Here is a 45,086-nt window from a genome sequence, read left to right as displayed (position 1 = left end):
GGCGGCGGCAGCGGCTTTTTTAACGTCGCCGATATTAGCGGCGTTGCTGTCGGTGGTGCCACCGCTTGCGACGTTGGTGATTGGTTTATTGCCTGCGCTGATGCCAGCTTTGGTGATGCTTGGACCGCCGGTGATGGCAACACCATTGTCATTTATAGTTGTGCTGCCGGTTTGCAGACTACCTGTAGCACCCAAATTAACGTTTTGTGCAAGCTTCAAACCCAAAGTATTGTTGGCGTTGTCAGCTACCACACCAATATTATTATCAGTAAGCGTACCAATTGCACCGCCTTTAACGTTGAGCGTGTTACCAAGTTTACGTTCAACCGTTGTGCCTCTATCACCGTCAAATTTGAGCGGATTAGCTGCTTGAGAAGCCACGTGATAAAGCTGGCTACCATTAATAGCATCGGTGGAAGTAGCAGAAATTTCACCCGGTGCGACGTGTTTGATTTGGCGCTCATAACCTACTCTACCCACAGAAACCTGTGAACCTTCAGTAATATGTGCCGTTCCCGCAAAACTGCTGTAAGTAACATCATTAACTGTTGCGATTGTTACAGCTGTCGCATTTGTACTTGTATTAGACCCTGCACCAATGGCAACTGATTTATCCTTGCTGGCTTCTGCACCCACACCAAACGCTGACGCACCCAGACCGGTCGCGGAAGTACCTGAACCAAAGGCGGTAGACAACACACCTTTAGCATAGGCTTTGACACCTACTGCAACAGCGGCATCGGCGGAAGTTGTACCTTTAAATGTTGAGCCACTATCTGCCCGCATTTTCATGCCTGTTAGTTCTTGAAAGACCTCATGAACCTGTTTATTTCCTGCTGCCTCAACTTGTTTGGTTCGTACGATATTCCAATCGTCGCCACCGATAGCAATGGATGAATCCCCTGTTGCACGGGTATTGTTACCAATAGAAGTTGATTGCGTGCCTGAGGCAATAGCATCTGGACCGATGGCAACTGCTTGGGTTGCACCTGTTGCTTTTGCTCCTGTACCGATGGCGATACCTTGTCTAGAGCTTGCTTTAATCTCGCCATAAATATGATCATCGCTACCAATAACAATGGAAGCCTCTCCCGTTGCCTGTGTATTTTTACCAATAGCAATTGATTTAAGAATTGATGCATTCGCGTTCGTCCCAAAAGCAACTGCATCTACTCCGGTTGCTTCTGCGTTTGTACCAAAAGCAAGCGTATCATTGCCGGAAGCTTTCGCGCGCCGACCAATGGCGGTACTGCGATCCCCAGAAGCCAAAGTTGCACCACTACCATCATTCAACTCTGTGTTATTATCTCGCCCAAAGCGATCACTACCGCCAATCGCAACCGCAAACTGGCCTGTAGCCTGTGTCCAGCCGCCAATGGCTGTCGCACCCCGCGCCTTCGCCTCGGCGCGACCACCCAAAGCGGTCGCAAATTGATCCGAGGCAATCGCATCCGAACCGATAGACGTCGCCTTAGCCCCATTTGAATTCGCACTCGTACCGATAGCAATCGCATTATTGCCATCAGCATACGTAGCCGTACCTGAATCGCTACCACCGATTGCAATAGTACCCGTGTTTATACCATGAGGAGGTGCGGTCTTTGTTCCTGCACGTGCAAAAGTACCAATTGCAACAGCGCCTGTACCTCTAGCGTCAGCGCCATTCACCGCCGTTTCACTACCGGAACCAGTGGCAACTTGACCAGTAGGCGCAACCACCGCCCAAGCCGTTCCTACCGAACCCCAAACCGCAACCGCCAACGCTGTTAAACGAAATAAAATTTTTAAACCAGTTGCTGTTTTTTTCACTGTTGTTGATTTTGTATGTCCTTTTGCCAATTCTGATGCCACCACAAAAGCACCAACCGCCTCACTCCAAACAATTTTAAAAATCTTATTCATTAATATTCCACCTAACATTGGTTAACAATCTGGTTATGATTCATAAGCTCAATATAAAGAATGATATTCGACCAAAAATGCGTATTTTTGTAACACAATCGCAATCAAACTGCAGTCTGGACATTGAAACTAACCTTTCATTTTTGAAATGCAATTTATGTGCCATTTATTATTTTTATTACCAAATATCTAAGATTTAATACCCTTTATCGACAATTTTTAAATAATTTTTTTATAATATTATTTTATTAAAATTTAACCTATTGAATTTTAAGTTATTTTTTATATAAAGATGCAATCCAAATTTTTAATGGATAAATAATAGAAAACATTTGTACTAATAAATGTAAATAAATATTTCAGATTGATAAGAATCACCTATTATTTAAACCACCAATTTTAAATTTGTCTTGAAATTAGTCCGAAAATTTATTATTATAGAAACGTCAATTAAATTTAGGAAATCTATGACAAATCAGTATCTTACATCAGGCTATCTTGACCAATTAGATGCCAGTATTAGCCGTATTGAAAGTTTTATTGAAACTTGGATAAAACAGCAAGGGCTGAATTACAACACGTTTGCCATTCTCTATACATTAGCAACCAAAGGCAGTTGCACCCAAAAACAAATTGCCATTGAATGGTATTTACCCAAACAAACTGTATTTAGTATTTGTAAGACATTGATAAATAATGGTTTTTTGGTTATAAAGGAAAATCCAGACGATAAGCGTGAAAAGTTTATTAGTCTTACCCAAAAAGGTAAGGAGTATGCGTTACCTCTTGCCCAAAAAGCCAATGAATTCAGTCATCAGGTTTTTTGTGCTTATGGTGAAAAACGTATGCAGTTTTTACTTTCTGAAATGAATGCGTTAAGTGATGTGGCTGAACGAATGTTTTTAAAAAAACACAAATAAAGAATAGCCATTATCAGGCTTGATTTGATTTTAATCTTTAGACTGTAAAATTATGGTGGTGCTGAACATGTTTATGCAATCAGCACGTATCTTTGAATGTTTGTAATCAGTTTAGGTAACCATGTTAATATTTTAAAATAAAATCCCAATCCAAAACTTGACAATAACCATACATTAAAAAGCTGGCTGCCGCTTTGGAATAGCCGCTAAAAATTCAGTTTTGGCTTGTTTATCTGTTGTCATATCCCCAAGTGTACTTAGTGTTCTGGTTGTGGATTGCTGTTTACCAACTCCTCGCATCATCATACACATATGACTAGCATCCATCACAACCGCCACCCCACGACAATTAGTCAGCTCCTGAATCGCCTCGGCAATTTGTTTGGTCAGATTTTCTTGGATTTGCAAGCGTCTTGCATACATATCCACAATGCGAGCAACTTTTGATAATCCCAAAACCTTACCATCGGGCAAGTAGCCTACATGTGCCACACCATAAAACGGCAGTAAATGGTGTTCACACAATGAATAAAATTCAATGTTTTGTATCAAAACCATTTCTGGATTGTCTGATGGAAAAATAGCATTATTTGCCACCACGTCCAAAGATTGGTGATAACCGCGAGTCAGATAATAAAAGGCTTTTGAGGCACGCATTGGCGTATCTACCAACCCTTCTCTGGTCAAATCTTCACCACAATCTTGGATAATTTGGGTGTATTGTTGGGCAGTTTTATCATAATTTGGCGTAAATACAGGGGAATTTGACATAAATTTGCACTATTAACGGTTAATTTTTAAATGCTATAGGATAACGTAATTTGCAATTTTATCAAGGTAAAATTAATAAGTTTTTAAATAGTTTACATATGTTCAATTTTTTTCATTAACCATGAGTTAAATCATGTTATAATTGGTAGGCTTTTTTATAAAATTGGAATCTTATTATGCTATTAAAAAATCAGCGTTTTGTTGTTACAGGCATCGCTAGTAAATTATCCATCGCTTGGGCAATCGCCGAAAGTTTGCACCGAGAAGGGGCAGAACTGATTTTGACTTACCCCAATGATAAAATCAAAAAACGTGTGGAAATGGCAGCTGAAACCTTTGGAGCGGTTGCTGTTCTTGAATGTGACGTTGCATCAGATGACTCTATTAACGCGTGCTTTAACCAAATTAATCAGCTTTGGGGGCAAGGTGAGGATAAAGGCATTAACGGTATTGTTCATGCCATTGGTTTTGCTCCTGCCGACCAATTAGATGGCGACTTTACAACTGCAACTACCCGTGAAGGTTCAAGCATCGCTCACGATATCAGTGCTTACAGCTTTGTAGCCCTTGCCAAGGCAGGTAGAGAACTGCTGGCAGCTCGACAAGGCTCATTACTCACCCTTACATATGAAGGCAGCATCTCAGTACTTCCAAACTACAATGTTATGGGTATGGCAAAAGCAAGTCTTGAAGCGTCTGTGCGTTATTTGGCAAGTTCTTTAGGTGGGCAAGGCATTCGCGTCAATGCCATCAGCGCAGGACCCATTCGTACATTGGCAGCAAGTGGCATTAAGTCTTTTCGTAAAATGCTTGATGTCAGCGAAAAAATTGCTCCACTACAACGCAATGTTAATCAAGAAGAAGTTGGTAATGCAGCACTGTTTTTACTTTCACCTTGGGCAAGCGGCATCACAGGCGAAATTTTATTTGTGGATGCAGGCTTTAACATCGTTGCCATCAGCGAACAAATCATGGCAATGACAGATGGTGATGAATAAACCTGCCACTAAAAATGTATTTTATTTTAACAGTTATTGTTAAAAATTGTTGCAATTAAAAGCATAAACCTAATTGGCTTATGCTTTTATTTTGTGGCTAAAAACACTAAAATTACTTGATTCAAACAAAATGGTTTTTACATACAAATTTACACTTACCTATGATGTATGGATATAAATGCAAATGACTTGTAAAATTAACCTTGGTATCATCAATGCAGGATAAAATTCCAACTTGGGTGTTAATTGGGGCGGTTGTTTTGGCATTTTGTGCAGGGATTTTAAACACTACCGCTTTAATGGGTTTTACCCACGTTTCAGCTTCACACGTGACAGGTAATGTCAGTCAAGTAGCCGTATCTTTTTTTCATGGCGATATTCAAAATCTACAGCTGTTTCTTTTGTCTATTTTTTCTTTTTGGGTAGGCTCTGTATTAAGTGGCATGATTATTGGAGGGAGCGAACTTAATATTCGCCGCCACTATGGTTATGCAATGGCTTTGGAATTGATTTTGTTGTGTCTTAGTTTATTTTTGTATTTACAAAAAAATGATTTTGGGCAAATGATGATTGCTATGGCGTGTGGACTACAAAATTCTATGGTTGCCACTTATAACGGCACCGTTATTCGCACCACACATCTAACAGGAGTGACATCGGATTTGGGAGCAAGCGTTGGTAGATGGATTGTTGGACGAAAAATAGATAAAAACAAAATCATTCTACACAGCGCTTTATGGTGGGGATTTTTTGGTGGAGGATTTGTTGCGGTATGGCTGTATGCCAAAATTGGCTACTTATCAATGTTATTGCCAATTGTTATCTTATTAATTTCAGTATTAAGTTATCAGCGTCTGGGGTTTTGGTACGATAAATCAGAGCGTTTATTGCGTTTAAAAATGATTAAACAAAAACGTAAAACCTTAAACACAAAAACCTTAGCTAAATAAAAACTTAACTAAGGTTTGATTTGTCAAACTAAGCTTAACAAAAATTATTCTGACCAACGTTTTTGACTGTCTTTGATGACTTTTTTAGCTTCATCGATTCCAAAAAACCCTTGCACAACGGTTGTGCCTGCTTTTTTCAAATCTTTATAGTGATTAAAATGAAATTCTAGCTGTTTAATCAGCTGGGCAGGCAAATCTTCTAAAGTTTGATAGGCGTTGCCATTATTGCGGTCGTCTGCAGGCACAACAATAATCTTATCATCTACTTCACCATCATCGACAAACTTCATCACGCCAATCACTTTGGCTTTTAAAAAAATGCCTGTGGTCAAAGGTTGTTCAGTAATAATGAGTGCATCAAGCTCATCGCCATCTTCATCTAGGGTTTGAGGAATAAAGCCGTAATTACAGGGCTTGGCAAAAATTGCTGGTTCAACGCGGTCGAGCTCAAAACACGCCAGTTTACGATTCCACTCAATTTTATGATTTGAACCTGTTGGAATCTCAACCACCACGTTAATCTCGCCTGCATCGACGTCGCCTGCGTCTAAAATTTTATTAAAATCAACCATATTAGCTCCAAAATAGAAAACCATTAAAAAATCTAAAAATATTTAGCGTATGCATTGTAATATCAAATGCTTCTAAGTGCAATGTTTTGATTTAATCGTTGATGGACATTGATAATAAATTTTTGAGTAAACACCTCTATATCTTTTTTTGTAAACTTGCCAAAATTAGCCAATTTAACCATCTGCATGCCTGCATACCCACAAGGATTGATTGCGTTAAACGCGGTTAAATCATTAATTAAATTAATCGCAATACCATGATAACTAAAACCTTGTTTGATTTTAAATCCTAAAGACGCAATTTTTCCCAACATCTCATGGTTATGATTGTAAATATACACCCCCGGCGCATCACGGCGAGCTTTGGCATATAGAGTTTCTGGCAGATACTCCCCAACAACATCTTCAATTGCTTGTTCGGCATGGCTGACCAAATCACGCACACCTAAGCCCCTTGCGCGCAAATCCACAAGCCAATACACCACAAGCTGCCCAACTCCATGCCAAGTAACCTGACCGCCACGGTCGGTTTTAATAATTGGGGTGCTGGTTTGATACAAAATGTGTTCTTCTTTACCCGCCTGCCCTAAGGTATAAACATCCTGATGTTCAACCAACCATAATTCATCTGTGTGTGCCTGTTCATTTTTTTTATCGGCAATTCGTTTTAAAATCACCTCCACCATACCGTCATGAGTGGCGTTATATTCAGCATTTGGATGTATAGATACTGCTAAATCATCAAATTGACAAGAAGACAAATTCAAACTGGTTAAATTGAGCTCATTCATAAGTTTTTCCCTTAAATTGTTTAAGATTGGTAAATTTTTTTTATTTTCAAGGTTAAATTAGGGTATCATAGGGTAAATTTTTTTTAAGGATTTTTTTATGGCTACTAGTGTGCCAATTATTACATCACTTTTGGATAATGATTTATACAAATTTACCATGCTTCAGGCAATGTTACATCATTTTCCTCAAACCCATGGTGTGTATCATTTTCGCTGCCGCAATCCTGACCAAGCAGTCTACCCTTTGGCTCAAATCAAGGATGATTTAGAAATTCAGTTGGATTATTTATGTCAATTGCAATTTACTCAAGATGAATTGGATTATCTACGTGGTTTGCGATTTATCAAATCTGATTTTGTAGATTATTTAGAATTGTTTAAATTAAAACGCCGTTTTATTAAAGTAACTGCCCAAGAAGATGGATTGTTAAACATTGAAATTGAAGGTCCAATGATTCAAGCCATGTTTTTTGAAGTCTTTGTTTTATGCATTGTCAGCGAACTTTATTATCAAAGACTTAATAATTCTGATGTTTTAGCTGAGGGACAAAAACGCCTTGATGCAAACATAGCCTTATTAAAACACTACGATTCATTACAAGCTGAAGATGGCAATAATCCACCATTTGTGATTGCTGATTTTGGCACAAGACGACGTTTTTCTAAAACATGGCATTATCATGTGGTAGAAACGTTCGCCAAAAACTCTCCAACAATTTTTCGAGGCACTAGTAATGTTTATCTTGCCAAAAAACTGGGGATTACTCCGATTGGTACGATGGCGCATGAATTTTTGCAAGCCTTCCAAGCTCTAGATGTTCGCCTAAGAGATTCACAAAAAGCAGCTTTGGAAACTTGGGTGCGTGAATATCGTGGCGATTTAGGTGTGGCTTTGACCGATGTGGTTGGCATGGATGCATTTTTAAGAGATTTTGATTTGTATTTTGCCAAATTATTTGATGGGCTGCGTCATGACAGTGGCGACCCTTATGCATGGGGCGATAAGGCAATTGCTCATTATCAAACCCTAAAAATTGATCCAAAAACCAAAAGTCTAACCTTTAGTGATGGTTTGACCATCAAAAAAGCGTGGGATTTGCACCAATACTTTAAAACTTGCATCAAAACCAATTTTGGTATTGGCACCAATCTCACCAACGATATGGGGCTTACTCAGCTAAATATTGTGTTAAAACTCGTACAGTGCAATGGGCAGCCAGTCGCCAAACTTTCAGATAGCCCTGGAAAGGTTATGATTGAAAATAACACTTACTTGGCATATTTAAAACAAGTATTTGACATCAAAAACTAAACTAATACAAAAAGACCGCGATTTGCGGTCTTTTTGTTAGGTTTAGCAGACTAATAACAGCTTACAAACTCACGATACACCCAACCAATGCGCTTATTGGTTTTTTCAGTGTATGCCAAAACCCAAGATCTGCCTTGGCTATCATCTGCATGGTCAACACGACGGATTTTTGTACCATTTTTTAATGTGCTAATCACTTTGCCATTGGGCGATGACCGAACATTTAACCGGGTTCCTGTTGGGTCAGTTACTTTGCAAGTTTCAGCACTAGCAGCGATGGGCAACATTGCCATCAAAGAAATCGCTGCAAGAACAATAGTTGATTTGGACATTTTCATAAAATCCCCCTATACTAAGCGTTATTTGCCATTACCTCAGCAACACGAATAACCTGGGTGCTATAACCCATTTCATTATCATACCAAACATAAAGAGTGGCACGTTTATCGTTAGCAATGGTAGCCTTAGCATCAAAAATTGCTACCTTTTGACTGCCAACAAAATCCGTTGATACCGCCTCTGGCGAATCAGAATAATCAATTTGCTCTTGCCAAGTTAGGCTTTGTGATTGCGCTTTAATAAAGACATTAAGCGCATCTGCTGAACCCACTTCTTTTTCAAAATTCAGATTTAAAATCGCCAAACTGACATTTGGGGTTGGTACACGAATGGCATTGCCCGTCAATTTACCTTTTAATTCTGGCAATGCTTTACCAACTGCAGATGCCGCTCCGGTGCTAGTCATCACCATATTCAAAGGTGCAGCGCGACCACGTCTATCAGACTTATGATGATTATCCACCAAGTTTTGGTCATTGGTAAAGGCATGAACTGTTTCCATATGACCATTGATAATACCATATTCATCATTTAAAACTTTTAAAGTTGGTGTGATGGCATTGGTGGTACAGCTGGCTGCTGAGACGATGGTGTCACTACCAATGGTATCGTGGTTAACTCCATAAACCACATTCTTGATATCACCTTTAGCAGGAGCAGTCAGTAGCACTTTTTTTACACCTTTAGATTGTAGATGCTTACCCAAACCTACTTCATCTTTCCATTTGCCAGTGTTATCAATCACAATGGCATTGTCAATGCCATAAGCCGTGTAATCCACTTCGCTTGGATCAGATGCATAAATTACTTGGATAAAACGACCATTAACAACGATGCCGTTATTATCAGAATCCACCTGAACACTACCATCAAACCAGCCATGCACACTATCACGTTCAAGAAGACTGGCTCGTTTTGCCAAATCGCCATCACCAGCAGGACGTACAACAATTGCTCGCAACTGCAAACCTTTATCACTGGCAGGACGACTCATCAGTAGACGCGCCAAAATACGTCCAATACGTCCAAAACCATACAAAACTACATCCGTTGCTGGAGTTTCTATGCCACTGGTAAAATCATTGGCTGTTTGTGAACTCTTAACCGCTTGACCCAAATCAACTGCTACATTTGCCAAATCTTTAGCAACCAAAGCATCCACTAAAGCTAATGAATCAGCAACCTTTACGCCAACTTTGGTATGTTTGGCTAAAATATCCGCCACATCAAAAGTAACCACATCACCAAAAAATGACAGTTTTACTTCATTACTTGCAAGTTTGGCAAGTTTGGCAAGCAGTTCAAGCGCTAAATTTTCGTCGGCTTTACGTGCATTTAGATAATCTTGATAAATGGCGCTCATCTATATACTCCTGATGATAAATATGAATAAATTTTTTTGATTTTAAAACAAAAATCGGGCTTTGACAATCACAATTATTGGTAAAAATGGGGGTATTTTTTTTTAAAATATCTAAATAAAATTACGAATACCACTGACGCAAAAACCACCATGTTGGCGAATTTTTGTTAAATCATTCATTTTTAAACCGCCCAAAGCAATGACTGGCATATTTGCACGTTTTGTAAGCTCGCCAAAGGCTGATAATCCAAGCGCTTGACTTTCAAGATGGGTTTGAGTGGGTTTAACAGGTGAAACAAATATTCCAATAAGTGGGTAATTTTTAGCAACCTCATTAGCTTTTTCAATACTGCCCAAATCATGACAGCTTGCCAGCCAAGGTAGATTTGTCGGTAAATTAGTGGATAAAGTTTTATCTGATAAAAAATTCATCAATTGGCTTTGGTTCAATTTTAAGGCAAAAATTTGCTTTTTTTGGCACTGCTTTTCAAAGATTTTATTTTTGTAAAGCTCTATTGGTAAAACAACTCTCAAATCTGAACGAATTTTTAATAAATTTTGCACAATTTCGATGGCTTTTTTATTATCGGCTTGTAAACGTGGGTAAAATAGCGCATTTTTAGGTAATTTTTCACAATAAAATAATAACCACTGCTGTTCATTGACAAAATCACTCAAGGGCAAACTAATAATAATGGCATCTGGCAAGCTAAGCCACTGCAAAATACGCCCATTAGCAGATGGAAATTTATCCAAGTTGGCAATTGCCCAAGATTTTTTATAAAAACCAATTGGTTGATTTTCCTTTCCTAAGACGCAATGACGATATTTTTTATACAAATTTTTATCTAAATTTATATAAAACACATGTAAACATACGGATAATTCTGGGTAGTCGTGATAAATTCTCCCCAATTTAATCATCGAATTTTTGGTAAGTTCCAAACCAATCTCTTCAGATACTTCACGCATCAAAGCTTGAACAGGTGTTTCATTTGGTTCAATTTTACCGCCAATAAATTCCAATTTTCCACCTTGATGCTGACCACTTTTTCGGGTTGCTAACAATAATTGTTCACCAAAAACCAGAACTGCAATGGCAACTTGGACTGTTTTTTTACCGTTTATCGTCATAAATATACCGTTTATCTTAAAGATGATAAATTTTTTCAATTTTTATAATTAATGTTTACAATCTTAAAAAAATTTGTTATTATAAACACAAATGATAATTATTTTTATTTACAAATAAAAATTTGTCATTCAGTTCAAAGTTTAAGCCAAAGTGGCTTGGGAAAAAACCCAACACCCACCCATAGAAGGAAAATCGCCATGACTATGACCATTGCTCGTTATTTTAGCAACCGTGAAGCTAATCGTTTACCAACATTGCACTCACAAAACTTATTTGCACTGACCAAGGAAGTTCGCATTGAGCATCAAGGGGAAGAATATCGCTTGCGTCTTACTCGCAATAATCGTTTAATTTTAACCAAGTAAACTTTTAGTAAAGCAAATTGAATAAATTAGGTTATCTTGGTTAAATAAATAGTTAAAGTTAAATAAAAGCACCATTAATATTTGGTGCTTTTTTGTATTTTGATTGCAGTTAAAATCTCCACTGATAAATCACATTCACCATATTTTCTACTGCCATCACCGCTTCTATATACACCCGACGAGTAAGCTGATAACGCATAGACAAAGACGATTCAGCATTAAATACCCCAACGCCATATCGTAAGTACAAATCAGGGGTAATATAACCTGTTACCGTTACATTTGTGTCACTTGAATTGCCCGATGCGTCCACCGTTAAACTTTCAAAACCCAATGCGTTGCCGATTTGGTTGGTGATATTTCGTGTACCTGATAATCCCAAAGAAAGTCCAGCCGCTGCCAAATTGTTGGTAACACGAGAACGAAACGTTTGTTCTGATGTTTGAATGTCGCTTGATTCATCAATCCTTCCTGTAATCAGTGCATTCATTGCTTGTTGCTCGGTCAATCCTGCGTCATTAAAAACGGTGATATCAGGATTGTTGGCTGTGCCTTTGATTCTAAGCCCAACTGTTGCCCCTTCAACTTCTTTTTCACCCTCAATAGATAAACGAGGATTGAGCATATTACCATTAAATCTTACTTGAGCGTATTTGAGTTCAATATTTTGACCAATACCATCAACAACCGTGCGTTCAGATAACTGAATTACACCTTTTGCCTTCATCGAGTCCTGACCGCTTTGAGTTAGATGCAGTGTACCTGCCAAGGGAAGTTTTGCTCCAAACCCTTGAAACGCTACATCTGAACCCAAATCCAATCCAATATTGGCATTAATGCTCCAAGGTGCTGAAACAGCCAAAATTTTATCCACATTTCCTGTCAAACGTCTATCAATCACTGAAACATCCGCGGATTTATCAATAATTTCACTACTGGTTGATGGTGGGCGAATGGTTGCTGAAGGCACCAATACTACACCTTGCACATTAACATATTTTTGTGAAGGACGAACAATCACTTCAATATCAGGGCTAAAACTTGCCACAACCAGTGGTGGATTAGAAATGGTTAGATTCTCGCCCGTTACTGCTAATTTGGCTTGAAGCTCGCCTCGCCAATCCATTTCGCCTGTTAATTTTCCTTTACCGGCACCACCAATAAAACCACCCATTAAGCTTGCTTGGGTGCCACGAATCGCCATGTCTGCATTAATATCTTTCAGCACAACAGGCACACCAGCGACTGCTAACTGACCATTTTTTAAATCAGCATTACCATAAAATAATGGTTTAGTGAGTGTGCCACCAACACCGCCGGCTAAATTGACCGTACCACTCAGCGTTTGCAAGCTTGGCAAAAATGGTCGGATAACCGCTAAATTAATATTATTTAATGCGACCGCTCCTGCAATGGGTTTATTGGGTTTATAAGCATCCACAATCACATCCGCATAACCTGAACCAATCACACCTTGAATATCGGTACGTAGTTTTAGACCCGTTGGCACAGTTTGAGCAATAATAGAAACTCGTTGGTATGGCATCTCAACATAACCCGTATCATCGCTAGACACACCAACTTTGCCATTGTCAGAATAAATCACAGCATTAACCACGGGTGATTTTCCCGCCTGCCAATTGGCAGCAAGTTTACCATTTAATGTAGACTGCCATAAAATATCACTCGGTAAAATTGTTGAAATGACCGATGTATCTAGATTTTGGACAACCAGCGCAACATCACCTGATGTATTAGAGTAATGCAAAGTATTTTGTAGACATAAAGAACCTGTTTGCACACCCTTAGCCTTACTGCTCTGCCAACAGTGGGCAGCAACCGCAATTTGATTATTTTTAACAGCATAACTAAATTCAGCAGGCTGAATCTGAGCAAGTTTGCCAAATTTACTTTGTACACTTGCCGCATCCATCACGCCTTGATAACGCCCTTTGCGTTCATCAAAACTGCCTACAATTTGAGCTTTGGTCTCTATATCGTTATTTTTAGCAGCAAAAGTTAAATTGTGCTGTTGATACGTCCCTACAAAATTCAGGTTGGCATATTTAATCACTTTACCTAAAGCAATTACATTATCCACTTCAACACGTAATTGACTTGGCAAATTTGCTAAATTGACCACCTTACCCAAAACGCTGACCTTTTGTACGATTAAATCAGCAGTTCGTACTTCATTGGCAGTTAAATCCACATAAATTGTTGGCAAAGCATAGTTATCATTCACCAAAATAATACCGCCTTTAATTTGCCCACGTGTATTAAATACAAGCTGACTTAAATCGGGTATGTTAAGGGTCGCTGATAAATTTTTATCCGTACCATCAACCAAAAGCTGACTATCACCCATTTTTAACGTTAAATGGTCAGCATTTAACATCTTAAAAATTCGTTGAGTTTGATAGGTGTTGATTTGAACTTGCTTTTGCAAATTTAAAAGTTCATTAGTATTTTTTGGTACAGCTGTAGCCGATTTTAAACGTCTAAAATAAGCGTTTAAATCATTAGGCAAATCAATTTTTGCTGATATTGCACCCTGTGCAATTACTGGCTGACCACGAAAATCGCCTGATAAATCTAACTCTTTAACTTCAAACGATTTAATTTTACCGCCCCAACTTCCTTTGGTTGAAAAACCACCTGTTAAATGCGAATCAAGTCCTTTGACAAATTTACCCGTATCAAAATTAGTCATCTTGGCATCAAATTGCCAAGATAAATCATTTAAATTGGTAAAACCTTTTGCTAAAAATTGACCTGCTGAACTTTGATGACTTAAATGGTTAAACCGCAATCTATCCCCCGCTCCCGTCATATCCAAGGAAATATTACCTGAAGCAACTGATTTATTGAGAATTTGACCATCAAATTTAACTGAAAAATTTTGCAATTTATCTTGGTAATAACTTCCCGTAGTTGCCAAATCTCCATTAATTTTGGCAATTAAATTACTGTTATTTTGGGCAAATTTTGCAGTATCCACCTCATCTAAACGGGCTTTGATACTCCATTTTACACCTTGGTTAAAAGCAATATCGCCCGCCAATGATGCTTTTATATTATCGTTGTTGATAGTAAATTTACTAATTTGGGTGTTGGATAAATTACCTTGAGCCTTGATAGCAAAATCTGACTTAGGCAGCTCAGAAAACAAAGACTGATTGACATCACCTGTTAAATCCACACCAAACACCAAAAGCTCATCCCCTTTTAATCGCGCCATCAAACCGCCTTGGGTTATTAGATGAATCTTATCTTGGGGTTTATTGGTCAAAACAGCGGTTAAATCACTGTGATTGACTGTAACTTGATGGGTGGTTTGTCCATTTTTTTGGCTCATCTGCCCTTTAGCAACCAACTGTCCTGACAAAGATTCAATAGGCGTTTTGTTAGGCACATCAAAATAAGCATTGGGTTTTAGTTTGCTGGTTTTTAAATCAACCTGCCACAATAAAGGGGATGCTTTTTTTGGTAATGTAATCTGCCCTTTTCCCGACAAATCACCTAAAACACCCTGATACGAAAAACTTGATATATCAATGAGTTGATTATTTTTTATTGCCATTTTGGTTTGATAATCGCCCGATGGTGCCACTGATAACGTTTTAATATCAGCGTGTACATCCAGCTGGGTATTACCATCACCCACTACAATAGCTGCCGCACCAGATGGGCTGTTAAGTTTGCCAATATCAGGTAAATTTTCGCGAACCAAATTTTGCCATTTAGCATCTATTTGCCAAGGAAGATTGGGCTTTTTTTGACTTTGGGCAAGACTGACATCAACCATCTCGCCGTCTTTTTGCGCAAGGTTAAACTGCCAACGAGTTTGATTTTTGGCAGTATCCAAATAAAAGTATTTCACCCCCAAAGAGCCTGAGAATGTTTTAGGTAAATAATCTTTATATTCTCGATATTGCAGTGGTAGAATGTCATTAATGGATACTTTTTGACCGTACAAATTGGTGTCAAGTTGATACTCACCCGACCAGTCCATTGTTCCATCAGCAATCAGAGTTCCGCCTTGAGTTTTGGCAGTTAAACGACTGATTGTCATACCGCCATCTGTAATCACTCCACGTCCAGTATATTTGCCATTTGGTATGTCTTTTGCCGATAACTCCGTCAAAATACGAATTTCAATATTATCAGGTGTGCCTTTGGCAGTAATTTTACCATCTGTTAAGGTGATGTTTTGCTCACTAGCGTATGGCAATACAATGTGACCAAAATTAAGTGATGCATCAAAAGGCGTATCATCACTCAAGCCTTGAGCAACCAGCGAACCTGTAAATGGGTAATTGTTATATTCGCCAGATACTGTACCAAAGGTTTGTTTTAAAGAACCATGCAAATTGGCGTTTAGCGTACTAAAATACACTTTACTGATTGCCGAAATTGTTACATCAGATTGTAGATTAAGCGGATAATCATCTTGTAGACGAATATCGCCTTGGGCGTCTTGAATTAAAACTTGATGACTCACATCAAGTCCAACACCATAAAATACAACTTTGGTATCGCGCCAATTGGCTTTTTTAATTGCAATGTCATACAAATAAACAGGGTCTTTGGTTTTTTGAGTAAAATTAACCACCTTGGCACTCACATCAGAAACTGACACTGGCAAAGGTGTTTTGATGGTCATGTAATCAAAGGGTTCACCCGTTGGAGCTTTGTTATCAATAATATCCAATCTATCTATATGAGCAAAAGATAAATGAGCCTTACCAGCAAATAAAGCATACCAGCCAACTTGCAAATCCAATTTATTGGCCTTGATGGTCAAATCTTTAGTCGCAGGTACAACCACATCAGATAATGACAGTCGCGTCAAAAAGTCTCCAGACACATAGTGAATTTTTATATTTGTTCTTTGACTGATTTCATCTAAAATAAATTGAGTGCCACGTTCGCTTGACAAAACCCCCATAATTGAGGTAATTAGTACCAACCAAAATACCAAAAACCAAATCAAAAAACGCAGTGAACGTCTCCAGAATGAATATCTCGGTTTTGCATTGGATGAATTTTTTTCAATATGGGTCATAAATTTGATTGAACCAATAAAATAACTAAAACACTTAATAAACTAAACAATCAAAATGGCGTGCCAATAAAAAACAGCAGTTTGATTGGGCGATTTTCTTCACGAATGCCAGTTGCCACATCAACACGCACCTGACCAATGGGGGATGCCCAGCGAACGCCGACACCAACACCAATTTTGGTGGGATTACTAAAACTTGTATCATAAGCATTGCCCACATCACTAAATACGCCCAAACGTACATCTTTTAAGATTTCATAATTGTATTCAGCGGTCGCAACTGCCAACACTTGACCACCGGTCAAATAACCTTTATTGGATAATGGTGATAAACTGTTGTAACTGTATCCACGAATACTTTGGTCGCCTCCAGCAAAAAACCGCAACTTATAAGGTACATCCTGAAAATTATCCGCCCAAATATAGCCCGCCTGCAAACCGCCCAATACTTGATGGCGACGTTTTTTGCCGTATTGGTTATCACCAAAACTATACACGCCATTCATACCGGCACGAAAAATTGCCATATCAGTATCACTCATCAGTGCTTTTGTGCCTGCTTCCACCGAATAATACTGCCGATAACCCTGCATGACCGCCAAAGGATTGTCTGCCACCATTTTATTCATCGCATAACCAAAAAGCACAGCCTCTTGAGTTGGCTTTCCACCTAAAAATTGTACGGGCAAATCTTTCCAGAATTCAGGCGATAACTTGGTTTCCAATTCATCCAAATGATAACGAACCGAATAAGTGCGAGTCCAGTCCTGTTTTTTAACGATATTGCGACTTAACCCCAAATCTAAGGTTTTAGAGGATAATTGCAAATTACCCTTGCCTTTGTCTAAATTTTCATCTTTATAAGATAAACTGCCCTTTAAGGTGTCGTTTAATGGGTGAGTAACAGGACGAACAATATAAGCCTGGGCCACTTTATTTTGGTTGGACAAATTGGTTTTAAATCCAGCCTGCATACCATCTCTATTTAATAAATTATGGTCAAATTTTGTACCAATTTGCGCGCCCGAATCCGAACCCCAACCAAACTGTATTTGGGCATTTTTTGGCTTGTCAGTAGCAACAAATACATAAAGTGGCACTTTTTTATCTTGATAAACTTCTTGGGCGGTTTTACGGCCTTGTAGCGTTGCAGGTTCTTGACCCTCAGGAGCAATTGCTTCATCTTTAGTTTCATCAGGCAAAATAAATTTCGCAACATTACTAATGGCATCAGAAATGCGCCCAAGCAAACTTTTGGACTTTTTATTGGTATTGATTGCCAACACTCTATCATTAGGAGAGTTATATAAACGTTCGGCCTTTTTTACCACCAGCGCCAACTTATCCATAAGAGCTTGAGAAGCAGTAAATTCCAAAGGAGCAATATCGGCACTGACGCCATCGCCTAAATCCACCGTTTGACTGGCATCTTCCTTATCTTTTTTGTCAATTTGTTCTGTCTGAATGCCTTTATCTATCTGAGTGCTGGCACTAGGCAATACTGTTTCGGTATTTACCGCATTAAAATAACCTGTTGCCAAAAGATTGTTACTAAGATTTCTTACCGCGCTACGGTTATAAGCATCACCCATTTTAAAGGTTAGTAATTTTTTTAAGAGTTCAGGTTTAACAGGTAATTTATCGGGGTCGGTTGTTGGGGTATTGGTTGTTGGGTCAATGGTAAAAAACACCACATCATCAAAGGCATATTGTTGTCCAGTTTCATATACCAAATTGACATCAGCAATGTTATCAGGCAACAATACATCCGCTGATGCGTTTAACCAGCGACTGTCAAAATAACCATGTTCGCCACTTACGCTGGCGATATCTGATTTAACTTGTTCATAATCACCCTGATTAAAAATTGCACTTTTTTTTAACTTGCTACCAGTAGCCACTGCTTCAAACGCTTTATCTGTCCTGCCCTCACCGCGAATATCCAAAACTTGATGGTCGATAATAACAGGATTTCCCAGCTGATGAATGATAACATTAACCTCACCCGATTTAGCTTTGATAACACTAAAATCGACTTCATAATAACCAACCGCTTGTGCGGCAGATAAAACCGTTTGTCTTAACTTTGGCAGCGCTGAACGAAAATCCACAATGCTTTGGGCAGTATTATTTTTTAAAGCAGCTGCAATATTGGCATATGGCTGTTGTTTAGCTTGTGAGCGGGTTATTGCTTGTAATTTATCCAAATCAGTGGTTTTGGTTTGCTGATTTGGTTTGTGTTCATATAAATGAACCTTTAACATCGGTACTTTTTCAACACCATCGTTAAATAAGTGATTGTATAATTTTTTAAATGGGTTTTGTTTCTGATTAGGTTCGTCGTTTTTATCATCTGCGGCGTTTTCGTTGCTGATTTGTTGATATTCTGGCAGATAAACAGATGGCTCAATACCTACTTGATCAGAAAGTTGATTGGCATTTTGTTCAATGCTTTGCAAGGTTGGTAATTTGGTAATGCTTTGCATATCAAGACCGATTGGTATGTCTGGACTGTCAATTTTTGCAATAGGCAATGTATCGTCTACGCCATCATTTTGCACAATAAAACTTTGTGTGTCGTTTTTTATGCCGCCATGAGCCATATCAGCTAAATCCACCAAAACAGATTGCTCTGTTTGAGTGTGTTGATGCTGCATAAGTTTATTTTCAATTTCTTGGGGTGTTAATAGCGCCACTGGTGAAGTGGATGTTTGTGATTGTTCTGGTACTTTTGCCCAAACATGAGTGGGGGCAAAACCAAACGCAATTTGCCCAACTCCAATCGCAAGCATTGCAGAATATAAACGTTTTTGAGATGAGTATTTTTGAGATGACTTGTCCATTTTCATATTCTATTTTTTACAAACCCACCATAAATAACCTTGATACAACATCATTAAAATTGTTGCCAAAAAGCAAACGCATTATAACAAAATTACAATAGTACACTTAATTTTTGTAAAATTTCTGTTATTATACACTAATTTTTTTTAATAATAATTTTAATCAGTTATGGCATCACAATTTTCTCTTTTCCAACATCGCCGTTTTAGCGCAATGTTTTTTACGCAGTTTTTAGGGGCATTTAATGATAATGTGTTTAAACAAGCACTTATTTTGGTTTTAACCTATTCTGCTGCTGCTAAAATGGGAATGGAAATCAGCCTATTAAACAATTTAGCGGCTTTATTGTTTATTCTGCCTTACTTTTTATTTTCAGCGCTGGCAGGGCAAATCGCTGATAAATATGAGAAAGCCACTTTAACTCAAGGGGTAAAGTTTCTTGAAATTGTTATTATGGGGCTTGCTATGGCAGGCTTTATGCTTGAGCAATATTGGTTGTTATTTGTAGCGCTGTTTTTAATGGGTAGTCAATCCACATTTTTTGGTCCCATAAAATACGCTTACTTGCCTGAAGTGATGCATCAAGACGAATTAGTTGGTGCTAATGGTATTTTTCAAACCGGTACAAGTCTTGCGATATTAACTGGTATGATGATGGCAGGCGTGCTAACTCAACTTGATAATTCAAGTTTGTGGATTTCACTGATGACGCTTGTAATTGCTGTTTTAGGTTTTATTGCATCAAAATTTTTACCTAAGACTAAAGCTTCCGTGCCCAATTTACGTGTTAATTATAATATATTTAGTACAAGTTTTGAGCTGATTCAATATTTATACCGTCTGCCATTACTGTATTTTATCATCTTGGGCAATAGTTGGTTTTGGTTTTATGGAGCAACATTTTTGGCTCAAATGCCCGAATTTACTAAGGTTATTTTACACGGAAATGAAACCGTGGTAATTTTATTACTAACGCTGTTTTCCGTTGGTACAGCTCTTGGGTCATTACTATGTAAAACCCTAACCAAAAATCAAATCAGTCTTAAACTGCTGCCAATTGGCATCCTTGGACTAAGTGCGTTTGCAATGGATTTATACTTTGCACTCAATGCTATTCATATTAACGCAAATACTGTTTATACTGTAGGCGCATTAATAAAAATTAGTGGCGTTTGGCGGGTATTTGGCGATTTATTTTTATTGGGGCTGTTTGGCGGGGTTTACATCGTGCCACTCTACGCCTTTATGCAAGCTTATGCTCCTCAAAGCCATCGTTCCCGCGTGGTTGGTGTCAATAATATTTTTAATGCTATTTTTATGGTTAGTTCGGCGATTTTTGCAATTGTAATTTTAACGGTTTTAAAACTATCTTTACCACAGTTATTTTTAATTATTGGCATCTGTAATGGGCTGTTTGGGTTATTTATTTACAAAAAATTATCTTACTATCAAGGCAGCATGCAAATCAATAATGATGCCATGCCATTATAAAGCCATAAATAAATTATCCAAATTTACATTTACGTAACAAATATCGCCAAAAGTCCTAAAATCTTTAGCATAAGTTTAAGATAATTTTGTTATGATTTTGGCAATTTTTTACTACCAATTTAACCTCATTTTAAGGAAATTTTGATGAAAAAACTTTTGCTTGCTAGTTTACTATTGGGTATGATGACGCCAAGTTTTGCTGAACTTAGTATCAATAAAAATCTAGCGCCTGCGATGCGTGGTGAAATCATTCAAACCGTGCAAAATGCTGAAAACGCCAATCTATTAAATACCACTGTTGCAGGTGTTCCGACCATCAGTGCTAGTGCTAATCACGTTCAAACTATCAAAACAGTATTAGTTCCTGCTGACACAACTGGCAACACACAAATTGATGTTACATTGATTGATGATTTTATTGATGACGTTTCGCCCAATGCTCGTCATTATCCACCAAACTTTCCCACTCGCACTGCTGAATATTTAACCACAGAAAATGTTAAACATTTATCAGACTGGCTAGAACCTTATGCCAGTGCAAAAAACGCATCCTTTGATGTATTGCTGCGCGCTGCTAAAATTAATGGTATGGCAAGAAATTTAAACGTTGGCGATGCTTACAATTTGCGCGCTAATAATCATATGGCAAAAGCGATTAAATTACAACCAAATCACCCAGAAGCCAATTTTTTATATGGCATGATGATTTCAGAAGCAGGCGGGTTTAAAGAAGGTCAAAAATATTTAGAAAAAGCAGCATCACTGGGTTATGTAGAGGCTGAACAAAGTCTTGCTCAAACCGACCTATTAAGCGACAATGCTGCTAGCGCTAAAAAACGACTGGCTGCACTCAAAAGCAAACACCCCGACAACCTGCAAATTGCAAGACAAGCTGATATTGTAGATGCTGGTGGTTTTTATATTTGGAAAATTGAAGACAGGGATATTTTTGTAAAGCCCATTCAGTAGTATGTTGGCTGTTGTACTTGTAAAAAACACCGTTGATTGACGGTGTTTTTTTACACAGGTTGATTTAATGGGCGTAGTGACTAAAAAACAAGGTCTTTTTTGAATTCAGCCTGTATTGGAAACGTTACTACATCCACCACCAATGCCAATGGCAACAAAGCTGTCAAAACACCTCGCTTTAGCGTACCTTTTTTGGCATGAAAATCGTAAAATTTTATCGTGATGGGTTTTTTAAAATGATACGCTGCTGCAGTATTTTTTTGATTGGTTGCTTTGGTGATGGGTGTAACTGCCATTTTGATACTGCGATAACAGCTTAAATTTTCAGTGATTTCATTACACCGAAACCCCAAAGCAGTCAGCTGATTTTCGTCAGCGATTTTTACCTGATTTTTAGGTTTCTTAAAACTTAAAGTAATATGTGTACATCCATACTCTGAAATACAAGAATAATGACCGCCTGTTGGTCTTACCATTAAAAAATCAGTATTTTGAGTTTGGTAAGTTTGAGTACTGATACTTAAATACTTTGTGGGTAATTGCTCAAAAATGGTTAAAATTTCACGGGATTTTTGCTCATCATCATCCAAACCTTCAATTAAATAGTTGTATTTTTGTCCCACCAAAACCAGTGCATAAGGATGGGTTGTAATAATGTTGGCAGGTTTACCTACAGCAACAATATTATCAGTTTTGCTTTCATTGACTGTAAAACGATTATTTTTGGATTGAGAGATTTTATTTTCCAAACCACCTGAAAAAACACAAGCAGTCAGTGATGTTATCATAAAAATCCCTAACATACTTTTTGCAATAAATCGCATAAAACCCCCTATTTTTCATGATGGTACATAGCTACTTAGTATCATAACAAAGTCTACTTTGTTTATCAAATAACAAACTAATTTACAAAAAAAAGAAAAGCAGGTTTTCGCCTGCTTTTTCTCTTTTTTAATCTTTTTAGTTTGGTTATTTTTTCTGATAAGCCAGTTTTAAACCAACAATATAGCCATCATTATCGGAAAATTTTGCCACCACATGACGGGTCGGTAATTGAGCAGTAGCATCGCCAAATTTAAGATATTTACCACCCAAAGATACAGACCATTCAGGTGTCAAATTATATTTTGCTCCAAGCCCTACACTATAATAACCTTTAATTGGTCCTAAGGTACTCACTGGGTTACCTGCACCACTATCATAACCTATAGAACCTGACACACTGATTTTGTCATTAAGTTTTTTACCCAATCCAATCTCGGCTTGCCATTGGTCTTTACTATAATCCACAATTGATGTCTGGGTTGTTGCTTTATAGAGTGCAGGATCAATGGTAAACTTACTCCATGGTACATAACGCGCCTTAGCAGTTAAAAGCATGGTTGGGCTAACGCCTGTTTGAAAATCTAAATTATACGATTCAGGGAATGATACTGAAAAATCTTGTGTTACAGAAGCAGTGCCGCCTGCCAAGGCTAATGCTGGAAAGGTTTCCATAACATCACTTTTATGTTTAATCCGTGAACGGTACGTCAAAGATGCTTTTAAGGCAATCTCAGGACGACCATACATCACGCCTGCCAAAAATCCCAAACCGTGGTCAGGACTAATTTTGGCATCATAACCAGTTGCTCTGTTATAGGCGATACCACGTAAATGCACTTCACCTGTCAAACGCTGTGCTGAAGGACCGCCATAAACTTGCCAATGATTTTTACCAAAGTTAAATTTACGACCTAACAATAAAGTAGCATTATTCGTGCGAATTTCCACGTTTGTGCCTTGACCTTCATTTTGGGCATTGAGCCTAGCAACTGCACCGATGGTTTGAGCATTACTTGCAGTAACCAGCCCTGCTGCCGCGGCTCTTGCCAGTGCTGCTTGGCTAGTAATTCGCCCATTGGTCATCGCAGAAATGGTAGCGTTGGCGTTTTGAGCATTAAAATTACTATCGCCAAAATGCTGAATTGCCGCTCCAAATGGTTCATCATAAAGCACACCCACGCTGTAGCGGTCATTAATATCTGCTTTTACCCCAAAACGAAAAAAGTCATACGCTTCAGCAATATCGCCTGTGGCTTTACCTTGTACGTAGCCATCTTCAGCACTAATACCGCCATTGGCTGCATTATCATAACCTGAAACATCGGCATCAATATATGTATATACTGCTTCAGCATAAGTACCATCTTGTAAAAAAGCAGTAACATCTTGACCTGAACGATCAAGACCCGCTCCTTGTGCTGCTGTCGCCATTCCAATTGTGCCAATCACTGCTAAAGTTTTGTTTTTTATATTCATGATTCATCTCCAAATTACATCACTTTCATTTTTACTAATTCATGGTGTACACTTATTGTAAACAAGTGTACGAAAAGTTTGGCTATTTTATCGGAAGCAAACACAAAATACAAACAAAAAATCATTGATTTTGTAAAAATAGCGATTTTTTACAACGATTTGCAGTTTATCCTAAAAATGTGGTGGCTTGTCGGCAAGCAAATCAAAAGGAGCAATGCCATTTTGGTCATGATTAAGGTTGTCTAATTTGGCATAAATCAATTTTAATTGGGCTTGCAAATCCATCAGCTGTTTATCTTGAACAGCAATCACGTGATTTAAGCTTTCGAGCATGTCTTCTAAATACGCAATTTTAATTTGTAAATCTATCAGCTCTTGCATAAGTTTTTCCCAGCCTTTATAAAATTTGCTATAATGACTAATTTTATCATTTTTAAAAAATTTATGGCGTTGATTCATCTAAAAAATATTCATTTGGCATTTGGAGTTGCTCCGATTTTGGACGGCGTAAACTTCAGTCTTAATGCTGGCGAACGAGTATGCTTGATTGGCAGAAATGGCGAGGGTAAATCCACTTTATTTAAACTCATCATGGGACTGCAAACCCCCGATTCTGGTGAAATCATCATCAATAATGGCACAAAAATTGCCATGCTTGCTCAAGATGTGCCTGATGGCGACGATGATTTACTTAGTATCGTCATGAACGGCGATAAACACCTTGCTAATTTATTACAAAAATACCACCAAAGCGCCCAAAAATGCACAAATGGCGATATGAATGCTTGTGATGAAATGGCATATTTACAACATCAAATTGATGATTTGCATGGTTGGGACTTAGAAAGAAACGCCCGAATGCTTTTGACCACCATGGGGTTAAATCCTGATGACAAATTAAGCACATTATCAGGTGGACGCAAACGCCGTGTGCTTTTAGCACAAGCCTTGGTTACGCGTCCTGATGTATTGCTACTTGATGAGCCAACCAACCATTTAGATGTCTTAAGTATTGATTGGCTGGAAAAATATCTTTTAGCTCAAAATTTAACGGTTTTATTCATCACTCACGACCGTAAATTTGTGGGTAATTTAGCCACACGCATTATTGAATTAGACCGCGGTCAATTATCCAGCTACGATGTATCGCTTGGAGTGGGTGGATACGCTCGCTATCAAGAATTAAAAGAGTTAGAATTGCAAGCTCAAGCCAAAGCCTTTGCTGATTTTGACAAAAAACTTGCTGAAGAAGAGGCATGGATTCGGCAAGGCATTAAAGCTCGGCGAACTCGTAATGAAGGGCGCGTGCGTGCTTTAAAAGCCTTACGAGAGGAACGCAAAGCTCGTCGCGATGTGGTGGGAAATGTTAGTTTAGTACAAAATAACAGTGAAAAATCAGGTAAAATCGTTTGCGAAATTAGCGATTTAACCTTGAAATATGATGGCAAGATTTTAGTTAAAGATTTTAATACTCTACTGATGCGTGGTGATAAAGTTGGCATTATTGGTCAAAATGGTGTTGGTAAAAGCACCTTAATCAGAACCATTTTAGGACTTGATGATAGCGCAAAAACAGCGGGTAACATCAAACTTGGCACCAATATCACGGTCTCATTTTTTGACCAATTAAAAGAACAGTTAGACCTTGAAAAATCTGTCGCTGAAAACGTTTCAGAAGGTTCAGATTATATTGAAGTCAATGGCAAAAAAACCCATATTTTAGGTTATTTGCAAGATTTTTTATTTACGCCTAATCGCGCCAGAACACCTGTCAAGGCATTATCGGGCGGCGAAAAAGCCCGAGTACTGCTTGCCAAACAGCTTTTAAAACCTGCCAATGTCTTGGTACTTGATGAGCCAACTAACGATTTAGACATGGCGACACTTGAGCTTTTAGAAGAATATGTCATCAATTTTGACGGTACAATTTTGCTTATCAGCCATGACCGAGCGTTTATGGATAACGTTGTTACCCAAACTTGGGTTTTTGAAACAGACAAAGATGATGCAGGCGTGGTGTCTGAATACGTTGGCGGTTATCAAGATTATTTAATCCAAAAACAAAGACAAGATGAACAAACTCAAAAACCAAAAACCCAAAAAGCAGAAAAAACACAACCTAAATCTGCCAAAAACGACAATAAAGCTGAATCAAACACTCAAAACAAACGTAAATTAAGTTATAAAGAACAAAGGGAACTGGATGCGTTACCTGATGAAATTGAACAATTAGAATCCGAACAACAAAACTTAAATGAAAAATTAGCTGATGGGACGTTATTTGTGCAAGATTTAGCACTGGCTACCAAATACAGTGAGCGCTTAACAGACATAGAAACGTTGTTACTTACCAAATTAGAACGTTGGGATGAGTTGGAAAATCTTACTAAATAACGGAGTGGTCATGAGTGAAAAATCCTTCTGTGGAAGTTGTGGTGATAAACAATCGCAAGCGGTTGATATTACTAAAATGCCAAACTTAACTGACACCCACAAACAAACTCAGATTGCAAAAAAAGCAGATTGGCAATGGCAATTTTTACACCCTAAAAATTGGGGGATTATGTTAGCAATTTTGCTAATTTTTCCACTGATTTATTTGCCGCTGCGTTTTCAGTTTATGATTGGCAGAAAATTCGGAGAGATTGCATTTTTACTGGTCAAATCGCGTGTTAAAGACACACTGACCAATCTTAAACTTGCGTTTCCTAAAAAAAGTGAAGAAGAACGGCTTTTAATCGCCAAACAAGTTTTTGTCAATCAAGGGATTGGCATTTTTGAATCGTTATGCGCATGGTACAGACCCAATGTATTTAAACGCACGTTTAGCATCTCAGGGCTTCAGCACCTTGTCAATGCCCAAAAACAAGGCAAAGCGGTGATTTTACTAGGCGGTCATTACACCACGCTGGATTTAGGTGGGCGCTTATGTACGCAATTTTTTGCTGCCGATTGTGTGTATCGTAAGCAAAACAATCCTTTTTTGGAATACCTAATTTATAACAGCCGAAGACGGATTTTTGATGAGCAAATCAGTAATCGCGATATGAAAAAACTCATTCATCGCATTCAAGACGGTAAGGTTATTTGGTACAGTCCTGACCAAGATTTTGGATTAGAACATGGAGTAATGGCAACATTTTTTGGTGTTCCAGCCGCCACCATCACCGCACAAAGACGACTTGCCAAACTGGGTAATAAAAAGAATCCTCCTGTAGTGATGGTGATGGATATGATACGTCAAACGCCTGACAACATCCCGAAAGGCAAGCGCCCCCATTATCATATCAGTCTAACGCCTGCCTTAGAAAATTATCCAAGCAGTGATGAAATTTTTGATGCCCAGCGCATCAACGACATGTTTGAAACCAACATCAAAAAGGACATTTCTCAGTGGATGTGGTTTCATCGACGATTTAAAACCCAACAAGATGGGGCTAATTTTTACCAATAATTTAATATAAGTTTTTAAATCACTTAACATTTAAAAGCCAAAAAATTTCATCAACACAAATTATCACATTGAGTATCGTATGAACCAAACCAACCCTCAAAACACTGACATCAAAAGCAAAAAACGCATTTTAACTGGCATTACCACAACTGGCATTCCTCATTTAGGCAATTATGTTGGCTCAATTCGTCCCGCTATTTTGTCCGCCAAGCAAGCCATTGCAAATAATACTGGAGACGCATTCTTTTTTTTGGCAGATTATCATGGCATTATTAAATGCTTTGACCCCGAAGAAATTCACCGTTCCACCAAAGCCATTGCTGCAACTTGGATAGCCTGTGGTTTAGACCCTGAAAAAGTTACCTTTTACCGACAATCAGACATTCCTGAGATTCCAGAACTTGCATGGATTTTAAATTGTAGCTGTGCCAAAGGTTTGATGAATCGGGCACATGCCTATAAAGCAATGGTTGATATCAATACTCAAAAAGACGATACTGACCCAGATTTCGGAGTGAGTATGGGGCTATTTAGCTATCCTGTGCTGATGAGTGCTGATATTTTAATGTTTGGTGCAACTGACGTACCCGTTGGCAAAGACCAAATTCAGCACATTGAAATGGCGCGAGATATTGCAGGCACATTTAATTTTAAATACAAACCATTATTTGTCTTACCAAATGCGGTCGTTGATGAGAGTACGCCACTTTTAACAGGACTTGATGGGCGAAAAATGAGTAAATCTTACGGAAACACCATTCCTTTGTTTGGCGATGGTAACCCACAAATTGACCCTGAAAAAGCTCTTAAAAAATCCATTGCTCAAATTGTAACCAATAGCCAAGCTCCTGAAGAGCCTAAAGACCCGAATCGCTGCAATATTTTTGAAATTTACAAAGCGTTTGGTAGCCAAGCTGAGATTGATGAGCTTGCCAAGCGTTATCAGGCAGGTATTGGCTGGGGCGAAGCCAAAGATATTTTATTTCATAAAATTAACAATGAAATTGCCCCAATGCGAAAACGCTATCAAGAATTGATGAATAACCCCAAAGAGTTAGAAGAAATTTTACAAATGGGAGCAATTAAAGCTCGCCGAGCTGCTCAAAAACAACTGGATAAAACTCGCAGAGCGATTGGTATTAAACCTTTAGCAAAATTAAAATAATACCTTATGAATAAAAAATCTGTAGTCCAGTTTTACGATATTAAAGATGTGCGTATTTTTGATACGCCCATCAATACATTGCCTAATGATTTATACATCCCCCCTCAAGCCTTTGCAATTTGGTTGGAACAATTTGCAGGGCCGTTAGATTTTTTATTATATTTGGTTAAAAAAAATAATTTTGATATTTTAGAAATGGCAATTTTACCCATTACTGAACAATATTTGGATTATATTAAAAATTTAGACGAAAGTTATTTTGAGTTGGCAGGTGATTATTTATTAATGGCAAGCACGCTTATTGCGATAAAAAGCGAATTATTACTACCTAAATCTAACCATATTAGTGATGAAATTAGCCCAAAAGCGCGCCTAATTCAGCGTTTAGAAGAATATGCTCAAATTAAAGAAACTGCTAAACAGTTAGATAATTTAATTCGTCTTGAACGCGACGTTTTTTTATCCTACATCAATCTACCACAAACCCATCAAAAACCCATTCAAAAATATTCGGCTCAACTACTTGTAGACAGCTTAATTACCATGCAAATCAAACCTGATTATCAAATGCATACGGTCAGCATTGACCCTGTACCCTTATCTGAACGCATTGCCAAAATTAGTTATTACCTAAGCCAGAAAGGCTGTGCAACTTTTCAAGAAATTTTAGATAAAAAACAAGGAAAAATTGGGGTTATTGTCAGTTTTGTAGCGGTTTTGGAATTGATAAAAAAAGGGTTTATTTTGTTGACTTATTCTGATTTAGATAATTCTACTACAGAAAATGCCTTAGAAAATAATACTAATTTAAATTGTCAAACGTTATATTGGCATCATCATTTATAAATGAGGAAAATTCAATCATGTTTAATCCATTTAAAAAAAATAAAATCAACGAAAAAGCAATTTATCAAATATTAGATGAATGCACTCTATACAATCAATCATTTCATCACTATATTGAGAAAAAAAATATTCATAATGATGTTTTAGATATTGATTTAATGATTGATACTGATATTTTGGATGTTGGTGATAACAAAAAAGCCTTGGAAGATTTATATCAAGCCATTTGTCTAAAATGTCAAAATCTAGGCATTCATGAAGTTAATTTTAATGTGGCTGTAGCAAAAAAATCATCTGCCAAGATTCATCATCCAGATTCATCCAAAAAAATTCCCACCCATACACCCATTGACAAACCCACTAAAACCGCTCCTAAACAAAAAGACATCCCTATGCACCCGCGCATTACCCACATTATTGCCGTTGCCTCAGGTAAAGGCGGGGTCGGTAAATCAACCACCAGTGTTAATCTTGCTTTAGCGCTCAAAAAACTTGGGGCAAGAGTTGGTATTTTAGATGCTGATATTTATGGCCCATCTGTGCCTGATATGTTGGGGGTAGCTGGCGTAAAACCACAAGTAGAAAATGAACAATTTGTACCAATTGAAGTTTATGGTCTTGCTACACTTTCCATTGGTAATTTGATTGATAGTGATAATACACCAATTGCCTGGCGCGGTTCAAAAGCCACAGGAGCGTTAATGCAGCTTTATGAACAAACCAATTGGCCAAATCTGGATTATCTAATCATAGACATGCCTCCTGGAACTGGTGATATTCAACTGACACTTGCCCAAAGAATTCCTATAACCGCAGCCATCATTGTAACCACACCACAACATATTGCTCTACTTGACGTCAAAAAAGGTGTTGAACTGTTTGGAAAAACTGACATCGCTGTCATGGGTATTGTGGAAAATATGGCTCTACACACTTGTAGCAACTGCGGTCATACTGAAGCAATTTTTGGTGAAGGTGGTGGTGATGAGATGAGTAAACTGTACAACATTCCGCTTTTAGGCAGATTGCCACTGGCTGCTGGTATTGGCAGACAAATTGACCAAGGCATACCAAGCGTTGTTGCTTACGATGGTCAAGGTGATGAATTTGCTCAATATTACATGCAAATTGCTCAAAACATCACAAAAAACATCCAGCCTTTTTCTAAAAAAACGGATAATAAGCGGATTTTTTAATTATGGATATAAATCATTTTTCTTTAAATATCATTAAATTATGTGAAAAACCTAATACTGCTTTAGCTGCCATTCATCAAATTTTGCAAAAAGGTCAGGTAAGCCAACATGCATTGATGGCAATCTATCAACGAGTAATGGCTGATAAAGACCAAGACGCAGCGTACTATTTAGCGGCACTTGCTCAAAAAAATGATGATTTGCCTTTTGAAGTACTGCCATTGATTTTGTTGGTATTTCATGGCGATGATAACAATGCCAAACTTGCTTTATGGGAAAAATTACCCAAATCAGCAAAAATAATTCTACAAGAACAAGGGGTTTGCTTAGAAAATTTTAATGCTTGACCGATATTTGGATTTAGCTTATATTGATGACTTTTTATTGGTAAATCTAACTTTAAAACTAGTTTAAAATCTGGAGCATCAGTATGTTTGACAGGCTACCCATCATTGCCTTATGCAGTGCATTATTATTTGGCTGCACCCAAGAAACTGCAAAACAAGAAAACACAAACGCCCCTAAAGAAATTCATAAAACTCTTGCCATTAGCGCCATTGTTGAACATCCATCACTGGATGACATACGTCGCGGGGTAATTGCAGGACTTGCCGAACAAGGCTATCAAGAAGGAAAAAACCTAACGGTTAATTTTCAATCCGCTCAAGGCAATATGGCAACCGCAGGACAAATTGCCAAGCAGTTTAGCGCTGACAGTCCTGATGCTATTGTTGCTATATCCACACCCAGCGCTCAAACTATCGCTGCTGCCACCCAAAGCATCCCAATTATTTACACCGCTGTATCCGACCCAGTTGCTGCAAAACTGATTGACGATAAAGGTATTGCCACTCAGAGCAACATCACAGGATTATCCAGCGAATTACCCTTAGAACCACAAATTGAGTTATTTCAAAAAGTAAAACCTGAAGCCAAACGCATTGGTTTTGTTTATAGTTCAGGCGAGATGAATTCAGTTTCTTTAAAAGAACGTCTAAAAGTTGAACTGCCTAAATATGGTATGGCTTTGGTGGACATTCCTATCAACCGCTCATCAGATGTTGCTGCTGCTACTCGCGCCTTAAGTGGACGAGCAGATTTGATTTACACATCGCTGGATAATAACGTTGCTTCAGCAATGGAAGCAATGGTTGGTGTTGCTAATGAATTAAAAATCCCTGTTATTGCATCTGATGAATTTTCAGTCAGACGTGGAGCAACGGCAGCGCTTGGAGTGAATGATTTTGATTTTGGATTAACCACCGCAAAATTAGTTGCCAAAAGCTTAGACGGCACGCCTGCCAATCAAATCAAACCTGAGGTAATGAATACACTGACCTTGTATGTCAGCCCAAAAAATGCTCAAAACCAAGGGGTGAGCTTATCTGATGAGCTTATCAAAACAGGTATGAATACCGACACTACACCAAGCAAAGCTGAACAAAAGCCCAGCGAGCAAACAGCAAACCAAAAACCCTAATAGATAAATAATTATCATTTGCCTATTTAATCAAAACCTGATAGGCTAATGATTTTTTTAACATCGTTTTTAAGATGGTTAAACCGATTTAATCATTTTGATGTTGTTTTGATATTAGTAACAAAGGTAGATTATGAAATTACTTAAAACACTTATGCTAACTAGTATGGTCATTTGCACTTCAGCTTTTGCTAGTCCTACTGACAAGTCAGTTGAAGAACTTGCCAAATACAGTTCGTATGAAAACTTATTTTATGCACAAATTAATGAGGCTTTAGTAGAAGACCGCATGAAATTAACATACATTGTAGCCAATGACCCAAAACTTAGTGACGAGGAACGCAAACAAGCAATTAAACTTTACGATGATTATGCTGAAGGTTTATTAAAAAGCTTGGATACACCAGAAACCAAAGCTTCTTTAAAAAAATCATATTTATCTGCTGCTAAAAGCGTATACAATCAAAAAGAAATTGATGCCCAACTTGCTTTTTATGGCAGTGTTGATGGACAAAACGCCCTAAAAAAAGAAGGGGTTTTATTGAGTACTTACCTAAAAAATGCTGAAGAGGCGAGTAAAAATACAGTAAAATCCTATGTGGATAAAAATCAAAAGAAAATGGAAGAAGCCATCAGCAAGATTCTTAAAAAGTAATTTATTTTCGTTAAATTTTGTTGCAAATAAGCCCACTAAATTTATTTCTAGTGGGTTTTATTTTAACTAAAAATCCTTATAATCGCTTTACTTTATTGCCGAATCTACCTTGTTATGAAACTACCCCAAAGCACGTACGAGCAAACAAAACAAAACCAGCTCAACAAACAACTTGATGATAAAAAAAATTCAAAATCATTTAAGATGATTTCATCATTTTCACCAAGTGGCGACCAGCCTGAAGCAATAAAACAGCTGGTTGATGGCATCACCCAAGGAAAAAAAGACCAACTGCTGCTTGGGGTTACTGGCTCAGGTAAAACCTATACCATGGCAAAAGTTATTGAAGCCTGTAATCGCCCTGCTATCATTATGGCGCACAACAAAACTTTAGCAGCCCAGTTGTATGGAGAATTTAAGGCCTTTTTTCCACACAATGCCGTAGAATATTTTGTTAGTTATTATGATTACTATCAGCCTGAAGCCTACGTGCCTGCATCAGATACATTTATTGAAAAAGATAGTGCTATTAATGACCATATCGACCAAATGCGATTGTCGGCAACACGAGCTTTATTGGAAAGACGAGATGCAATTATTGTAGTATCCGTTTCGGCAATTTATGGGCTTGGCGACCCTCAAAGCTATCTAAAAATGCTGTTTCATGTTGTGGTTGGTGATATCGTTTCACGCCAAGATTTAATCAAACGCTTGGTCGAATTACAGTATCAACGCAATGAACTTGATTTTGGACGGGGAACGTATCGGGTTTTTGGAGAAACGTTGGATATTTTCCCTGCTGAAAGTGAAAGTTTAGCAATACGCATTCGTTTATTTGATGATGAAGTAGAAAAAATCACTTGGTTTGACCCTTTGACCGGTAAAAGCATTAAAACAGTGCCACGCATTACCATCTACCCAAAATCACATTACGTTACCCCAAAAGAACAATTAGAAGCGGCAAGTCTTGCCATCAAAGATGAGCTTAATGAGCGATTGGAATATTTTAATAAACACAATAAACTGATAGAAGCTCAACGCATCAAAGAACGCACTCAATACGATTTGGAAATGATTACGCAGCTTGGCTATTGTAATGGCATCGAAAATTATTCGCGACATTTATCAGGCAGACCTCAAGGCGCCTGCCCACCCACTTTGTTTGATTATTTGCCCAAAGATGCACTGGTTTTTTTAGATGAAAGTCATGTTACCCTACCCCAAATTGGCGCAATGTATAAAGGCGATAGAAGCCGAAAAGAGACACTTGTAAACTATGGTTTTCGCCTGCCTTCAGCTTTGGACAATCGACCTATGACGTTTGAAGAATGGGAAAAAATCGTACCCACACGAATTTTTGTTTCGGCCACGCCTGCCGATTACGAATTAGTTCACGCTCAAAGCGTCATCGAACAAGTTGTGCGCCCAACAGGATTGGTTGACCCTGAAATTGAAATTCGTCCTGTTTTAACCCAAGTTGATGATGTGCTTGGAGAAATTAATCTTCGCAAATCTTTGAATGAACGTGTATTAATCACCACTTTAACCAAACGTATGGCAGAGGATTTAACCAGTTACTTAAAAGAATACAACGTAAAAGTCGCTTACTTGCATTCAGATATTGATACCGTAGAACGCATGAAAATTATTCATGAACTTAGAACGGGCGTGCATGATGTCCTTGTTGGCATTAACTTATTGCGCGAGGGTTTGGATATGCCTGAAGTATCTTTGGTAGCAATTTTTGATGCAGACAAAGAAGGTTTTTTGCGTTCAGAACGTTCACTTATCCAAACAATTGGTCGGGCAGCTCGACATATTCATGGTAAAGCTATTTTATATGCTGACACCATCACAAACAGCATGCAAAAAGCGATTGATGAAACCAACAGACGCCGAACCAAACAGCTTGCTTATAACGCCGCTCACAATATTACTCCAAAATCTGCCACACGTACCATCACTGATAAAATAGATACAGGCGAAGTAGAAAACGTTGCTAGCCCCACCATCAACATGGAGGCGCTTGGTGATATTGATGTTGATATTTTGTACAATCCAACGTTACTTGGCAAAGAAATCAATCGTCTTGAAAAGCGTATTAAAACGCTCTCTGCCGAACTCAAATTTGAAGAAGCAATAAAGGTGCGCGATAAACTACTGGCTTTAAAAGAAAAAACGCTTAAAGTTTAGTCATTTCTAACTAATTTTGTTAAAAATTGTTATAATAAGACAGTTTTGGTAGTTGTTGTCTTATTTTTGTTATTGTATTGTTATATTGATGGATTTTCATGATTACTTACACTGCTAATAAGTCCGCTAATTTGCCGATTTTATTTCACACTCTTAAAATTCAAGAGTTGCCAGAAAATCAGCAAATCGCCATCACCCAAATTGATGATGTCTTACCACAAACCCAATGTGGTCTATGCACACATCAAGATGGTTGTTTGCCTTATGCTTATAGCATTGTAGTAGATGCCCAAGCTCATAATTTGTGCATTCCTGGCGGTCAGGCGGTTACAGATGCGATTTTCGCCATTTTACAAAATCATGGCATAATGCGCGACAAACTACCTGCCACGTTGGGTAAATTTCCTTTAAATCCAACAACCCAACGCCCAAAAGCTGTACGTGCTGTTATTAAAGAAGAGGACTGTATTGGCTGCACCAAGTGTATCCCTGCTTGTCCAGTGGATGCAATTATTGGTACCGCCAAACACATGCACACCATCTTAACAGATTTGTGTACAGGTTGTGAATTGTGTCTACCGCCTTGCCCTGTAGATTGTATCAGCTTGGTTGATTTTGACGAAAATCCAAGCCATGAAGAACGTCATCAAAATCAGCAGCATTTACGTCAGCGTTACTATCGACATCTTGACCGTGTTGCTAAAAATATAACCAATGGCGCAAAACCTGTCGTTAGCACCGTAGAAAGCAGCTTAAGCAACGCCATCAATCAAAATGGGCAAACCGCACAAATCATTGATGAAAAAACAGCTAAAAACACCATTGAAATGGCAAAATTACGCAATCAAATCAAAAAATTTACCAAACAACTAGCTACAAGCGAAAATCCACAAATTCGCCAAAAGCTTGATGAAGCCACATTGAAATTAACTCAGCTGCAATCAGCTTAATTGTAAGTTGCTATTTAACCCAGTATCACCAATCTTGTATAAAAAGTTATCATTATGCAAAAGCTCAAATCCACCCAACACACCAATCTTATTCACAAACAATTAGATATGGTACGCCGCCTAGAAAATCAAAATTACATCTTTGCTACAAGCCCAAAAGATGCCACCAAAATCGCCAAAAATCTAGATGGTAGTGCCTTTGAACGCTGTGTAAAACGAGCTGAGCTGATTGATTCAGATGGTCATTTAAAAAATGCGTTACATCGAAATGAATTTTTGATGAAAATTGCCCGACGTGGTTATTACATTGCTTATTTTTTATTGGGATATCTTGCAGTTTTTGGGCTTTTAGGCACACAAATTGTCAGTTTCTTTTACGTATTTTTAAGCATTTTAGGTTTGCACACTCTTACGCTTTTTTGGTGGGTAATTAGACTTAAAAAACCCAAAAGTTATTCTTGGCTGTCTTTTATTTTTGATAAATTACGCCCCCAAAAACCGCTGGATAAAACCGCTTTTGATATTTATCAAGAAGAATTTTTTCAAAAAGACGGTGGTAAATGGCAAATTGGCAAACTGATTCACCAGGTGTGGCTGTTTGGGTTGTTTGGTAATTTATTGGCACTTTTGGGTTTGTTTTTGTTTAAAAGTTATGCTTTTATTTGGGAATCCACCCTATTAAGCAATGAGCATTTTGCACAAGCACTGTCACTTTTATCCATTATTCCTAGCTTTTTAGGTCTAAATGTACCAACAACGGCTGAGTTATTAAACAATCAAGCCACGCCTGCTAGTTTGGCTATTTTAATGATAGCAAGTGTGGTGCTGTATGGGATACTACCAAGATGTATCGCCTACTTGTACTGTGCCATCAAGGCTAAAGGCAGTTTTCGGATTGATAAAAACTTATTTTATTACGAAAATTTACTACGTCAATACAGTCAAACCATTATTGATAAAGATGATTATACACCCTCTCGTCCAAATCCTGCTAAAGCTGTTATTGATACCAAAACCAAATTGGTTGCAACACTTGAGCGACCTGCGATACACCAAAAATGGTATCAAGCTGGAGCAGGTACAGATGCCAAAAATGTTGGGGTGATTGATAGCAAAGACGATATTAGACAAGCTGTTACACTCGCTAATACACTAAATGCTCAAATTTATCTGGGTATTGATACGCATACATTGCCTGATAGAGGTGTTTTACGCAAATTTGATACGCTGGTGCAAGGCGGAAAACATGGATTGGTGGTAGAATTTTTTGGAGATGGTCAGCATCTGGGAGCATGGCATGAAGCGCTGGTTGCTCGCGGTGTCGCTGAAGTTCATCAGCATTGATAAAAAAACGTTAAATAAAACCCAATTTTAGTTCATGAAAATTGGGTTTGGGTGTAAAAAAACAAACAGTCCTTTATTACTTTATAGTAGAGTATGACTATTATATAAAACTTCATCATCTAAAATAGTCGTCAAAAACATCAAAGCTTGTCCGATTTATCTGACAAATTATCTTGTAAATTTGACAAATTTTTGAAAATTGATAAAAATACTTGATTTTTTGAAGATAACAGTGCATAGTTATCAGCCTTAGAGTAAATTGACTGTTTGGTTGTTGTTTTCTTTTTTGGCTTATAAGAGAGTGTAATTATGGCAGATAAAATGCTTGTTGGCTTAGTTGGTTGGCGTGGTATGGTTGGTTCAGTTTTAATGAACCGCATGGTAGAAGAAAATGATTTTACTCATTTTACTCCCATGTTTTTTTCTACCAGCAATGCAGGTGGCAAAGCGCCCAATTTTGGCGTTGATGCTGGCATATTGCAGGATGCTTATGACATTCAAGCCCTAAGCCAATGCGATGCCATTATTAGCTGTCAAGGCGGTGATTACACCAAAGAAATCCACCCAAAACTGCGTACGCAAGGCTGGAATGGCTATTGGATTGATGCGGCAAGTTCGCTGCGTATGGATGATGAAGCCATCATTATCTTAGACCCGGTTAATCGTGATGTGATTGATAACGCTCTAAAAAACGGTAAAAAAGACTTTATTGGTGGCAACTGTACAGTCAGTTTGATGCTCATGGCAATTGGTGAGCTGTTTCGTCGCGACTGGGTAGAATGGGTATCTGCCATGACCTATCAAGCGGCAAGTGGTGCTGGTGCCAATAATATGCGTGAGCTAATCTCTGGCATGGGCGCTTTACATAAAAGCGTCGCCGAAAATCTTGCCAACCCTGCTTCAGCAATTTTAGAGATTGATAAAATCATCGCACAAACTCAACGTTCAGATGCGTTTCCAACGCAGTATTTTGGTGCGCCTTTGGCTGGTAGTTTAATTCCCTACATTGATAGTCAGCTTGAAAATGGTCAATCTCGCGAAGAATGGAAAGGACAAGTAGAAACTAATAAAATCTTGGGTAAAACAGACGATAACCTTGTAAATATTGACGGTATTTGTGTCCGTATTGGCGCCATGCGTTGTCACAGTCAGGCGCTCACCATTAAATTAAAACAAGACATTCCTTTACAGCAAATTGAACAAGCATTGATTGACAGTAAAAATCCTTGGTTGGACGTTGTACCAAATGACAAAGCTCAAAGCATGAAACGCTTAACACCCGTTTCGGTTACTGGCACCCTAAATGTTGCCGTTGGTCGGCTTCGCAAGATGAATATGGGTGGTGAATATTTAACCGCATTTACTGTTGGCGACCAATTGCTTTGGGGGGCAGCTGAACCACTACGTCGTATGCTGGCTATCATTCAAGGCAGAATTTAATTATTTTTGCAGACCAAAAAACCTGCTAAACTTGGCGGGTTTTTTATTTATAATAAAATCATTCATTTATCACTTGTACAACAGAAAATTTTATGGCATGATGATTGCATAAAACTCAGTATTACCTTACCCAATCATTGCTGGTTTTTTAAGATATAGTTCAATTAAAAAGTCAGCTTAATTGATGCAGCTTAACCTAGTAAAGTTGCCTATCATCCCAAGCCATTGGTAATTGATTGTGTATTTTGTTATAAAATAGAAGTAAGCCGGTGTATATTCGGAAAAATATTAACTTTTAACCCCATAAAGGATAATTATGTCTTGGCACAAACCTCATCGTACCACTCTAATTCATCAAGCAGTACTTGTTTCTTTGCTTGGTACGTCCAGTCTTGCTGCTCATGCAGTAACTTTAGGTCAAGCAAATGTCACATCATCGCAAAATGAGCCTTTGTCTGCGACCATTGAAGTTACTGATATTGATGCTAAAAATTTCAACGCATCTGTTGCTACTGCCGATATTTATCAGCAACTTGGTTTAAGCGCAGACGCTAAAATTTCTGTACATTTTACTCCAACGTCAGCAACCTCAGGTCAAATTATCCTCAGTTCTAAAAGCCCAATTGCTACACCTTTTGCCGATGTTGTTTTAAATTTAAACAACAACGGCGAACAAGTGATTGAGCCACAGACCTTATTGATGCCACTACCTTCTGGAAGTTCGTTTACACTACCTGAAACCAACGGTCAAATTTTAGCATCTGACCCTTATCAAAACCTACCAATTGCAGGCGCATACGACACTTCTGATGCGATTGATACCGCTCAAACACCAACACCGCCAACTGTAGGTAAAAAATCCTCCAACAAAACCAAAGTTGAAAACACCAACGTTCAAGCTAGAACTTTAAAAGAGCAAGCACATCAACTTAAAGAAGTAGGCGAAACTGACGATTTTGACAACAGTCAAACCCCACAGGCTGGTACAGGCAGTTATAAAGTACAAAGTGGTGACAATCTTTGGAGTATTGCCAATCAAATCGCCAAGGCAAACAACTTAAAAGTTGGCGACGTGATGAAAGCCATTCATGCGGTAAATCCAGATGCATTCCAAGGCGGCAAAATGAGCCACCTAAAAGCCAATGCAAACCTACAACTGCCTGATTACAAAACCATTCCATCACAAAAGGCAATTCAAGAAGCAATCAATACCAAACGTCATGTTGAAAAACAAACAACCGCTCGCAGCACTCAAAAAGGCAAAAAGAGCGAGGTTCATCACAAGACAGGTAAAGCCATTAAAGCAGAAGTTCATCATCGCAAAAATGTTCATAAACCTGCAAGAAAAGCTCTGCCAAAAGCCCAGGTTACTTTGGTAACACCAACTCAACAAGGTAAAGCCACTGGTACGAACACTGTTGCGACACAAAATGCCAGCGCTGGTGGAACTGGTAATTTGGTTGGTACTTTACAAAATACCCGCCAAAAGACAGCGGCAAGCGCCAAGCGTGTTAATGGTTTAAACCAAGAATTGTCTGTTGCTGCTCAAAAATTGCAACTGCAAAACCAAAAATTAGCCGAACTAGAAGCTCGTTTAAAAACACTAAAAAATACAAAATAAATACGGGCGTGGTTTTAGCAAGCAGTTAAGGTGTGATACAATTCACCCTTAGCGGCTTGCTTTTATTTGGCGTTTTTGCTTATTGGAGATTTTATGAAAATTATACTTATATTAATCGCTATCATTTTGATTGCTGTGGGTGGATGGTTTATTGTACAGCACTTACAATCACGTAGACACACTCAGCCCAGACTAGCAGACGCCAACAAAACACTTAAAGTAAAGCGCGCCGAGCCTGCCATAGATACCCTTCCTGAACAACCAGACCCGTTGTCAAATGTGGATGTTTACTTACATAATCAAGATTATACATCTGCTGTTAGCGAACTAAAACGGATTTTAATGACTAATCCACGTCATATGGCAGCAATGCTGAAATTATTGCAAGTTTATGGTGTGACCAAACAATATGGAGCTTTTAATCAGTTACACCAAAAAATCCATCAAATTGCTGACCAAAAAACCATTCAAGAGGCGGATTTTTGTAAATCCTTAATTGATGAAGAGATGGTCAGTTTGCAAACTCAGACTGCAGCAAAACCAGAAGCCAATCGAGCACAAACTGCCAAACAAGATAAAATAGATATTGAGACACTGGAATTTGTCACTGAAGAAAAACCCATCCAAAAACCTACAACGCCCTCAAAAAGCTCCGCTATTACCGATGAAGAACCCATTTTGGATTTTTCATTAGATTTTGATGAACAACCATCTCAACCTACACAATCCGTTCAAACGTCAACATCTAAAAATAATGAACCTGAGATGCTTTTGGATTTGGATTTGTCATTTGATAATACCCAATCACCAACACTCAAAATCCAAAAACCTGCTGCCTCTACCAAAGATGATATTGATTTATTGCCATTAGACAATACAACATCTAAAAATGAGTTTTCTGTAGAACCAAATAAACCTACTTTTGATACACCAAATCTGGATTTAACCACAACAACGCCAAAACAACCTACTCTGGAAAATTCCCTTGAAGCAGAATTTGATTTTAATGATTTAAATCTTGATTTAGAAACAGATAAACCAGCAAAAATTGCTAAATCCAGTGATACATTAACAGAGTTTGACTCATTGTCATTATCTTCTGATTCAAAAATCAAGACAGAGGTTGAGCTTAAAAAAGAACAAACAACATTTGATTTTAGCGGACTGAGTTTAGAAACAACAGAGACTACCAGCCATCAGACATCGGTTCCAATAAAAGAGTTAGAAGCTCAAAAACCTCAAATCAAATCTGACGACAACAAAAATGATTCTGAAGAAGGTTTTGATTTTACGTTTGCCTTGGATTTTGACAAACCCAAATTGGATATTGCAGAAACAGATGTAAAAACTAAAGACTTAGTTCAAAATCAAGAAGATATTTCTAAAACCCATCATAATGATAAACCCCAAAATACATTTAATGATTTAAGCATTGATTTTGATTTTGATGAAAAAAATCTTCAAACATCGACCATAAAAGCGGACAATTCATTCACTGCAAATAACCAAAATACAGTTAAAGAAGACGCTAGCATCAATTTTGAAATGCCTATTATTGAGGTTACACCAGTACGTGTAGAAACTCAAATTGATAAAAATTTAGATAACATTGACTTTGCCAATGACAGCGCATTACAACAAACACAAACAACCACTGTTGAACCTTTAACCGTTGAACCCGTTTCTAAAGAAATCAACCATAACACTGACGACACTGCTAACGATTTATTGTTTAATGATGACAAGTTAGCTTCCAAACCTAATGATGAGTTTAGTTTTAATAGTCTTTCTTTTGATCACGTTACAGCCGATAAATCGTTGGAAATTCCTATTGAAATTAGCATCACACCAGAAACTGATGCGCTGGCTGCCGTTCAATCAGAAACGCCGATCATTGAAGTTCCAGTTGAAATTGTCAAAACTGCTGAAGAAGACAAAATTACTGTTAGTGAAACCATAACGGAAAAAGAGGTTGAAAAGCAACCAGAAGAGTCAACTCTTGCACCTTTTGGTGCAGAAACTGCTGATAACATTGGTGGTTTAGATAATATTACTGATGGCGTGGAAATTACATTGCAACTTGCCAAACAATATTTACAATTTGGCGAATATGATAGCGCAAAACGCCTATTAACTGAAGTAATCAATGATGGCAATTTGGAACAAAAAACCAGTGCCGAAGGTTTAATCATTAATTTGACCTAACAACTTACAGACACACTAAATCATTTGATGTTAGGGTGATTGATGTTATAATGGCAGCCAATTTTATCTAAAAATTGGCTGCTTGATGATTTTGGATTCCAATCTTGTTTATTTAATTTACGCAGGTGGCACCTTTGGTAGCCATGGCACACCCTTAAAACCTTTGCCATCACCTGTATTTTTACCGATTTTACAAGAACTCATTAATAAAAAAACCACTAATAAAGTCATGGTGTTAGACAATGATATTGTCAAAGATAGTAGCGCTTTAACGCCTAGTGATTTTGTGCACTTTTATCAGCTTATCAAAAATGCTTATCAAAAGGGGCTTAGACGCTGCGTATTATTAACTGGGACTGATAGCTTGAGTTTTGTATCCGCGTTTTTAGCGAACGCATTGGTAGATTTACCTGATTTAAGCCTTATCATTACAGGAGCCATGCAGCCACTACTTATCAGTGATGCCTTGCCTTATGTTATCAATGACGATAGTGATGCATGGCAAAATTTATCAAACTCCATTGCAAACCTTACCAATGTGGGTGTGATGGTGCATTTTTTTGGGCAAACATTTTGGGCAAATAATACCCAAAAATTGCACAGCCATGATAACAATGCGTTTGTTGGCACACCAATCCAGCAATCCACTACGCCAAAAGTTTATTCATATCCACCAACTCATCATGCCATTTTGACTAATCCCGAAAAAATAGACGCCATCAACATTCGTGCTATTTATTTATTACCAAACAACCCCAATCATTTGATTCACGAATTAAGTACTATTGAGCATAATGTTGATGCTGTTATTTTAATTGCCTTTGGAGCTGGCAATATTACAAAAACTGACAAATTGATTGCTCAATTAGAAAATTTATATCAACGTCAAATTCCTGTTATTTGCACGAGTATGTGCATGCTTGGCGGAGTAAGCACAACTTATCAGGCAGGCTCTTGGCAATACCAACACGGTGTTTTAAGTGGTGGCGAACTTGGTGTGGCAGGTATTTATGGAAAACTGCTATGGCTGATTGTCAGTGGCAATCTGAACGCATCTGCATGGAATGGTTATGAATCACCCTCAATTTAAGCAAACTTACGCCATTGGGATTGAATTTATTGGCACAGCTTATCGCGGCTGGCAGCGCCAAGAAGAAGTTATTAGCATTCAAGAAAAACTAGAAACCGCTCTATCCAAAATTGCCAATCACTCTATTGAGGTGATTGCTGCAGGCAGAACCGATGCAGGAGTTCATGCCAGCAATATGATTGCTCATTTTGTTAGTACCGCCAATCGCTCAGCTTATAACTGGATTCGCGGTGCTAATAGTCTACTTCCTGATGACATTGCAATTCGTTGGCTAATACCAATGCCGTCTGATTTTCATGCGCGGTTTTCTGCTATTGCTCGACGCTATCGTTATGTCACCTTAAATCAACCTTATCGCCCTGCTATTTTGCGTCATCAAGTTACCCATTTTTACGAGCCATTAAATGTTCCAAACATGAAAAAAGCCTGTCAACTGCTGCTAGGTACGCACGATTTTAGCAGCTTTCGGGCGGCGGCTTGTCAATCAAATCAGCCTGTTCGCACCTTGTCAAAGATTGATTTATTTTGTCATGGTGCGTTTTTGGTGTTAGATGTTCAGGCTGATGGGTTTTTACATCACATGGTTAGAAACATCATGGGAGCTTTATTTGCAGTGGGTACAGGACAAATGACCTTAGATGAATTAAAAACACTCATCCAAATTAAAAACCGCAGTCTAGCACCGCCAACAGCATCGGCTGACGGTCTTTATTTTATTAATGCTTATTATCCTGACAACTTTCAAAAAATGTTGCCTGATTTACCACTCACACCAACTTGGCTAAACCTACCGAAATAAAATCCAAATACCCTATTTATTTACATAGCTTTTTTTGTGATTTTAAGGTAGAATACGCATTTTTAATTTCTCATTTTGACACTTATGGCAAAAAAAGACGATATCATTGAATTTGAAGGCGAAGTTATTGACACGCTACCCAACACCCTTTTTAAAGTTCGCCTCGATAATGGGCATGAGATTATTGCTCATATTTCAGGTAAAATGCGCAAGCACTACATTCGCATTTTGACAGGCGATAAAGTCAAAGTTGAAATGACCCCTTATGATTTGAGCAAAGGTCGCATTACTTATCGCGGTAAAAACTAAATTTACCCGCCCTTGATGGGTTTTTCTATGACAACCACACCCACCATTTTAATCCATGGATTGCACCAAAATCGTTACGCCATGTATCCTTTGGCGTATCGTCTAAAAAAAGATGGTTTCACTGTACATTGCCATGGATATCATTGTCTAAAAGACGGTATCGCTACCCATTCTGAAGGTTTAAATGATTGGCTAAATATCCATCATAATCCAAATGCACCCTTAAATTTTGTTGCCCACAGTTTGGG

General features: G+C 38.1%; 37 protein-coding genes (1 of these 37 only partly in view). 25 read left to right on the top strand and 12 right to left on the bottom strand.

Annotated features, from left to right (window positions below; genetic code table 11):
• The coding region (locus tag ACZBKJ_RS06500; protein ID WP_463200149.1) for an ESPR-type extended signal peptide-containing protein at positions 1–1,902 on the bottom strand (1,902 nt) is incomplete at its 3' end.
• A gap of 467 nt (positions 1,903–2,369) precedes the next feature.
• Here ACZBKJ_RS06500 and ACZBKJ_RS06495 point away from each other — a divergent pair.
• On the top strand, positions 2,370–2,822 hold the full coding sequence (locus ACZBKJ_RS06495) for a MarR family transcriptional regulator (RefSeq protein WP_463200148.1): 453 nt from the start codon (positions 2,370–2,372) through the stop codon (positions 2,820–2,822).
• Positions 2,823–2,996: 174 nt separating this feature from the next.
• Here ACZBKJ_RS06495 and folE read toward each other — a convergent pair whose 3' ends face one another.
• Positions 2,997–3,593, bottom strand: coding sequence for a GTP cyclohydrolase I FolE (gene folE / locus ACZBKJ_RS06490; RefSeq protein WP_463200147.1), 597 nt, complete (start codon positions 3,591–3,593; stop codon positions 2,997–2,999).
• A gap of 176 nt (positions 3,594–3,769) precedes the next feature.
• Here folE and ACZBKJ_RS06485 point away from each other — a divergent pair, with 176 nt between their 5' ends.
• Complete coding sequence (locus ACZBKJ_RS06485) at positions 3,770–4,591, top strand: enoyl-ACP reductase FabI (RefSeq protein WP_463200146.1); 822 nt, start codon at positions 3,770–3,772, stop codon at positions 4,589–4,591.
• Between the two features lie 215 nt (positions 4,592–4,806).
• On the top strand, positions 4,807–5,541 hold the full coding sequence (locus ACZBKJ_RS06480; RefSeq protein WP_463200145.1) for a YoaK family protein: 735 nt from the start codon (positions 4,807–4,809) through the stop codon (positions 5,539–5,541).
• 44 nt (positions 5,542–5,585) lie between these two features.
• Here ACZBKJ_RS06480 and ACZBKJ_RS06475 read toward each other — a convergent pair whose 3' ends face one another.
• Positions 5,586–6,113 carry an inorganic diphosphatase gene (locus ACZBKJ_RS06475; protein ID WP_463200144.1) on the bottom strand — a complete coding sequence of 176 codons (528 nt, stop codon included), beginning with the start codon at positions 6,111–6,113 and terminating at the stop codon, positions 5,586–5,588.
• Positions 6,114–6,175: 62 nt separating this feature from the next.
• Positions 6,176–6,904: a lipoyl(octanoyl) transferase LipB gene (gene lipB, locus ACZBKJ_RS06470; RefSeq protein ID WP_463200142.1), complete on the bottom strand. Its 729-nt coding sequence runs from the start codon at positions 6,902–6,904 to the stop codon at positions 6,176–6,178.
• A 97-nt stretch (positions 6,905–7,001) separates the two neighbouring features.
• Here lipB and pncB point away from each other — a divergent pair, with 97 nt between their 5' ends.
• On the top strand, positions 7,002–8,216 hold the full coding sequence (pncB, locus tag ACZBKJ_RS06465; protein ID WP_463200141.1) for a nicotinate phosphoribosyltransferase: 1,215 nt from the start codon (positions 7,002–7,004) through the stop codon (positions 8,214–8,216).
• Between the two features lie 50 nt (positions 8,217–8,266).
• On the opposite strand, the gene ACZBKJ_RS06460 is transcribed toward pncB, so the two are convergent.
• The 3 genes from ACZBKJ_RS06460 to ACZBKJ_RS06450 form a co-directional block, all read right to left on the bottom strand.
• Positions 8,267–8,554 (bottom strand): SH3 domain-containing protein, encoded by a 288-nt coding sequence (locus tag ACZBKJ_RS06460; protein WP_463200139.1) that lies wholly within the window; start codon positions 8,552–8,554, stop codon positions 8,267–8,269.
• A gap of 14 nt (positions 8,555–8,568) precedes the next feature.
• On the bottom strand, positions 8,569–9,918 hold the full coding sequence (locus tag ACZBKJ_RS06455) for a glyceraldehyde-3-phosphate dehydrogenase (RefSeq protein WP_463200138.1): 1,350 nt from the start codon (positions 9,916–9,918) through the stop codon (positions 8,569–8,571).
• A 111-nt stretch (positions 9,919–10,029) separates the two neighbouring features.
• Complete coding sequence (locus tag ACZBKJ_RS06450; RefSeq protein WP_463200137.1) at positions 10,030–11,052, bottom strand: NUDIX domain-containing protein; 1,023 nt, start codon at positions 11,050–11,052, stop codon at positions 10,030–10,032.
• A gap of 198 nt (positions 11,053–11,250) precedes the next feature.
• Here ACZBKJ_RS06450 and hemP point away from each other — a divergent pair, with 198 nt between their 5' ends.
• Positions 11,251–11,418, top strand: a complete 168-nt coding sequence (gene hemP, locus ACZBKJ_RS06445) for a hemin uptake protein HemP (RefSeq protein WP_463200136.1) — start codon at positions 11,251–11,253, stop codon at positions 11,416–11,418.
• A gap of 109 nt (positions 11,419–11,527) precedes the next feature.
• Here the strand turns inward: hemP and ACZBKJ_RS06440 are convergent, their stop codons facing one another.
• Together ACZBKJ_RS06440 and ACZBKJ_RS06435 are read right to left on the bottom strand one after the other, a co-directional pair.
• Positions 11,528–16,486, bottom strand: coding sequence for a translocation/assembly module TamB domain-containing protein (locus ACZBKJ_RS06440; RefSeq protein ID WP_463200135.1), 4,959 nt, complete (start codon positions 16,484–16,486; stop codon positions 11,528–11,530).
• Positions 16,487–16,536: 50 nt separating this feature from the next.
• The gene (locus tag ACZBKJ_RS06435; protein WP_463200134.1) at positions 16,537–19,329 is read right to left on the bottom strand and encodes an autotransporter assembly complex protein TamA; all 2,793 of its coding nucleotides are present in this window, start codon (positions 19,327–19,329) and stop codon (positions 16,537–16,539) included.
• Between the two features lie 169 nt (positions 19,330–19,498).
• On the opposite strand from ACZBKJ_RS06435, the gene ACZBKJ_RS06430 reads away from it, so the two are divergent.
• Entirely contained in the window at positions 19,499–20,821 is a 1,323-nt protein-coding gene (locus ACZBKJ_RS06430; RefSeq protein WP_463200133.1) for an MFS transporter, read from the top strand.
• Positions 20,822–20,965: 144 nt separating this feature from the next.
• The gene (locus ACZBKJ_RS06425) at positions 20,966–21,790 is read left to right on the top strand and encodes a tetratricopeptide repeat protein (protein WP_463200132.1); all 825 of its coding nucleotides are present in this window, start codon (positions 20,966–20,968) and stop codon (positions 21,788–21,790) included.
• A gap of 80 nt (positions 21,791–21,870) precedes the next feature.
• Here the strand turns inward: ACZBKJ_RS06425 and ACZBKJ_RS06420 are convergent, their stop codons facing one another.
• From ACZBKJ_RS06420 to ACZBKJ_RS06410, 3 genes are all read right to left on the bottom strand, one after another.
• Entirely contained in the window at positions 21,871–22,614 is a 744-nt protein-coding gene (locus ACZBKJ_RS06420) for a YidX family protein (protein ID WP_463200130.1), read from the bottom strand.
• A gap of 145 nt (positions 22,615–22,759) precedes the next feature.
• On the bottom strand, positions 22,760–24,091 hold the full coding sequence (locus tag ACZBKJ_RS06415; protein ID WP_463200129.1) for a hypothetical protein: 1,332 nt from the start codon (positions 24,089–24,091) through the stop codon (positions 22,760–22,762).
• A 171-nt stretch (positions 24,092–24,262) separates the two neighbouring features.
• Positions 24,263–24,472, bottom strand: a complete 210-nt coding sequence (locus tag ACZBKJ_RS06410; RefSeq protein WP_463200127.1) for a SlyX family protein — start codon at positions 24,470–24,472, stop codon at positions 24,263–24,265.
• 63 nt (positions 24,473–24,535) lie between these two features.
• Here ACZBKJ_RS06410 and ACZBKJ_RS06405 point away from each other — a divergent pair, with 63 nt between their 5' ends.
• The 18 genes from ACZBKJ_RS06405 to ACZBKJ_RS06320 form a co-directional block, all read left to right on the top strand.
• Positions 24,536–26,485: an ATP-binding cassette domain-containing protein gene (locus tag ACZBKJ_RS06405; RefSeq protein WP_463200158.1), complete on the top strand. Its 1,950-nt coding sequence runs from the start codon at positions 24,536–24,538 to the stop codon at positions 26,483–26,485.
• 10 nt (positions 26,486–26,495) lie between these two features.
• The gene (locus tag ACZBKJ_RS06400) at positions 26,496–27,545 is read left to right on the top strand and encodes a lysophospholipid acyltransferase family protein (protein ID WP_463200126.1); all 1,050 of its coding nucleotides are present in this window, start codon (positions 26,496–26,498) and stop codon (positions 27,543–27,545) included.
• A gap of 79 nt (positions 27,546–27,624) precedes the next feature.
• A complete protein-coding gene (trpS, locus tag ACZBKJ_RS06395; RefSeq protein WP_463200125.1) occupies positions 27,625–28,710 on the top strand; it encodes a tryptophan--tRNA ligase in 1,086 nt (361 codons plus the stop codon).
• Between the two features lie 6 nt (positions 28,711–28,716).
• Entirely contained in the window at positions 28,717–29,556 is an 840-nt protein-coding gene (locus ACZBKJ_RS06390; protein WP_463200124.1) for a segregation and condensation protein A, read from the top strand.
• A gap of 17 nt (positions 29,557–29,573) precedes the next feature.
• Positions 29,574–30,752, top strand: coding sequence for an Mrp/NBP35 family ATP-binding protein (locus tag ACZBKJ_RS06385; RefSeq protein WP_463200123.1), 1,179 nt, complete (start codon positions 29,574–29,576; stop codon positions 30,750–30,752).
• Positions 30,753–30,754: 2 nt separating this feature from the next.
• Entirely contained in the window at positions 30,755–31,099 is a 345-nt protein-coding gene (locus ACZBKJ_RS06380) for a hypothetical protein (RefSeq protein ID WP_463200122.1), read from the top strand.
• 83 nt (positions 31,100–31,182) lie between these two features.
• A complete protein-coding gene (locus tag ACZBKJ_RS06375; protein ID WP_463200121.1) occupies positions 31,183–32,232 on the top strand; it encodes an ABC transporter substrate-binding protein in 1,050 nt (349 codons plus the stop codon).
• 133 nt (positions 32,233–32,365) lie between these two features.
• Positions 32,366–32,887 (top strand): DUF2059 domain-containing protein, encoded by a 522-nt coding sequence (locus ACZBKJ_RS06370; protein ID WP_463200120.1) that lies wholly within the window; start codon positions 32,366–32,368, stop codon positions 32,885–32,887.
• 114 nt (positions 32,888–33,001) lie between these two features.
• Positions 33,002–35,080, top strand: a complete 2,079-nt coding sequence (gene uvrB, locus ACZBKJ_RS06365; RefSeq protein ID WP_463200118.1) for an excinuclease ABC subunit UvrB — start codon at positions 33,002–33,004, stop codon at positions 35,078–35,080.
• 98 nt (positions 35,081–35,178) lie between these two features.
• Entirely contained in the window at positions 35,179–36,030 is an 852-nt protein-coding gene (locus ACZBKJ_RS06360; RefSeq protein ID WP_463200117.1) for an RnfABCDGE type electron transport complex subunit B, read from the top strand.
• 54 nt (positions 36,031–36,084) lie between these two features.
• Positions 36,085–37,374, top strand: coding sequence for a DUF2868 domain-containing protein (locus ACZBKJ_RS06355; RefSeq protein WP_463200116.1), 1,290 nt, complete (start codon positions 36,085–36,087; stop codon positions 37,372–37,374).
• Positions 37,375–37,695: 321 nt separating this feature from the next.
• Positions 37,696–38,814 carry an aspartate-semialdehyde dehydrogenase gene (asd, locus tag ACZBKJ_RS06350; RefSeq protein WP_463200157.1) on the top strand — a complete coding sequence of 373 codons (1,119 nt, stop codon included), beginning with the start codon at positions 37,696–37,698 and terminating at the stop codon, positions 38,812–38,814.
• Positions 38,815–39,130: 316 nt separating this feature from the next.
• Positions 39,131–40,435 carry a type IV pilus assembly protein FimV gene (locus tag ACZBKJ_RS06345; RefSeq protein ID WP_463200114.1) on the top strand — a complete coding sequence of 435 codons (1,305 nt, stop codon included), beginning with the start codon at positions 39,131–39,133 and terminating at the stop codon, positions 40,433–40,435.
• A gap of 93 nt (positions 40,436–40,528) precedes the next feature.
• Positions 40,529–42,640: a FimV/HubP family polar landmark protein gene (locus ACZBKJ_RS06340; RefSeq protein WP_463200113.1), complete on the top strand. Its 2,112-nt coding sequence runs from the start codon at positions 40,529–40,531 to the stop codon at positions 42,638–42,640.
• An 85-nt stretch (positions 42,641–42,725) separates the two neighbouring features.
• Positions 42,726–43,730 (top strand): asparaginase domain-containing protein, encoded by a 1,005-nt coding sequence (locus ACZBKJ_RS06335; RefSeq protein WP_463200112.1) that lies wholly within the window; start codon positions 42,726–42,728, stop codon positions 43,728–43,730.
• Positions 43,711–44,529, top strand: a complete 819-nt coding sequence (gene truA, locus ACZBKJ_RS06330; RefSeq protein WP_463200110.1) for a tRNA pseudouridine(38-40) synthase TruA — start codon at positions 43,711–43,713, stop codon at positions 44,527–44,529. Before ACZBKJ_RS06335 ends, truA begins: the two co-directional genes overlap by 20 nt.
• Before the next feature lie 84 nt (positions 44,530–44,613).
• Complete coding sequence (gene infA / locus ACZBKJ_RS06325) at positions 44,614–44,838, top strand: translation initiation factor IF-1 (protein WP_078306721.1); 225 nt, start codon at positions 44,614–44,616, stop codon at positions 44,836–44,838.
• A 27-nt stretch (positions 44,839–44,865) separates the two neighbouring features.
• Positions 44,866–45,086 carry the 5' portion of an alpha/beta hydrolase gene (locus ACZBKJ_RS06320; protein ID WP_463200109.1) on the top strand. 427 nt of this gene lie beyond the right edge of the window, so only the first 221 of its 648 coding nucleotides appear in the window; it begins with the start codon at positions 44,866–44,868; its stop codon lies beyond the right edge, outside the window.

The organism is Moraxella sp. I5G (assembly GCF_055193055.1).
This window is presented reverse-complemented; position numbering and strand designations above follow the sequence as displayed.

Coding starts and splice junctions, on each gene's coding strand:
- ACZBKJ_RS06495 (WP_463200148.1), top strand. CDS start 2,370: ATGACAAATCAGTATCTTACATCAGGCTATCTTGACCAATTAGATGCC.
- folE (WP_463200147.1), bottom strand. CDS start 3,593: ATGTCAAATTCCCCTGTATTTACGCCAAATTATGATAAAACTGCCCAA.
- ACZBKJ_RS06485 (WP_463200146.1), top strand. CDS start 3,770: ATGCTATTAAAAAATCAGCGTTTTGTTGTTACAGGCATCGCTAGTAAA.
- ACZBKJ_RS06480 (WP_463200145.1), top strand. CDS start 4,807: ATGCAGGATAAAATTCCAACTTGGGTGTTAATTGGGGCGGTTGTTTTG.
- ACZBKJ_RS06475 (WP_463200144.1), bottom strand. CDS start 6,113: ATGGTTGATTTTAATAAAATTTTAGACGCAGGCGACGTCGATGCAGGC.
- lipB (WP_463200142.1), bottom strand. CDS start 6,904: ATGAATGAGCTCAATTTAACCAGTTTGAATTTGTCTTCTTGTCAATTT.
- pncB (WP_463200141.1), top strand. CDS start 7,002: ATGGCTACTAGTGTGCCAATTATTACATCACTTTTGGATAATGATTTA.
- ACZBKJ_RS06460 (WP_463200139.1), bottom strand. CDS start 8,554: ATGAAAATGTCCAAATCAACTATTGTTCTTGCAGCGATTTCTTTGATG.
- ACZBKJ_RS06455 (WP_463200138.1), bottom strand. CDS start 9,918: ATGAGCGCCATTTATCAAGATTATCTAAATGCACGTAAAGCCGACGAA.
- ACZBKJ_RS06450 (WP_463200137.1), bottom strand. CDS start 11,052: ATGACGATAAACGGTAAAAAAACAGTCCAAGTTGCCATTGCAGTTCTG.
- hemP (WP_463200136.1), top strand. CDS start 11,251: ATGACTATGACCATTGCTCGTTATTTTAGCAACCGTGAAGCTAATCGT.
- ACZBKJ_RS06440 (WP_463200135.1), bottom strand. CDS start 16,486: ATGACCCATATTGAAAAAAATTCATCCAATGCAAAACCGAGATATTCA.
- ACZBKJ_RS06435 (WP_463200134.1), bottom strand. CDS start 19,329: ATGGACAAGTCATCTCAAAAATACTCATCTCAAAAACGTTTATATTCT.
- ACZBKJ_RS06430 (WP_463200133.1), top strand. CDS start 19,499: ATGGCATCACAATTTTCTCTTTTCCAACATCGCCGTTTTAGCGCAATG.
- ACZBKJ_RS06425 (WP_463200132.1), top strand. CDS start 20,966: ATGAAAAAACTTTTGCTTGCTAGTTTACTATTGGGTATGATGACGCCA.
- ACZBKJ_RS06420 (WP_463200130.1), bottom strand. CDS start 22,614: ATGCGATTTATTGCAAAAAGTATGTTAGGGATTTTTATGATAACATCA.
- ACZBKJ_RS06415 (WP_463200129.1), bottom strand. CDS start 24,091: ATGAATATAAAAAACAAAACTTTAGCAGTGATTGGCACAATTGGAATG.
- ACZBKJ_RS06410 (WP_463200127.1), bottom strand. CDS start 24,472: ATGCAAGAGCTGATAGATTTACAAATTAAAATTGCGTATTTAGAAGAC.
- ACZBKJ_RS06405 (WP_463200158.1), top strand. CDS start 24,536: ATGGCGTTGATTCATCTAAAAAATATTCATTTGGCATTTGGAGTTGCT.
- ACZBKJ_RS06400 (WP_463200126.1), top strand. CDS start 26,496: ATGAGTGAAAAATCCTTCTGTGGAAGTTGTGGTGATAAACAATCGCAA.
- trpS (WP_463200125.1), top strand. CDS start 27,625: ATGAACCAAACCAACCCTCAAAACACTGACATCAAAAGCAAAAAACGC.
- ACZBKJ_RS06390 (WP_463200124.1), top strand. CDS start 28,717: ATGAATAAAAAATCTGTAGTCCAGTTTTACGATATTAAAGATGTGCGT.
- ACZBKJ_RS06385 (WP_463200123.1), top strand. CDS start 29,574: ATGTTTAATCCATTTAAAAAAAATAAAATCAACGAAAAAGCAATTTAT.
- ACZBKJ_RS06380 (WP_463200122.1), top strand. CDS start 30,755: ATGGATATAAATCATTTTTCTTTAAATATCATTAAATTATGTGAAAAA.
- ACZBKJ_RS06375 (WP_463200121.1), top strand. CDS start 31,183: ATGTTTGACAGGCTACCCATCATTGCCTTATGCAGTGCATTATTATTT.
- ACZBKJ_RS06370 (WP_463200120.1), top strand. CDS start 32,366: ATGAAATTACTTAAAACACTTATGCTAACTAGTATGGTCATTTGCACT.
- uvrB (WP_463200118.1), top strand. CDS start 33,002: ATGAAACTACCCCAAAGCACGTACGAGCAAACAAAACAAAACCAGCTC.
- ACZBKJ_RS06360 (WP_463200117.1), top strand. CDS start 35,179: ATGATTACTTACACTGCTAATAAGTCCGCTAATTTGCCGATTTTATTT.
- ACZBKJ_RS06355 (WP_463200116.1), top strand. CDS start 36,085: ATGCAAAAGCTCAAATCCACCCAACACACCAATCTTATTCACAAACAA.
- asd (WP_463200157.1), top strand. CDS start 37,696: ATGCTTGTTGGCTTAGTTGGTTGGCGTGGTATGGTTGGTTCAGTTTTA.
- ACZBKJ_RS06345 (WP_463200114.1), top strand. CDS start 39,131: ATGTCTTGGCACAAACCTCATCGTACCACTCTAATTCATCAAGCAGTA.
- ACZBKJ_RS06340 (WP_463200113.1), top strand. CDS start 40,529: ATGAAAATTATACTTATATTAATCGCTATCATTTTGATTGCTGTGGGT.
- ACZBKJ_RS06335 (WP_463200112.1), top strand. CDS start 42,726: ATGATTTTGGATTCCAATCTTGTTTATTTAATTTACGCAGGTGGCACC.
- truA (WP_463200110.1), top strand. CDS start 43,711: ATGAATCACCCTCAATTTAAGCAAACTTACGCCATTGGGATTGAATTT.
- infA (WP_078306721.1), top strand. CDS start 44,614: ATGGCAAAAAAAGACGATATCATTGAATTTGAAGGCGAAGTTATTGAC.